Source organism: Pseudonocardia sp. ICBG1293 (genome assembly GCF_020131355.1).
GTDB lineage: Bacteria > Actinomycetota > Actinomycetes > Mycobacteriales > Pseudonocardiaceae > Pseudonocardia.
Window position 1 is genome coordinate 281510 of sequence record NZ_JAHLEL010000054.1, and the last position, 57530, is coordinate 339039.

The 57530-nt window shown below is 73.6% G+C and carries 51 protein-coding genes and 3 pseudogenes (1 of these 54 cut by a window edge); 27 read left to right on the plus strand and 27 right to left on the minus strand.

The features are described 5' to 3' along the window. The 3 genes from KPF47_RS32105 to KPF47_RS32115 form a co-directional block, all read left to right on the plus strand. A protein-coding gene (locus KPF47_RS32105; protein WP_224392508.1) for an S-(hydroxymethyl)mycothiol dehydrogenase crosses the window boundary here: on the plus strand, positions 1-329 show its 3' portion. The gene continues 760 nt to the left of window position 1, outside the view; 329 of the gene's 1089 nt are visible here — the last part of the coding sequence; its start codon lies off the left edge, out of view; it ends in the stop codon at positions 327-329. Further along, complete coding sequence (locus KPF47_RS32110; RefSeq protein WP_224392509.1) at positions 329-958, plus strand: MBL fold metallo-hydrolase; 630 nt, start codon at positions 329-331, stop codon at positions 956-958. The genes KPF47_RS32105 and KPF47_RS32110 overlap by 1 nt, the downstream gene beginning before the upstream one ends. Before the next feature lie 396 nt (positions 959-1354). Next, positions 1355-2506, plus strand: coding sequence for an MFS transporter (locus KPF47_RS32115; protein WP_224392510.1), 1152 nt, complete (start codon positions 1355-1357; stop codon positions 2504-2506). Between the two features lie 152 nt (positions 2507-2658). Here KPF47_RS32115 and KPF47_RS32120 read toward each other — a convergent pair whose 3' ends face one another. The 8 genes and pseudogenes from KPF47_RS32120 to KPF47_RS40565 form a co-directional block, all read right to left on the minus strand. Continuing rightward, positions 2659-3675 (minus strand): iron-siderophore ABC transporter substrate-binding protein, encoded by a 1017-nt coding sequence (locus KPF47_RS32120; RefSeq protein ID WP_224392511.1) that lies wholly within the window; start codon positions 3673-3675, stop codon positions 2659-2661. Positions 3676-3739: 64 nt separating this feature from the next. Continuing rightward, entirely contained in the window at positions 3740-4903 is a 1164-nt protein-coding gene (locus KPF47_RS32125; RefSeq protein ID WP_224392512.1) for an amidohydrolase family protein, read from the minus strand. 79 nt (positions 4904-4982) lie between these two features. Further along, positions 4983-6671, minus strand: coding sequence for a chaperonin GroEL (gene groL / locus KPF47_RS32130; RefSeq protein WP_224392513.1), 1689 nt, complete (start codon positions 6669-6671; stop codon positions 4983-4985). A 178-nt stretch (positions 6672-6849) separates the two neighbouring features. Beyond that, positions 6850-7212, minus strand: coding sequence for a propane 2-monooxygenase effector subunit MimD (gene mimD, locus KPF47_RS32135; RefSeq protein WP_374108927.1), 363 nt, complete (start codon positions 7210-7212; stop codon positions 6850-6852). Further along, a pseudogene (locus tag KPF47_RS32140) lies at positions 7209-8417 on the minus strand (toluene hydroxylase). The gene mimD and the pseudogene KPF47_RS32140 overlap by 4 nt, the downstream one beginning before the upstream one ends. Beyond that, positions 8414-9472: a 2Fe-2S iron-sulfur cluster binding domain-containing protein gene (locus tag KPF47_RS32145; protein WP_224392514.1), complete on the minus strand. Its 1059-nt coding sequence runs from the start codon at positions 9470-9472 to the stop codon at positions 8414-8416. Before KPF47_RS32145 ends, KPF47_RS32140 begins: the two are co-directional and overlap by 4 nt. A gap of 208 nt (positions 9473-9680) precedes the next feature. Next, positions 9681-11318, minus strand: a complete 1638-nt coding sequence (locus KPF47_RS32150) for a methane monooxygenase (protein ID WP_224392618.1) — start codon at positions 11316-11318, stop codon at positions 9681-9683. A 275-nt stretch (positions 11319-11593) separates the two neighbouring features. Continuing rightward, positions 11594-12022 (minus strand): hypothetical protein, encoded by a 429-nt coding sequence (locus tag KPF47_RS40565; protein ID WP_224392515.1) that lies wholly within the window; start codon positions 12020-12022, stop codon positions 11594-11596. Here KPF47_RS40565 and KPF47_RS40570 point away from each other — a divergent pair. The 4 genes and pseudogenes from KPF47_RS40570 to KPF47_RS32175 form a co-directional block, all read left to right on the plus strand. Further along, positions 12003-12308, plus strand: a pseudogene (locus tag KPF47_RS40570) (GAF domain-containing protein); the annotation flags it as partial. The gene KPF47_RS40565 and the pseudogene KPF47_RS40570 overlap by 20 nt on opposite strands. 268 nt (positions 12309-12576) lie before the next feature. Next, positions 12577-12972, plus strand: coding sequence for a helix-turn-helix domain-containing protein (locus KPF47_RS32165; protein WP_224392516.1), 396 nt, complete (start codon positions 12577-12579; stop codon positions 12970-12972). A gap of 10 nt (positions 12973-12982) precedes the next feature. Next, a complete protein-coding gene (locus tag KPF47_RS32170; protein WP_224392517.1) occupies positions 12983-13231 on the plus strand; it encodes a hypothetical protein in 249 nt (82 codons plus the stop codon). 158 nt (positions 13232-13389) lie between these two features. Beyond that, positions 13390-14490 carry a gamma-glutamylcyclotransferase gene (locus KPF47_RS32175; protein WP_224392518.1) on the plus strand — a complete coding sequence of 367 codons (1101 nt, stop codon included), beginning with the start codon at positions 13390-13392 and terminating at the stop codon, positions 14488-14490. Between the two features lie 57 nt (positions 14491-14547). Here the strand turns inward: KPF47_RS32175 and KPF47_RS32180 are convergent, their stop codons facing one another. Next, the gene (locus KPF47_RS32180) at positions 14548-15873 is read right to left on the minus strand and encodes an MFS transporter (RefSeq protein WP_224392519.1); all 1326 of its coding nucleotides are present in this window, start codon (positions 15871-15873) and stop codon (positions 14548-14550) included. A 226-nt stretch (positions 15874-16099) separates the two neighbouring features. Here KPF47_RS32180 and KPF47_RS32185 point away from each other — a divergent pair, with 226 nt between their 5' ends. Beyond that, positions 16100-17011 (plus strand): ABC transporter ATP-binding protein, encoded by a 912-nt coding sequence (locus KPF47_RS32185; RefSeq protein ID WP_224392520.1) that lies wholly within the window; start codon positions 16100-16102, stop codon positions 17009-17011. Between the two features lie 8 nt (positions 17012-17019). Continuing rightward, complete coding sequence (locus KPF47_RS32190; RefSeq protein ID WP_224392521.1) at positions 17020-18180, plus strand: ABC transporter permease; 1161 nt, start codon at positions 17020-17022, stop codon at positions 18178-18180. Here the strand turns inward: KPF47_RS32190 and KPF47_RS32195 are convergent. From KPF47_RS32195 to pdxH, 4 genes are all read right to left on the minus strand, one after another. Next, positions 18161-19552, minus strand: coding sequence for a deoxyribodipyrimidine photo-lyase (locus KPF47_RS32195; RefSeq protein WP_224392522.1), 1392 nt, complete (start codon positions 19550-19552; stop codon positions 18161-18163). The two genes, KPF47_RS32190 and KPF47_RS32195, sit on opposite strands and share 20 nt — an antisense overlap. 236 nt (positions 19553-19788) lie before the next feature. Beyond that, complete coding sequence (locus KPF47_RS32200) at positions 19789-21099, minus strand: citrate synthase (protein WP_224392523.1); 1311 nt, start codon at positions 21097-21099, stop codon at positions 19789-19791. 89 nt (positions 21100-21188) lie between these two features. Beyond that, positions 21189-22586, minus strand: a complete 1398-nt coding sequence (locus KPF47_RS32205; RefSeq protein ID WP_224392524.1) for an MFS transporter — start codon at positions 22584-22586, stop codon at positions 21189-21191. Between the two features lie 49 nt (positions 22587-22635). Further along, positions 22636-23289: a pyridoxamine 5'-phosphate oxidase gene (gene pdxH, locus KPF47_RS32210; RefSeq protein ID WP_224392525.1), complete on the minus strand. Its 654-nt coding sequence runs from the start codon at positions 23287-23289 to the stop codon at positions 22636-22638. Positions 23290-23490: 201 nt separating this feature from the next. Here pdxH and KPF47_RS32215 point away from each other — a divergent pair, with 201 nt between their 5' ends. Beyond that, positions 23491-24630, plus strand: coding sequence for a citrate synthase 2 (locus KPF47_RS32215; RefSeq protein WP_224392526.1), 1140 nt, complete (start codon positions 23491-23493; stop codon positions 24628-24630). A gap of 103 nt (positions 24631-24733) precedes the next feature. Here the strand turns inward: KPF47_RS32215 and KPF47_RS32220 are convergent, their stop codons facing one another. Further along, positions 24734-26020, minus strand: coding sequence for an MFS transporter (locus KPF47_RS32220; protein WP_224392527.1), 1287 nt, complete (start codon positions 26018-26020; stop codon positions 24734-24736). Between the two features lie 70 nt (positions 26021-26090). Here KPF47_RS32220 and KPF47_RS32225 point away from each other — a divergent pair, with 70 nt between their 5' ends. The 3 genes from KPF47_RS32225 to sepH all read left to right on the plus strand — a co-directional run bounded on the left by KPF47_RS32225 (position 26091) and on the right by sepH (position 30273). Further along, positions 26091-27050: a GlxA family transcriptional regulator gene (locus tag KPF47_RS32225; protein ID WP_224392528.1), complete on the plus strand. Its 960-nt coding sequence runs from the start codon at positions 26091-26093 to the stop codon at positions 27048-27050. Between the two features lie 53 nt (positions 27051-27103). After that, entirely contained in the window at positions 27104-28237 is a 1134-nt protein-coding gene (serC, locus tag KPF47_RS32230) for a phosphoserine transaminase (RefSeq protein ID WP_224392529.1), read from the plus strand. A 314-nt stretch (positions 28238-28551) separates the two neighbouring features. Continuing rightward, entirely contained in the window at positions 28552-30273 is a 1722-nt protein-coding gene (sepH, locus tag KPF47_RS39360) for a septation protein SepH (RefSeq protein ID WP_255661148.1), read from the plus strand. Positions 30274-30327: 54 nt separating this feature from the next. On the opposite strand, the gene KPF47_RS32240 is transcribed toward sepH, so the two are convergent. Next, positions 30328-31137 carry an RNA methyltransferase gene (locus KPF47_RS32240; protein WP_224392619.1) on the minus strand — a complete coding sequence of 270 codons (810 nt, stop codon included), beginning with the start codon at positions 31135-31137 and terminating at the stop codon, positions 30328-30330. 168 nt (positions 31138-31305) lie between these two features. Here KPF47_RS32240 and KPF47_RS32245 point away from each other — a divergent pair, with 168 nt between their 5' ends. The 7 genes from KPF47_RS32245 to KPF47_RS32275 all read left to right on the plus strand — a co-directional run bounded on the left by KPF47_RS32245 (position 31306) and on the right by KPF47_RS32275 (position 39113). Beyond that, positions 31306-32793 carry a glutamate--cysteine ligase gene (locus KPF47_RS32245; protein ID WP_224392530.1) on the plus strand — a complete coding sequence of 496 codons (1488 nt, stop codon included), beginning with the start codon at positions 31306-31308 and terminating at the stop codon, positions 32791-32793. A gap of 162 nt (positions 32794-32955) precedes the next feature. Continuing rightward, on the plus strand, positions 32956-34116 hold the full coding sequence (locus KPF47_RS32250) for a hypothetical protein (RefSeq protein ID WP_224392531.1): 1161 nt from the start codon (positions 32956-32958) through the stop codon (positions 34114-34116). Continuing rightward, complete coding sequence (locus KPF47_RS32255) at positions 34113-34628, plus strand: hypothetical protein (protein ID WP_224392532.1); 516 nt, start codon at positions 34113-34115, stop codon at positions 34626-34628. Before KPF47_RS32250 ends, KPF47_RS32255 begins: the two co-directional genes overlap by 4 nt. 3 nt (positions 34629-34631) lie before the next feature. Next, complete coding sequence (locus KPF47_RS32260) at positions 34632-35771, plus strand: hypothetical protein (RefSeq protein WP_224392533.1); 1140 nt, start codon at positions 34632-34634, stop codon at positions 35769-35771. A gap of 4 nt (positions 35772-35775) precedes the next feature. Then, positions 35776-36342, plus strand: coding sequence for a hypothetical protein (locus KPF47_RS32265; protein ID WP_224392534.1), 567 nt, complete (start codon positions 35776-35778; stop codon positions 36340-36342). Between the two features lie 24 nt (positions 36343-36366). Further along, positions 36367-38055, plus strand: a complete 1689-nt coding sequence (locus tag KPF47_RS32270) for a glycoside hydrolase family 16 protein (RefSeq protein ID WP_224392535.1) — start codon at positions 36367-36369, stop codon at positions 38053-38055. A gap of 149 nt (positions 38056-38204) precedes the next feature. Then, positions 38205-39113, plus strand: a complete 909-nt coding sequence (locus KPF47_RS32275) for a family 16 glycosylhydrolase (RefSeq protein ID WP_224392536.1) — start codon at positions 38205-38207, stop codon at positions 39111-39113. A gap of 160 nt (positions 39114-39273) precedes the next feature. On the opposite strand, the gene KPF47_RS32280 is transcribed toward KPF47_RS32275, so the two are convergent. Continuing rightward, positions 39274-40707, minus strand: a complete 1434-nt coding sequence (locus KPF47_RS32280) for an NCS2 family permease (RefSeq protein ID WP_224392537.1) — start codon at positions 40705-40707, stop codon at positions 39274-39276. A 65-nt stretch (positions 40708-40772) separates the two neighbouring features. Here KPF47_RS32280 and KPF47_RS32285 point away from each other — a divergent pair, with 65 nt between their 5' ends. Both KPF47_RS32285 and KPF47_RS32290 read left to right on the plus strand, forming a co-directional pair. Next, positions 40773-41081, plus strand: a complete 309-nt coding sequence (locus tag KPF47_RS32285; RefSeq protein ID WP_224392538.1) for a DUF2530 domain-containing protein — start codon at positions 40773-40775, stop codon at positions 41079-41081. A 17-nt stretch (positions 41082-41098) separates the two neighbouring features. Then, positions 41099-41836, plus strand: coding sequence for an SDR family NAD(P)-dependent oxidoreductase (locus tag KPF47_RS32290; protein WP_224392539.1), 738 nt, complete (start codon positions 41099-41101; stop codon positions 41834-41836). Here the strand turns inward: KPF47_RS32290 and KPF47_RS32295 are convergent. The 3 genes from KPF47_RS32295 to KPF47_RS32305 form a co-directional block, all read right to left on the minus strand. Then, positions 41833-42012, minus strand: coding sequence for a hypothetical protein (locus tag KPF47_RS32295; RefSeq protein WP_224392540.1), 180 nt, complete (start codon positions 42010-42012; stop codon positions 41833-41835). The two genes, KPF47_RS32290 and KPF47_RS32295, sit on opposite strands and share 4 nt — an antisense overlap. 16 nt (positions 42013-42028) lie before the next feature. After that, positions 42029-43246: an Ig-like domain-containing protein gene (locus KPF47_RS32300; protein WP_224392541.1), complete on the minus strand. Its 1218-nt coding sequence runs from the start codon at positions 43244-43246 to the stop codon at positions 42029-42031. Between the two features lie 118 nt (positions 43247-43364). Beyond that, a complete protein-coding gene (locus KPF47_RS32305) occupies positions 43365-44414 on the minus strand; it encodes a UDP-N-acetylmuramate dehydrogenase (RefSeq protein ID WP_224392542.1) in 1050 nt (349 codons plus the stop codon). 23 nt (positions 44415-44437) lie between these two features. On the opposite strand from KPF47_RS32305, the gene KPF47_RS32310 reads away from it, so the two are divergent. From KPF47_RS32310 to KPF47_RS32320, 3 genes are all read left to right on the plus strand, one after another. Next, a complete protein-coding gene (locus KPF47_RS32310; RefSeq protein ID WP_224392543.1) occupies positions 44438-44935 on the plus strand; it encodes a DUF2505 domain-containing protein in 498 nt (165 codons plus the stop codon). Next, complete coding sequence (gene purU, locus KPF47_RS32315; protein ID WP_224392544.1) at positions 44935-45807, plus strand: formyltetrahydrofolate deformylase; 873 nt, start codon at positions 44935-44937, stop codon at positions 45805-45807. The genes KPF47_RS32310 and purU overlap by 1 nt, the downstream gene beginning before the upstream one ends. Positions 45808-46095: 288 nt before the next feature. Continuing rightward, positions 46096-47013, plus strand: a complete 918-nt coding sequence (locus KPF47_RS32320) for a DUF559 domain-containing protein (protein ID WP_224392545.1) — start codon at positions 46096-46098, stop codon at positions 47011-47013. A gap of 176 nt (positions 47014-47189) precedes the next feature. On the opposite strand, the gene lon is transcribed toward KPF47_RS32320, so the two are convergent. The 6 genes from lon to KPF47_RS32350 form a co-directional block, all read right to left on the minus strand. Then, positions 47190-49520 carry an endopeptidase La gene (lon, locus tag KPF47_RS32325; protein ID WP_224392546.1) on the minus strand — a complete coding sequence of 777 codons (2331 nt, stop codon included), beginning with the start codon at positions 49518-49520 and terminating at the stop codon, positions 47190-47192. A gap of 242 nt (positions 49521-49762) precedes the next feature. After that, on the minus strand, positions 49763-50074 hold the full coding sequence (locus tag KPF47_RS32330; RefSeq protein WP_374108928.1) for a DUF2516 family protein: 312 nt from the start codon (positions 50072-50074) through the stop codon (positions 49763-49765). 147 nt (positions 50075-50221) lie between these two features. Then, a complete protein-coding gene (locus KPF47_RS32335) occupies positions 50222-50950 on the minus strand; it encodes a hypothetical protein (RefSeq protein ID WP_224392547.1) in 729 nt (242 codons plus the stop codon). Positions 50951-50955: 5 nt separating this feature from the next. Next, the gene (locus KPF47_RS32340; protein ID WP_224392548.1) at positions 50956-51420 is read right to left on the minus strand and encodes a helix-turn-helix domain-containing protein; all 465 of its coding nucleotides are present in this window, start codon (positions 51418-51420) and stop codon (positions 50956-50958) included. Between the two features lie 159 nt (positions 51421-51579). Then, the gene (locus tag KPF47_RS32345) at positions 51580-52923 is read right to left on the minus strand and encodes a DUF445 domain-containing protein (protein WP_374108929.1); all 1344 of its coding nucleotides are present in this window, start codon (positions 52921-52923) and stop codon (positions 51580-51582) included. A gap of 283 nt (positions 52924-53206) precedes the next feature. Next, positions 53207-53734 (minus strand): bifunctional DNA primase/polymerase, encoded by a 528-nt coding sequence (locus tag KPF47_RS32350; protein WP_224392549.1) that lies wholly within the window; start codon positions 53732-53734, stop codon positions 53207-53209. Positions 53735-54051: 317 nt separating this feature from the next. Between KPF47_RS32350 and KPF47_RS41165 the strand changes: the two are divergent. Next, positions 54052-54570: pseudogene (locus tag KPF47_RS41165) on the plus strand (tryptophan-rich sensory protein); the annotation flags it as partial. 347 nt (positions 54571-54917) lie between these two features. On the opposite strand, the gene KPF47_RS32355 reads toward KPF47_RS41165, so the two are convergent. Then, positions 54918-55121, minus strand: coding sequence for a cold-shock protein (locus tag KPF47_RS32355; RefSeq protein WP_020627638.1), 204 nt, complete (start codon positions 55119-55121; stop codon positions 54918-54920). A gap of 1460 nt (positions 55122-56581) precedes the next feature. On the opposite strand from KPF47_RS32355, the gene KPF47_RS32360 reads away from it, so the two are divergent. Continuing rightward, positions 56582-56773, plus strand: coding sequence for a hypothetical protein (locus KPF47_RS32360; protein ID WP_224392550.1), 192 nt, complete (start codon positions 56582-56584; stop codon positions 56771-56773). 58 nt (positions 56774-56831) lie between these two features. Here KPF47_RS32360 and mftR read toward each other — a convergent pair whose 3' ends face one another. Next, the gene (gene mftR, locus KPF47_RS32365) at positions 56832-57473 is read right to left on the minus strand and encodes a mycofactocin system transcriptional regulator (protein ID WP_224392551.1); all 642 of its coding nucleotides are present in this window, start codon (positions 57471-57473) and stop codon (positions 56832-56834) included. Positions 57474-57530: the final 57 nt, after the last annotated feature.

Sequence of the window (57530 nt, forward strand, 5' to 3'; positions counted from 1 at the left end):
AGGCGGTCGGACGCCCGGAGACCTACGAGCAGGCGTTCTACGCCCGCGACCTCGCCGGCACCGTGGTCCTGGTCGGCGTCCCGACCCCCGACCTGCAGGCCCCCGCGATCCCGCTCATCGACTACTTCGGCCGCGGCGGCGCCCTCAAGTCCTCCTGGTACGGCGACTGCCTGCCCAGCCGCGACTTCCCGACCTACGTCGACCTCTACCTGCAGGGCCGCTTCCCGCTCGACAAGTTCGTCACCGAGGAGATCGGCATCGACGACATCGAGTCCGCCTTCGAGAAGATGCACTCCGGTGAGGTCCTGCGTTCGGTGGTGATCCTCTGATGGCGAGCCCGATCGACCACGTCGTCACCTCCGGCACCTTCAACCTCGACGGTGGCTCCTTCGACGTCGACAACAACGTCTGGATCGTCGGCGACGACCGCGAGGTGTTCGTCATCGACGCCGCCCACGACGCCGACGCCATCGCCGCCGCCGTCGGCGACCGGACGGTCAAGGCCGTCGTGTGCACCCACGCCCACGACGACCACGTCAACCAGGCGCCCGCCCTCGCCGACCGCTTCGGCGCGCCGATCCTGCTCAACCCGGCCGAGCTGGTCCTCTGGGACATGACCTGGCCCGACCGCAAGCCCGACCGGGAGCTGGCCGACGGGCAGGTCCTGACCGCGGGCGGGATCGACCTGACCGTCCTGCAGACCCCCGGTCACTCGCCGGGCTCGTCCTGCCTCTACGCCCCCGAGCTCGGCATCGTGTTCACCGGCGACACCCTGTTCCAGGGCGGTCCCGGCGCGACCGGACGCTCCTACTCCAGCTTCGACACCATCATCGAGTCCATCCGGACCACCCTGCTCACGCTGCCCGCCGACACCCGGGTCCGCACCGGGCACGGCGACTCCACCAGGATCGGCGACGAGGCACCCCACCTCGAGGAATGGATCCGCAACGGGTCCTGACCCCCACGCAACGACGCGGCCCGGCCCCTCACCCCGAGAGGCCGGGCCGCGGCCGTTCCCCGTGGAGCTGCACATCGCCCCGCCGTCCCCCGCCGAGCAGCACCCCAGGGGTCGTGCAGGGGCACCGTCGGCATCCCTGCGCTGCACCCGGGCGCGCACTCCGGCGCCGAGACGCACCTCAGCGGGCCGGGGAGATCCCCCACTCCCGCTCCGCTGAGGTGCATCCCGGCGACCGGACCGCCCGCCCCCGGGCCACGCCGGGCAGCGCGGGCCGCTCGTGCGGGCAGGGCGGAGCGTCGGCTCGGAGAACGGCGTCGGAACTCACCCCGGCGGACGGCCGAGTCCCGGATCCGGGGAGGGGCGGGCCGGGGCCACTGCGGTCTGACACGGTGGGGCGTGCCCCGCTCGCTGTCGTCGCTCCCGTTCCGCCTGCTGCTCGCCGCGACCGCACTGGCGTTCGGCGGCTACGCCCTGCTGCTCCCGGTCGTCCCGCTGTGGGTGTCCCGGGGCGGGTCCGGCGAGTTCGGCGCGAGGCTGAGCACGGGGGTGCTGATGGCGGTCACCGTCGGCACCCAGCTGCTCGTGCCCGCGATGCTGCGCCGGGTCGGACACCGTCCGGTGCTGGTCGCGGGGTCGCTGCTGCTCGGGCTCCCGACGCCGTTGCTCGCGCTGACCGCCGACCTCGGTCCGGTACTGGCCGTCTCCGCGGTCCGCGGGGTCGGGTTCGGAATGGCCACCGTCGCCGGGAGCGCGCTCGTCGCGGAGCTGGTGGAGCCGTCCGCGCACGGGCGGGCCTCGGCGCGCTACGGCTACGCGGTCGGCCTGCCCCAGCTGCTGTTCCTGCCGGCGGGCGTCGCGGTCGTCGACGCGGTGGGGTTCACCGGGGTGTTCCTGCTGGCCGGCATCACCCCGGTCGCCGCGGCGCTGGTGGTGGCGTTCCTGCGGGGTCCCCGGCGGGCTCGCGCTCCCCGCCGCGACGAGGTCGGACCGCACCCCCGCGAGCCCCGCAGGCGGCTCCCCGCCGCGCCGGTGCTGGCGATGCTGGGCTGTTCCACCGCGCAGGGCGGTGTGATCACCTTCGCCCCGCTCGCCGCCCCCGGTGCCCCGGTCGCGGTGCCCGCCGCGCTGTTCGCCACCGCCCTGGGGGCGCTGGTCGGCCGGGGCGTCGCGGGCACGCTCACCGACCGCAGCGGACGACCCGGCACCCTCCTGCCGGTCGGGACGGCCTGCGCCGCGGTCGGGCTGCTCGGGGTGCTCGCGGCGCCGTTCGCGGCGGTCCTGCTGGTGGCGGGGGCGGCCGTCGTCGGGACCGGGTTCGGGCTGGTGCAGAACGACGCCATGGTCGCGCTGTTCGCCGCGGCCGGGCCGCTGCACTACGGCACGGCCAGCGCCGCCTGGAACATCGCCTACGACGCCGGGACCGGCCTGGGCGCGACCGGCCTCGGTGCGATCGCCGAGCCGTTCGGCTTCGCCGCCGCCTTCGGCACGACGGCGGCCGCGCTGTTGCTGCTCACCCCGGCCGTCCGGCGTCGCCGCACCCCCGGCTGAGCTCCGCCCCGCCCGCCGGGCGGCGGCCGGCCCGTCGGGCCCGCGAGGCCTCCCCCGGCTGCATGTCGGTGTCCGGCCTGCCCGCCCGGCGGCACGGCGGGCCACGGCCGCACGGCCGGCCCGCCGCGGCCCGGCCGACCGGGGCGGCGCGGTCAGGTCCGCGGCAACGCCTTCTCCACCATCGGCACGACGCCGTCGAGCGCGGCGGGCAGGCTCAGCACCGTCTGCCAGCCGAACGCGTTCTCCGACGCGCCCTCCAGGAACACGCTCCGGCCCTCCCGGCTCGCCGCGAGCCGGCCGACCAGCGGGTTGTTCTCCACCGTCGCCCGCCCACCGGGGGTGAACGAGAGCTGGTCCCACACGAGCAGGTCGGTGTCCAGCTCGGCGGCCTGCTCGAAGCTGATGTCGGCGTAGAACGTCTCGCCGGCGAGCTCGTCGTAGCGGGGCGGGACGGTGAACCCGAGCGAGGTGAAGAACCGGGACCGCGGGTCCTGCGAGGCGAACACCGAGAGCGAGTCCGCGCCGTAGGTGGCGACCGCGACCTGCTTGCCCGCCCACTGCGGGTTCGCGTCGCGCGCAGCGGTGAACCGGGCCTCGAGGTCGGCGACCAGCGTGTCCGCCTGCCCCGAGCGGCCGAGAGCGCGCCCGATGATGCGGGTCGTGTCCTGCCACGGGACGCCGTAGTCGTCGTACTCGGCGGGTGCGGCGACGATCGGCGCGATCGCGCTGATCTGGTCGTAGCTCTGCTGGTCCAGGTCGGAGTAGATCGCGATGATCAGGTCCGGGCGCAGGGCGGCGATCTTCTCCGGCTCCGGCGAGCTCATGTTCAGCACGGTCGGCTGTGCGCCGGTCCGCTGCGCTGCCGCCGTCGCCCACGGCTGGACGACCTGCTGCTCGTCGCCGTACCAGTAGCGGGCACCGACCACCGGCACCCCGAGCGCGAGGACGGCGTCGTGGTCGCTGTAGCCGATGCTCACGACGCGCTGCGGCGGCGCGGGGATCGTCGTCCGGCCGAACCGGTGGTCGAGGGTCACCGGGAAGCCCTCGGCGGCGGGCCCCTCCGGCGCCGGGCCGCCGGCCTGCCCGCCGCCACCGCCGCAGCCGGCCAGCGCGGCACCGCCGGCCGCGGCCAGCGTCCCCAGGAGCATCTGTCGCCGGGTCAGTCCCATGTCCGTTCCTTCCGCTCGTCCGGCGGAATGCTAGGACATCGGCTTAGGGTTGCCTCTACTGTATTCAGGCGGGGCTCAGCATGCCCCGCCGTCGCGCGCCCGGGGAACGGGTGGCGCAGCCCAGGTCGATCCCGTGCAGCCGGGCGGCGGTGCCGCCGAGCAGGGCGGCGCGGACATCGTCGTCGAGCTCGGGGAACCGGCCGCGCAGCTCCTCGGGGTACCGGAAGGTCATCAGGTCACGGATCAGCCGGGCCGGCCGCACCAGCGGGTAGCCGCTGCCGAACATCAGCCGGTCCGGTCCGTAGGCGGCCAGGAGCTCGCCCAGCGCCTCGGCGGCGGGCACCCGGTGGCGGCGCAACGCGATCAGCAGGTCGGTGAGCAGCACGTGGACGTTGGGCAGGCGGGCCAGCCGGACCAGCGACGCGGTCGGGGCGCAGGCCGCCCCGACCACGAACCGGATCCTGGGCAGCGCCGTGGCGAGCGCCGCGACCTCGGCCACGTCGACGGCGCCGGCCGGCAGCGGCCCGGCGCTGCGGACCCGCACCGGGAGCGCGGACCCGGCGCGCACCGGTTCGGCCCACTCCGGCCAGCGGGGCCGCGGCACGGCGTCCCCGTCGGCGACGACGCCCGCGTGCGCCCACCCCGGCGCGGCGCGCGACGGTCGTGCGGTCGGCGCGACCCCGATGTGGACCACCCCGGCCCCGGACTGCTCGGCCCGCACCAGGGTCCGCCGCAGCCACGGGGCACGCAGCGACAGCGCGGTCTCCGGGCGGCGGGCGGGCAGCACGGTCAGCGCGCGCAGCCCGTCGTGGGCGACCCGGGCGCCGATGCCGCGGGCCCGGGACCGGTCCGCGGGGTCGAGCTCCCCGGCCGGCACGAGCCGTCCGGGATGCGCGGCGGCGAGCTCGCTGTGCCAGGCGGGCGCGGCGAACCCGAGCACGAACAGGTCCTCGAACCCGGCCGGGACGAGCACCGCACGGTCGACCGCGGACAGCACGTGTGCCGCCAGCGCCTGCGGGGTGACCAGCTCGAACGCGTCGGCCGACAGCGGCCGCGGCGACGGGTCGACCATCCGGTGCCGGTGCAGCAGGTCGGCGACGAACTGCTCCCCCGCCGGACGGGCCTGGTTGTGCGGACGGCCGTCCCAGCCGTGCACCTGGGCGTCGACGACCGCCGGGAGACCACCGCGCCCCTGGGGCGCCCCGCAGCACCGGTCCACGACGACCACCTCTCCACTGTCGCGGAGCGGCCCGGCACGCGCAGCGCGTGCCGGGCCGCTCCCCCTGTTCGCTGTGACCGGGCGGTACCTACCCGACCGACGGACCGAGCCCCATCGACTGGGGTGTGCTCGAGTCCGGGCTCGGCTGCGGGATGCCCTCGTCGAGCTGACCGAACTCGGTCATGAGTGCCTTGTTCCAGGGCGTCACCTCCTCGGCCACCAGCGAGTTGGTGGTGAGGATGAGCCCGGCGACCGAGGCCCCGTTCTGCAGGGCGGAGCGCACGACCCGCAGCGGATCGATGATGCCCAGCTCGACCATGTCGCCGAAGCGGCCCTCCAGGGCGTCGAAGCCCTCGTCGACGCCCATGGTCGTCACCTGCTTGACCACGTCGTCGCCGTCGTAGCCGGCGTTCGAGGCGATGAGGTGCACGGGCTCGGTGAGCGCGTGCCGGACGATCTCGACGCCGATCCGGTAGTCCCCGGTCACGTCGAGCTCGTCGAGCGCGGGCTCGGCGTGCAGCAGTGCGGCGCCACCACCGGCGACGATGCCCTCGGCCACCGCGGCCCGGGTCGCCTGCAGCGAGTCGTCCACGCGGTGCCGGATCTCGCGTGCCTCGGCGTTGGTCGGCGCCCCGACCGAGATGATCGCGGCCTTCCCGGACAGCCGGGCGATGCGGTCGGAGAAGAAGTCCTCGTCGGTGCCGATCGTGGCGCGCGCCAGCTCGGCGCGCAGCTGCGACAGCCGGTACTCCAGCTTCTGCTTGTCCCCGTGCCCACCGATGATCGTGGTGCCCTCGCTGGTGACCTGCACCTGCACGGCGCGGCCCAGGTGCTCGACGTCGATCTGCTCCAGCGAGAACGACGAGCTGCGCGAGTGCACCTGTCCCCCGCACAGCGCGGCCATGTCCTCGAGCAGGTGGATGCGCTTCTCGCCGAAGCCGGGTGCCTTGATCGCGACGGCCTGGAAGTGCCCGTTGACGTGGTTGTGGACCAGCATCTGCAGGGCGGTGCCCTCGACGGTCTCGGCGACGATGACGAGCGGGCGGCGCTCGTTGCGCATGATCCGGTCCAGCACCGGCATGATCTGCTGGACGTCCTTGATCTTGTGCGCGGTGAACAGGATGTAGGGGTCGTCGACGATCGCCTCGAGCGTGCCCGGGTTGGTGACCATGTACGGGGACACGTAGCCGTTGTCGAACTCGAAGTCCTCGACGAAGTCCACCGAGACCCCCGGCAGCGGGGTGTCGTCGACGGTGACGACGCCGTCGTCGCCGACGGTGTGCAGCGCCTTGGCGACGACGCGGCCGATCGTGTAGTCGTCGTTGGCCGAGATGGAGGCGACGCGCGCGTAGTCCTCCTCGGTGCTGACCGGGTGCGAGACCGTCTGCAGGCGGTCGACCAGGGCGCCCACCGCGATGTCGATGCCCCGCTTGACCAGCACCGGGTTGCCGCCGCGCTCGATGGCGGCCATGCCCTCGCGGACGATGGCCTGTGCGATGACGGTCGCGGTCGTGGTGCCGTCCCCGACGGTGTCGTTGGTCTTGACCGCGGCTTCCTTCACCAGCTGGGCGCCCATGTTCTCGAACGGGTCGCGCAGGTGGATCTCGCGGGCGATCGTGACACCGTCGTTCGTGACCTCGGGCGAGCCCGTGATCTTCTCCAGGATGACGTTGCGACCCTTGGGGCCGAGCGTGCTCTTGACGGCTTCGGCGAGCTGGTCGACGCCGGCCTGCAGCAGATGACGGCCCTCGGCGCCGAAGCGGAGTTCCTTGGCCATGGTGGGTCCTCCCGGAGAAAGAGTCGGTCCAGGTGCGCGGGTGTGGATCAACGTGCGCAGCCGTGACGCCGTCCAGGCGCGCTGCGCGGGGGTGGACGCACCGCCCGGGCCGTCGCCGGCCGTGGTGGGCCGGGGACGGGTCGTCGTCCCGGGCGGTGCGATCCGGGTGAGGAGCGGGTCAGCTCACCGGCTTCAGATCGAAGTCGATGTACTCGGCGGCGTCCTCGGGATTGGCGAACATGATCGTCTTGTCGTCCAGGTGGACCATCCGCCCGTAGTGGGTGGACATGTTCTCCTCGAACTGGGCGGCGTCGAACCAGCCCTCCTCCTGGCCGGCCTCCTCGTCCATCGCGACGTAGTCGAGCTCGAACTTGCCCGTGCCGTCGACGCGGATCATCGAGGGCAGGTGCTGCACGGTCACGTTGTCCTGACGGTCCAGCACGGTCGCGATGACCGCGCCGATCTGGTTGTTCATCAGGGTGAAGCCGCACATGTTCGACGCGGTGCTGTCCTGCTTGAACGGGCTGTCGGTACTGGTCACTGCTTCAGCTCCTCGGGGACGTCGAGACCGAGATCGCTGCAGATCCCGGCGAACCGGTTCTTGGCGCGGTCGAGGGAGTCCTCGAACGTCGGGGGCTTCGAGTCCGACTGGGACCACATCGGCTGCATGGTCCGGGCGGCCTCCAGTGCCTGCGGGACGTAGGTCCGCAGCCAGCCGCTCATCAGCGAACGGTTGTGCTCGGCGAACTCGCGGTCCTGGGTGAGCGGGGCGAAGCAGGCGATCGACCAGCGCAGGTCGCGCTGGGCGTAGTCGTACTCGCCGGCACCCATGACCGTCGGGGTCACGTAGTCGCCGTTGGTCGCCGCCGACTGCATGACCAGGTTCGACCGGAACAGCTCACCGACCAGCGGCTCGAAGACGCAGTTGGTCGCGAAGATCGCCTCGCCCCAGTCGTCCTGGACCGCGGTGAGGGCCTCGGTGAACTTGCGGGCGCCCTGCCACTCCGGCGCGTTGTCCCACGCGTCGAGGTGGGCGGCGCCGTCGAACCCGTCGATCTCCTCGGACAGCGTCAGGTTGTAGAGCGCGAGGTCCTGGGCGAAGCGGATCTTGCGGGTGGAGTTCGCCGCGAGCGCCGTGTTGTGCATGTTGGTCGGCGCGGACCGCTCGTTGGAGGCGAAGACGTAGAGACCCAGGATGTGCTCGATGTGCATCCAGGCGCCGACGTTGCGCTCGACGAACCGGATCCAGTTCGAGTTCCACAGCTCGAACGCCTTCGCGTTGCGGGCGTTCTCGATGTTCTGGGTGAGCTGGCGGACGACGTTCGCGTTGTACCGGTAGAGGCTCTGCTCCCACTCCTCGTTCGGGTCGCGGAACTCGTGCCAGCCGTGGGCCGGCCAGTTCTTCACGTGCATGCCGCCGGTGCCGATGCCGCGCTGCGGCTCCGGCTCGTCGACACCCCAGGCCTTCAGCTTGGTCCAGTGCAGCGGGTAGCCGCCCTCGCCGTTGGCGAAGCCGTAGATCCAGCCCTGCGCGAGGTAGTGCCGCGGGTCCGGCTGGACCTCGACGGTGGTGTCCTCGTACAGCGTCTGCTTGCGCTTGGCGGGCGCGTAGTAGTTGTAGCGGCGCGCGCTCGAGCTCTAGTCGGGGAACTCCCGCGCCCCGGCCTCCGCGTCGGTGAAGACGGGCTTGGGAACGCTGCGCTGCGAACCGGACGACGTGTCCTGCGTGGTGGGGGACTGAGTCATTGCTGTCCGTCCTCGCCTTCTTGCTCACCGGTCGTGGTGAACTTGTCGTAGAAGATGTTGGTCTCGCTCACACCCAGCTGGGTCAGCGTCGCGATCGCCGCGTCGACCATCGGCGGGGGACCGCAGACGTAGGCATCCGCTCCCTTCAGATCGGATTCGTTGCGCCTGACCACCTCCGTGATCAGGCCGGTCTCCCCGGCCCAGTCCGCGCCGCCGTCACCGTCGGACAGGGCCGGGACGTACCGGAAACCGTTGAGCTGGGGCGCCAGTTCGGCGATCTCCTTCTCGAAGCAGAGATCGGCCCCGGTGCGCGCGCCGTAGTAGAAGGTGGCCCGTCGTTCGACGCCGCCCTCGGCCATCGCCCGCAGCAGGCCCAGCACCGGCGCCATCCCGGCGCCTCCGCCGACGAAGACGATCGGGGAGCTGCGGTTCTGCCGGAGGGTGAAGGTGCCGAAGGGCGCCTCGACGTCGAGCCGGTCGCCGGGGGCGGCCTTCTCGTCGAGCCAGGTCCCGAACAGCCCGCCCGGGTAGACCTTGATCACGAACTCGTAGAGGCCGTCCCGGTTGGGGGTGTTGGCCATGGAGAACGAGCGGCTCTCCCCGGTCCCGGGGCACACGAGGTCCATGTACTGGCCGGGGAAGAACTTGATCTCCGACGGCTCGACGAGCTTGACGGTCAGGTGCCGCATGTCGTGGGTGACCGCCTCGACCGAGACCACCTCGACGACGCCCTTCGTGAGGGGCAGGCCGGATCGGATGATCTCCTCGTCGTAGTTGGTCAGCTCGATGACCAGGTCCTCGTAGGCGTGCGCCCGGCACAGGAGGGTGTGGCCCTCGTCCTTCTCGTAGTCCGGCAGCGCGAAGGTCGAGTAGCTGTCGTACTCGATGTCCTCGCCCTCCAGCACGAAGGACTTGCAGGCCGAGCACTGGCCCTCCTTGCAGCCGTGCATGAGCTGGACGCCCTGCTCGGCGGCGGCACGGAGGATGTTCTGGTCCTCGTCGACCTCGATCTCGATGCCGACGGGCTCGAACCGCACGACGTGTTTGTCGCCCACGGACCTCGGACCACCTCTCTTGGCGTGACGAATGGCGTGAGAAAAAAGACCAATCGGACAGAATTGGGCAGGCGCGTCCCCGGGCCCCGCCCGTGCGGGCGGGGGTCCCGGGGTGACCCGGCCGGGGAAGACGACCCCCCGGCCGGGCCGCGGGGAGGGGGACCCGTCATGGCGTGACGGGAACCCCCTCCCCTCGCCTGACCCGCGCTCAGGCGTCGGTGGGCGCGGGCCGGCCTCCCGGCCCCTGGCGGTTGTAGTCCGCCACGAACGCCTCGCGCTCGGCGTCGCTCATCTCGTTGAGGATGACGTTGGGGCTGGCCAGGTGCGGCATGCGCCGCATGTGGTCCAGCGTCCACATCTTCTTCGGGTCGAGATCGAGGTGCGGCTGAGCGGTGAGGGTCTTGCCGTCGTCGCGGACGAAGCCCATGTCCTGGATGACGTCGGCCCAGTTCCAGCCGTGGTAGAGCGTCTCCCACTCGCGGTGCCCCACGAGCTTGCCCATGTTCGGGGTCTCGCGCCCCTGGTACACGGGCCGGAAGGCCTCGGCGTCGGTCCAGCGGCAGACCTCGTGGCAGTAGGTGCGCCACTGGCCGTCCACCTTGTCGACGACCATGTCCTCGCGCACCAGGCACGGGACCATGCAGGTCCAGCAGCGGTGCGGGTACACGTAGTCGACGTCCTCGGCCACGACGGCGTGGTGACCGTTCGGCTTGGCGAGGCGGTTGTAGTTCTCCCACCACTTGCCGTACCGGTCGTACCAGCCCGGGTACTTGTACTCGAACCACTCGAAGTCGGTGTCGGTCATGCCGTCGATGCGCCAGTAGTTCGCGCACCAGCCGGTGGCGAAGAACTGCGCGACCTCGTGGACGTAGCCCTTGTTCCAGATCTGGTTCCAGGACTCCTCGACCAGGTCGTGCGGGATCACCAGGCCGTACTTCTCGAGCGGCAGCAGGTAGCTGCGGTAGTAGTCGTCGTAGATCCAGCGGCGCCACATCTCGGCGTAGGACTCACGGTCCTTGCGCCGGTCCTTGGTGCCGTACTCGATGAACGTGCCGATCGCGGCGTCGACCACGCGGTGGTTGTTCCACCAGGCGTAGCGCAGGTCGCGCTCGAGCAGCTGGCGGTTGTCCTCGTCCGACAGCGCCATCAGCAGCGTGGCGTAGCCGTTGGAGATGTGCCGCGACTCGTCGGACTGCACCGAGTGGAACACCGTCGGCAGCAGGTAGTCGCCGTTCGCGGCGGCCTCCGCCGGCATCGCCACGAACAGGGTGTTCGTGAACGCGGTCTCCGCGACGATGGTCAGGTAGATCGACGCGGCGGTGATGGCGTCACCGGTGATGAACCCCTCGGCGAACTGGCGGCCGATCGTGCCGCAGTAGTCCGACTGGAAGTTCCGCAGCGAGTTGTTGAAGCCCGCCGGGTCGATGTAGTTGTTCATGTACAGCCGCTTGAGGTTCTGCTGGATCGTGCTGTGCCGAACCTCGTCGATCATCTGGATCGCCTGGCCGTTGTGCAGCTCCGGGTTCGGAACCACGTGGAACAGCATCGGCATCGAGCGCGCCGCCGAGATCTCCGGCAACGGGATGATCGACAGGAAGAGCTTCTGCCACTCCAGCCAGCGCTCCTGCACCTGCCGGAACATGTTGCCGCGGATGGCACCATCCTGGGCGCCGTAGACGCGGTGGTCCTTCTCCTCCTCCATCGGGAAGTACGAGCGCAGGACCTGCTTGAGCGGGTCCTTCTTCGCCGCCTTCTTGAAGGTGTAGTCGGTTCCGTACTTCATGTACGGCTCGTGGTACTGCGGCTCCCAGGACAGCTCCTGGATCTTCTGGTGAGCCTTCGCCAAACTCTGCCGACTCACGTCGTCTCCTCACGGTGGTGGGTTGTGGTCGGATCAGCGGGCGAGCGCGGGTAGCCCGATGTCGTGGTCGAACGCGGAGGTGGGACGCCCGGCGCCGCGGGTGGATGCCGCAGCACCGGCGCCGTCCTCCTCCGTGCTGCGAATCACACATGGTCCGACGGGCATTCGAGGTCTCAATATGAGACTCTTCCGGCCGCTCACCTGTGGTGATCTTGCTCTCACGGCGCGTACCGTCGCCGTGACCACGGGATCCGGGCAGGTCACCGCTGTCGCACGCGGATCCCCGGTGGTCGTGTTCCGAGCTCGACACAGGCGAGGAGGCCGTGTGTGAGACCCCTGCCCGACGGCGCGCAGGGCGCCACCCGGGCGGGCCGGGCGACGCCGGGCCCGCGACACACCGGGGACGGACGGGACCTTCCCGCCACCGGCTCGGCGCCCACACCCGCGACCAGGACCACCACCACCGCCGCGGCGGAACGGATCGCGGCCGCCCGCGACGCGTTCCTGCACCACGAGCAGTTGCGCGAGGACGCCGTCCGCCCGCCGATCCTGGCGTCCTGGATCCGGTCCCGGGACAGCGACGTCGCACCCGACTCCATCGACCTGCCCGAGGTCGGCCGCGAGACCGACAGCCCGCTGGTACGGGCGGCGACGCCGATCGTCGCCGAGCTGTGCGACCAGTTCGCCACCGAGCCGGTCAGCCTGATCCTCTGCGACTCCGACGGGGTCGTCCTCGACCGCCGGACCGGGGACTCCGCGCTGCGCCAGCACCTGGACCGGGTGTGGCTCGTCCCCGGCTTCTCCTACGCCGAGCAGCACGTCGGCACCAACGGCATCGGGACCGCGCTGGAGGGCAGGCGACCGACCGAGGTGTTCGGGCACGAGCACTTCGTCGAGCACCTGGAGGACCTGGCCTGTGCCGGCGCCCCGATCCGGCACCCGGTGACGGGCAAGATCCGCGGCGTCATCGACCTGACCTGCTGGCGCCGCGAGGCGAACGCGCTGATGGTCGCCACCGCCGCGACCACCGCCCGCCGCATCGAGGAGGCGCTGCTCGCCGCGTCCGGGCGGCACGAGCTGACGCTGCTGCACGACTACCTGACCGCGGTCCAGCGTGCGGGCGACTCGGCGGTGCTCGCCGTCGGCGACGACCTGGTGATGATGAACGACCGACTCCCCCGAGCTCGCGTCGCTGCTGGACTGCTTCCCGCGGACCATCGAGGTCCCGCCGCTGCGCCACCACGTGGAGGACGTCGCCGAGCTGGTGCCCTACCTGCTCGCCCGGCTCACCCGCGGTGCCGACCTGACGTGCGCGCCGGAGGCCCTGCGGGTGCTCATGCGGCACCGGTGGCCGGGCAACGTCGAGCAGCTCTACCAGGTGTTGCGCAAGGTCGTCAGCCGCCGCCGGACCGGGGTGATCCGCCTGGAGGACCTGCCCCCGGAGACCCGGGTGCTCGCCCGCCGGGTACTGACCCCGCTCGAGTCGATCGAGTGCGACGCCATCGTCGACGCGCTGCTCGACGCCGACGGCAACAAGGCCGAGGCGGCGCGGCGGCTGGGCATGAGCCGGGCGACGATCTACCGCAAGATCCGTGGCTACGGCATCGCGACGCCGGAGGGGGCGGGGGTGGCCCGGTAACCTGCGCGGCGTGGGTCGCCGCAGCCGGATCGTCCGCACGTTCTCCTTCCCGGAGGGCACGCCGCCCCCGCTGCTGGTGATGATCCTGCTGAGCAGCTCGATGGCCGGGGTGTTCGTCGTCGCGATGCTGCTGCCCGATGCGACATCGCCGTGGCTGCGGGTGGTGCTGTCCGCGCTGGCGGTGCTGGGGCTGATGCTGCTGACCGCGGGGTTGCTGCGCCGGGCCGTCGCGCAGGGCAGGCGCCGGCGCGCGGGCTGAGGCCCGTCGGCGTCCCTGCTCTGCGGCGCCGTCGGCGCGCTGTCGTGACGTCGGCGCTGTCGGTCCCGGTGCTGTTCCCCCTGGCGACGGCACTGCTGCGACGCCGATCCCCGGGCGCGCGCCGCCGGCCCCGGGTCGTTGATCTACGGTGCGTGCCCATGACGGGAACGGACATCACCGCACCGTGGCCGGACACCGCGTTCCCCGCGGACCCCTACCCGGGCGCCCGGCCGTCGTGCTCGTTCCTGCACACCGACGGCCGCACCCACCCGCTGACCGCCGACCCGTCGGCGCCGTCGGGATGGCGCGTCGACGGCCGCTGCCTCGACGACGTGCTCGCCGCACCGGGCGCCCCGCGCCTGGCCGGGCGGGTGCCGCTGCTGGCCTACGGCTCCAACGCCTGCCCGTCGAAGATCTCCTGGATGCGCGGGGCCCGCGGGCTGACCGGGCCGGTCGTCGTGCTGCGGGTGCGCACCGAGGGCCTGGCCGCGGTGTGGGCGGCCGGCCGCCGGGTCGTCGACGACCAGCGTCCGGCCACCCTCGCCGCGCTCGACGGAGCGGTCGAGGAGCACGCCGTGTGGCTGGTCGCGCCGGAGCAGTTCGCCGCGCTCGACGCCGTCGAGGGCCGCGACGCCGACCCTCCCCGCTACCGGCTCGCCCGCGTCGCGACCGGGACCGTCTCCCTGCGCAACGGCACCGGGGTGCTGGACCGGCCGTGGGCCTACCTCGCCCCGGGCACCCCGACCGGGGACGCCCGCACCGACCGGCGTCCGCTGCTCGTCGACGGCGCCCCGGTGCGGTGCGCCGAGGTCGGCCAGGCCGGGGCGACCACCCTGCTCGGTGAGCCCGGGCCGGACGGCCTCGACGCCGACACCGACGACGGCGTGCCGGTCCCGGAACAGTGGCCCGCCCGGGTGTTCGTCTACGGCTCGCTGATGCCCGGACAGCGGGCGTTCGGGATGCTGCGCGCACACGCGTCGGGGGTGCTGCCGCAGCCGGTGGTGCTGCCCGGCGGCGGGATCGCCGACACCGGGCACGACTACCCGGCGCTCACCCTGGACAGCGGTGACGGTGTGCCCGGCTGGGTCGTGGAGCTGGCCGACCCGGTGTCCGCGCTGGCGGAACTCGACGCCTACGAGGGGCCGGAGTACACCCGGGTGCGGGTGGTCGTCGAGGACGGGGCCGTCTGCTGGGCGTGGGTGTGGACGGCGGCGCGGGACGGGCACGTGCCGCTGGCGCGGGGGTGGGCTGGCCGCTGAACGCGGGCCGGGCCCGTCCCCCGGAGGGGACGGGCCCGGTCGGTCCGTGCGAGGCGGTCAGGACCCGGTCTTCGCGGCCTGCCGGGCGCGGTGCTCGGCGAGCCCCGGGATCTCCCGGCCGGAGATCGACGCGCCCTTCGTCTCGATCACGAAGTAGAGCGCGATCATGCCGACCACGCACGCGCCCATCATGTAGTAGGCCGGGAACAGGACGTCGCCGGTGCCCTCGATGGCCGCCTCGTTGATCAGCGGTGCCGTACCGCCGAACGCCGCCGTCGCCACGTTGTAGGAGATCGCCATGCCGGCGAACCGGACGTGGGTCGGGAACATCGCCGGGAACGTTGCGGAGATCGTCCCGAGCTGGAGCAGGTAGATCAGGCCGAGCACGGTGAAGCCGAGGATCGCCAGCGGCAGGCTCTGCGCCATCAGCATGTACATCGGGATCGCCAGCACGAAGATGCCGACCAACGAGATCCACCAACAGGGTTTGCGCCCGATCCGGTCCGACAGCGCACCGGCGAACGGGATCAGCAGCATCATCACGACCTGGCCGACGACGGCGACGGTGTCGGCGCTCGCCGAGTCCATCGACAGCGTCGTCTGCAGGTAGGTCGGCATGTAGGTCAGCAGCGTGTAGTTGATGACGTTCAGCGCGATGACCAGGCCGAACAGCGCGAGGATCGGCTGCCAGTAGCGGACGAGAAGGTCCTTGAGCGCGCCGGTCGCGGCGGACTCCGACTCGCCGGCGGCCTCCAGGTCGCGGAACACCGGGGTGTCCTCGAGCTTGGTCCGGATGTAGAGGCCGATCATCGCCAGCGGCAGGGCGATCATGAACGGGATGCGCCAGCCGTAGTCGAGCATGGCCTGCTCGCCGATCGCGGTCTCCAGGCCGAAGACGACCAGCACCGCGAGCGTGAAGCCGGCCAGGGTGCCGAACTCCAGGAAGCTGCCCCAGAACCCGCGCTTCTTGTCCGGGGCGTACTCCGCCATGAACGTCGCGGCGCCGCCGTACTCACCGCCGGTGGAGAAGCCCTGGATGATCCGCAGCAGGAACAGCAGCGCCGGGGCTGCCCAGCCGATCGTCTCGTAGGACGGGATGACGCCGATCAGGAACGTCGCGACGCCCATCAGGATGATCGTCATCGACAGGACCTTCTGCCTGCCGATGCGGTCCCCGAGCGGCCCCCAGACGAAGCCGCCGAGCGGCCGCAGGACGAAGGAGATCGCGAAGCCGAGCAGCGTTCCCAGGTAGCCCAGTTCGCCCGGGAAGAACGCGTTCGTCAGTTCGACGGTCAGGTAGGCGTAGATGCCGTAGTCGAACCATTCGGTGGCGTTCCCGATCGCCGACGCCGCGACCGCCCTCCGCAGGACGGAGGGCTCCACTTCGTTCTCGCCGCTCTGTTGACCAGCACTCGCCGGAACCGATGACATTCGAGGACCCCCACTCACGCAATGCGTAAACCGCTACCGGAAGCGCATTTCGTTACACGATCGACATATCCCAGCACCATTGCGGTGTGCGGAGCCTACAGAGCGGAAAGGGGGGCTGCCACCCACCCACGGTGATCGATACCGGTGTGCGACGCCCGTCCCGTGTAGCGTCGCCCGGGTGCTGGCGATCGACGGCCTCGCCAAGCGGTTCGGCCCCGCCACCGCGCTGGACGGGGTGAGTTTCACGGTCGCCCCGGGTGAGGTGTTCGGCTTCGTCGGCGGCAACGGGGCGGGCAAGACCACGACGATGCGGATCGTGCTCGGCGGCCTCGACGCCGACGCCGGTGAGGTCACCTGGAAGGGCGCCCCGCTCGGCCCGGCGGAACGCCGCCGGATCGGCTACCTGCCCGAGGAACGCGGTCTGTACCCGCGGATGCGGGTCGCCGAGCAGCTCGTCTACCTGGCCCGGCTGCACGGTCTCCGCCGCTCCACCGCGCTCGCCGCGGCCGCGACCTGGACCGACCGGGTCGGGCTCGCCGACCGTCGTGGCGACGAGGTGCAGAAGCTCTCGCTGGGCATCCAGCAGCGGGTGCAGCTGTGCGCCGCGCTCGTGCACGACCCCGACCTGCTGGTACTCGACGAGCCGTTCTCCGGGCTGGACCCGGCGGCCGTCGACACGTTGGGAGCGGTGCTGCGCGAGCGGGCCGCCGCCGGGGTGCCGGTGGTGTTCTCCTCGCACCAGCTGGAGCTGGTGGAACGGCTCTGCGACCGGGTCGGGATCATCTCCGCGGGCCGGATGGTGGCGGTCGGCACCGTCGACGGGCTGCGGGCCGGCGCCACGGACCGCTACGACGTGACCGGCCCGCCCCCGGGCTGGGCCGACGACCTCCCCGGGGTGCGGGTCCTCGGCGTCGACGGCACCCGGACCCGCCTCGAGCTGGCGCCGGGCACCGACGACCAGACCCTGCTCGCGGCCGCGCTCGCCGCCGGTCCGGTGCACGCCTTCGGCCCGTACCGGCCGCCGCTGACCGAGCTGTACCGCGACGTCGTGCGCGACCGCACCACCCCGGGCCGGGGGCAGACCGTATGAGGACGGTGGTGCTCGTCGCCCGCCGGGAGATCACCACGCAGCTGCGGTCGCGGACGTTCGTCGTCGGGATCCTGCTGATGCTGCTGGTCTTCGGCGGGTACGGCGCGGTGATCGTGTTCGCCGGGTCGCAGAGCTCCTCGGCATCGCTGGTGCTGGACGGGCCGGCCCGCGAGCTGCGCGGCGAGCTGCAGGGCACGGCCGACCGGCTGGGCACCGCGCTGGCGCTCACCGAGGCCGGGAACCGGTCGACCGCGGAGTCGATGGTCCGCTCCGGCGAGGCCGACGCGATGCTGACCGGCGCACCGGGGACCTACCAGCTCGTCGGCCTCGACGACGTCGCCCCGGGGCTGCGGTCGATGGTCACCGACGTCGTCGAACAGCAGGCGGTGCGGGAGTCGCTGCTCGCCGTGGGTGCCGATCCGGACCGGGTCAGCACGCTGTCCGGGGTGGGGGTGCGCACCCTCGAACCGGTCGACACCGAGCTGGGCCAGCGGATCGGTACCGCGTTCGTCGTGACGTTCCTGCTGTTCTTCTCGGTCACCGCCTACGGTGCGGCCGTCGCACAGGGGGTGGTCGACGAGAAGGCCGGGCGGGTGGTCGAGCTGCTGCTCGCGACCATCCCGGCGCGGGCGCTGCTCGCCGGGAAGGTGCTCGGGCTCGGCCTGGTCGGCCTGCTGCAGCTCCTGATCCTGGGCGGCGTGGGCGCGGCGGTCGCGGTGGGTACCGGCGTGCTGGCCGTCCCGGCACTGCTGCTGCCGACGCTGGTGTCGGCACTGGTCTGGTACCTGGTCGGTTTCTTCCTGTTCGCGACGCTGTACGCGGCGGCGGGCGCGCTGGTGTCCCGCCAGGAGGAGCTGCAGTCGGTCACCGCCCCGATCGCGGTCGTGCTGCTCGTCCCGTTCGTACTCACCGTCGCCGTCCTGCCGGTGGACCCGCGCAACCCGGTGACCACGGTCCTGTCGTTCGTGCCGTACCTGTCGCAGACGCTCATGCCGGCCCGCACCGCGCTGGGCGTCGCCGCCTGGTGGGAGCCGGTCGTCGCGTTCGCACTGGCGCTGCTCGCCCTGGCCGGGATGGTGGTGCTCGCGGCGCGCGTCTACCGCAACTCGGTGCTGCGCACCGGGGCGCGGGTCCGCTGGCGGGACGCGCTCAGGAGCGGGCGGCCTTGACCCGGTCGTAGCGGGCCAGCGCGTCCTGCCGCTCGGCCTTGTGGTCGACCATCGGCTCCGGGTACCCCTCCGGGATGCCGTCGCGCAGCTTCCAGGGCTGGTGGACCGCCTTGCCCTCGACCTCGGCGAGCTCGGGCACCCAGCGGCGCACGTAGTCCCCGTCGGGGTCGAAGCGCTCGCCCTGGGTGATCGGGTTGAAGACCCGGAAGTACGGCGACGCGTCCGTCCCCGACCCGGCCGTCCACTGCCACCCGTGCTGGTTGGAGGCCAGGTCGCCGTCCACGAGCAGGGACATGAAGTGCCGCGCGCCCCGCCACCACGGGATGTGCAGGTCCTTGACCAGGAACGACGCGACGATCATCCGCACCCGGTTGTGCATCCAGGCCTCGCCGCGCAGCTGGCGCATCCCGGCGTCGACGATCGGGAAGCCCGTCCGGCCCTCGCACCACCGCTCGAAGTCGGCGTCGGCGTCGGTCCCCGTGCGCAGCGGGAGATGGTCGAAGCCCTGGTCGTAGTTCTGCCGCGCGGAGTCCGGGCGCCGGTACAGCACGTCAGCGTAGAACTCCCGCCAGGCGATCTCGGTGCGGTAGGTCTTCACCGAGTCGCCCCTGCGCCCGGACAGGTCCGCCAGCAGCGTGCGCGGGTGGACGCAGCCGTACTTCAGGTACGGCGACATGCCCGAGGTACCGCGCTTGGCCGGCAGGTCGCGGTCGGACTCGTAGTCCTCGACGCCCTCGTCGAGGAAGTCCTTCCAGCGGGCCAGTGCCGCGGACTCCCCCGCCTCGGGCAGCTCGGCCTCGACCGCGCCGTCGTCGGGGATCGCGACGGCGCGCGGGCCGCCGTCCTTGTCCGACGGGTCCATCCAGGTGCAGGTGCTCGCGTCGGTGTCGGCCGGGGCGCGCCAGCCGTGGTCGGCCCAGGCGCGGCTGAACGGGGTGAACACCTTGAACGACCCACCACCGCCCTTCTCGACCCGCCCCGGTGCGACGGCGTACGGCGAGCCGCTGCGGACGAGCTCCACGCCGTCGTCGGACAGCGCCTTCTCGACCTGCTCGTCGCGCTCACGCCCGTAGGGCCCGAAGTCCGCGGCGACGTGCACGGTCTGCGCGCCGACCGCCGTCGCGATCCGCGGGACCACGTCGGCCGGGTCCCCCTTCACCACGAGCAGCTTCCCGCCGAGGGCCTCGTCGAGCTCGCGCAGGCAGCCGTAGAGGAAGTTCGCCCGCGCGGCGCCGGAGGGCTTGAGCAGTGCCGGGTCCAGGACGAACAGCGCGAGCGCACGGTCGGCGGCGTCGGCCGCGGCGAGGAACGTGGGCTGATCGGCCACCCGGAGGTCACGACGGAACCAGACGACGGCGGTGCTGGACGGCATGTCGACCGACGCTAGCGGCGCCGCCGTCGCCCCGCCCGCCGAACCACGGCCCCGTCCGTTCCCCTCCCGCCCGCCGGGACACCCCCCTCCGTGACTCCCCCACGCCCTCCCTGACGCACGAGCGGGCCGTTCGTACGAAAGGTTCGTACGAACGGCCCGCTCGTGCACAGGTGGGGTGGTGCGGGACGGTGCGGTGGGTCAGGTGCCGGGTGGTGCCGGCGAGGCCGACCTGCCGGTCAGCGCTGGCCGACCGGGACGTAGAGGCGCTCTGCGGAACCGGTGTAGAGCTGGCGCGGGCGCCCGATCTTGTTCTGCGGGTCGTTCATCATCTCGCGCCAGTGCGCGATCCAGCCCGGCAGCCGGCCGAGCGCGAACAGCACGGTGAACATCTTCACCGGGAAGCCCATCGCCCGGTAGATAACGCCGGTGTAGAAGTCGACGTTCGGGTAGAGCTTGCGCTCGACGAAGTAGTCGTCGGCCAGCGCCTTCTCCTCGAGCGTCATGGCGATGTCGAGCAGCGGGTCGTTGACACCGAGCTTCTTCAGGATCGTCTCGGCCTGCTCCTTGACGATCTTCGCGCGCGGGTCGTAGTTCTTGTAGACCCGGTGCCCGAAGCCCATCAGCTTCGCGCCCTGCTCCTTGTTCTTGACCCGGCTGACGAAGTCGTCGACGTTGCCGCCCTCGACGTCCTTGATGCGGGTCAGCATCTCCAGCACCGCCTGGTTGGCGCCGCCGTGCAGCGGACCGAACAGCGCGTTGACGCCGGCGGAGATGGAGGCGAACAGGTTGGCCTGGCTGGAGCCGACCAGCCGCACGGTCGAGGTCGAGCAGTTCTGCTCGTGGTCGGCGTGCAGGATGAGCAGCGTGTCGAGCGCGCGGACCATGTCCGGGTCCAGCTCGTACGGCTCGGCGGGGAACCCGAAGGTCATCCGCAGGAAGTTCTCCACCAGACCCAGCGAGTTGTCCGGGTACAGGAACGGCTGGCCGACCGACTTCTTGTAGGCGTAGGCGGCGATCGTGAAGACCTTCGCCATGAGCCGGACGGTGGAGAGCTCGACCGCCTCCTCGTCGTGCGGGTCGAGCGAGTCCTGGTAGAAGGTCGACAGCGCGCTGACCGCCGACGAGAGCACCGGCATCGGGTGCGCGTCCCGCGGGAAGCCCTCGAAGAACCGCTTGAGGTCCTCGTGGAGCAGGGTGTGCCGGCTGATCCGGTTGGTGAACGCGTCCAGCTGCTGCTGCGTGGGCAGCTCGCCGTAGATCAGCAGGTAGCTGACCTCGAGAAACGTGGAGTTCCCAGCCAGCTGGTCGATCGGGTATCCGCGGTAGCGGAGGATGCCGGCATCACCGTCGATGTAGGTGATCGCCGAGGAGCAGGCCGCGGTGCTGGTGAAGCCCGGGTCGAAGGTGACCAGGCCGGTCTTGCCGAGCAGCTTGCTGACGTCGACGGCCTGCGACCCCTCCGTCGGGGTGTGCACCGCGGTCTCGAACTCGCCGCCCGAATACCGGAGTACGGCGGTGTCGGACTTGGCGGCGGTCTCGTCGGACATGTGGAGGTTCCCTCTCACAGCGGGGATCAATCGGGTCTCGGGCACACGCTAGCCCGCCGGGGCGATTCCGCAGAACGCGGCGACGATTCTCACGCCTCCCCACGGGGTGCCCGGTACCGGAGGAACTCCGGGAACCGCCACACGCACAGCAGCACACCGACGATCACCGCGGCCCCGCCGAGCGTCGCGGTGCCGCCGGGCCCGATCAGCGAGGCCGCCGAGCCGTGCCACATGTCGGCCAGCCGGGGCCCGCCCGCGACGACGACGACGATGAACACGCCCTGCATCCGGCCGCGCATCTCGTCGGTGGCGACGGTCTGCAGCATCGAGGACCGGCACACCGAGCTCACCAGGTCCCCGGCACCGGCGACGGCCAGCGCCAGCACCGCGAGGAACAGCGACCCGGTCAGGCCGAACACCAGGACCCCGCCGCCCCAGACGCAGACCGCGACCACGACCGCGACGCCCTGGCGCCGCACCTTCTGCAGCCAGCCCGACAGCACCCCGCCCGCGACCATGCCGATCGGGATCGCGGCGTACAGCAGGCCCTGCTGGACGCCGCCGTCGGCCGTCCCGCCGAAGGTGTCCACCGCCATCTGCGGGAACAGCACGCGGGGCATGCCCAGTCCCATCGCGATCACGTCGACCAGGAACGAGACGAGCAGGATCCGCTGCGTGCCGACGTAGCGGAAGCCGTCGACGACCGAGCGCAGCCCCACCTTCGGGCGCCCGCCGTCCACCCGCTGTGCGGAACTCGGCAGCGCGGGCAGCCGCCAGGTCGCCCACAGCGTCGCCAGCAGGAAGATCGCGTCGATCAGGTAGAGCGTGGACAGCCCGATGAACGGGATCAGCACCCCGGCCAGCAGCGGTCCGAGCACCGCACCGACCTGCACGACCGTCATGTTCAAGGCGTTCGCCGCGGGCAGCTGCTCGGCCGGCAGCAGCCTCGGGATGACCGCGCTGCGGGTGGGCTGGTTCATCGCGAGCATCGCCGACTGGAAGGCGAACAGCACCAGTACGACCCACACGTTCCCGGCGCCGCTAGCCGAGACCACCCACAGCGCCAGCGAGCTCAGCGCGATGCCCGATCCGGTGAACAGCAGCAGCACCCTGCGGTCCACCGCGTCGGCGACGGCGCCGCCCCACAGCCCGAACACGACCAGCGGGACGAGGCCGAACAGGCCGGTCAGGCCCACGTAGGCCGAGGACCCGGTCAGCTGGAAGATCTGGATCGGCACGGCGACGACCGACAGCTGGGCGCCGATCACCGTGACGATCCCGGCCACCCACAGCCGCCGGTACGCGGGCGTGCGCAGGGGGGTGGTGTCGGCGAAGGCCGACCGCAGCGGACCGGTGATCCGCGACACGCGGGTGCGGGCGGTCGGGGCGCCGTCGGCGGCGGAGGGGACCGGGCGGGTCGGGCTGTCCCGTTCCGCACCCGGCACGGGCTGCGTCGGCCCCTCACCGGGATCGTTGCGCGTGCTCACGACGTCAAGGTGTACACGGGCCCCCCGACGACCCGCCTCCGGGATGTCCCTAGGGGGCGAGCCGGCGCACGGACCAGGAGTCGTCGCGGCCGACCTCGAAGCGCAGCCGGTCGTGCATCCGGTCCGCCCGGCCCTGCCAGAACTCGACCTGCCAGGGCACGATCCGCCAACCGCCCCAGTGCGGCGGGCGGGGGATCTCCTCGACGCCCTCGAAGCGGCGGGTCACCCCGGCGAGCGCCTGGTCGAGGACGGTGCGCCCGGCGACGATCGTCGACTGCGCCGACGCCCACGCGCCCAGCTGCGAGCCACGCGGGCGGAGCGCCCAGTAGGCGTCGGACTGGGCCTCGGAGCAGCGCTCGACCCGGCCGGCGAGGTGCACCTGACGCTGCAGGTCGTACCAGGGGAAGGTCACCGAGGCGACGCGCGTGCGGTTCAGGTCGTGGCTCTTGGCCGAGGTGTAGTTGGTGTAGAAGACGATCCCGCCGGTGTCGAGGCCCTTGCACAGGACGGTGCGCGCCGACGGCAGCCCGTCCGGGTCCGACGTCGCGAGCACCATCGCGTTCGGCTCGGTCAGCTCCGCCTCGCGGGCCTGCTCCAGCCACGCGGCCAGCTGTTCGTGCCAGGTCGGAGCGAGGTCGTCGACGTCGAGCGGGCGGCTCGAGTAGTCCGTCCGCATCCTCTCGAGCGCGGGCGCGTCGGTCATCGGTTCCCCTTCCGAGCAGGTGCGTGCGTCCCGCACCGTAGGCGCGCCGGAGCGGTGTGCGCACCCGCCGTTCGGAGTGGTCGCGGCCGATGTCCGTACCGGGGTGTCCGGTTCGTGATCGACACCACCGCCGGGTCGCGTTGCCCCGTCCCGCCCGCGGGGAGCAGGGTGACGGCGACGATCCGAGCCGAAGGAGACCCGGTGACCGAGACGATCGGGCACGAGGTGCCCCCGCCCCCGCCCGGCTTCACCTCCGGTCTGGAGGGCCACGTCGCCTTCCGGACCGAGATCGCCGAGCCGGACAAGGACGGCGGGTCGCTGCGCTACCGCGGCGTGGACCTGGAGGACCTGGCCGGCACCGTGACCTTCGGCGACGTCTGGGCGCTGCTGGTCGACGGCCGGTTCGGGCAGAGCCTGCCGCCGGCGGAGCCGTTCCCGATCCCGGTGCACACCGGTGACGTCCGGGTCGACGTGCAGGCGGCGCTGGCGATGCTGGCCCCGTACTGGGGCTACCGCCCCCTGCTCGACATCGACGACGCCGAGGCCCGCGACGACCTGGCGCGCGCCTCGGTGATGGCGCTGTCCTACGTCGCCCAGTCCGCGCGGGGCATCGGTGTGCCCGCGGTCCCGCAGAAGCGTATCGACGAGTGCTCGACGATCACCGAGCGCTTCATGACCCGCTGGCGCGGCGAGCCCGACCCGCGCCACGTCGCCGCCGTCGACGCCTACTGGGTGTCCGCCGCCGAGCACGGCATGAACGCCTCCACCTTCACCGCCCGGGTGATCGCCTCCACCGGCGCCGACGCGGCCGCGTCGCTGTCCGGCGCGATCGGGGCCATGTCCGGTCCGCTGCACGGTGGCGCCCCGGCCCGGGTGCTCCCGATGATCGAGGAGGTCGAGCGCACCGGTGACCCCGAGGCGCTGGTGAAGGGCCTGCTGGACCGCAAGGAGAAGCTCATGGGCTTCGGGCACCGGGTCTACCGGGCCGAGGACCCGCGGGCCCGCGTGCTGCGCCGCACCTGCCGGGAGCTGAACGCCCCGCGGTACGAGGTGGCCGCCGAGCTGGAGCGCACGGCGCTGGCCGTCCTGCGCGAGCGGCGCCCGGACCGGCCGATCGAGACCAACGTCGAGTTCTGGGCGGCGGTGATCCTCGACTTCGCCGAGGTCCCGCCGCACATGATGCCCGCGATGTTCACCTCGGCCCGGACCGCGGGCTGGTCGGCCCACGTGCTGGAGCAGAAGCGCGAGGGCAAGCTGGTGCGGCCGAGCGCGCAGTACATCGGCCCGGGCCCGCGCACGCCGCGCGACGTCGAGGGCTGGGAGTCGGTCGCCGCCCGCTGACCCCCACCGGTGTGTCCACGGGGGACCGTCTCCCGGCCGGAGCGCCACGAGGGATCCCCGTACCGCACCGGGCGCGGGACGGGGCGGCCCCGCGCCGACGGTGTCAGCCCGCGGGCAGAGGCGCGGGGACCCGGGTCCGCCGGATCGCCACCGACAGCCCGGCCGCGACGACACAGAGGACGGCGCCGCCGTACCAGGCCAGGTCGTAGCTGCCGAGCGCGTCCCGGACCAGCCCGGCGACGAGTGCCGCGAACGCCGCCCCGAGCTGGTGCGAGGCGAAGATCCAGCCGAACACCACCGCCGAGCGGGCACCGAACGCCTCGCGGGCCAGTGCCATCGTCGGTGGGACGGTGGCGACCCAGTCCAGGCCGTAGAACACGACGAACGCGAGCATGCTGGCGTTCAGGTCGGTCCCGAACAACGGCGGCAGCAGGAACAACGACACCCCGCGCAGCGCGTAGTAGGCGCCCAGCAGCAGCCGGGGGTCGACCCGGTCGGTCAGCCAGCCGGAGCAGATCGTCCCGAGCAGGTCGAAGATCCCGACCAGGGCGAGCAGGGAGGCCGCCGTCGTCGCGGGCATGCCGTGGTCGTGCGCGGCCGGCACGAAGTGGGACTGGACGAGCCCGGCCGTCGTCGCGCCGCAGATGAAGAACCCACCGACGAGCAGCCAGAACGTGCCGGTGCGTGCGGCGTCGGTCAGTGCCCGCACGGCGAGCCGGGCGGCGCCGGTGCGCTGCGGCGCGACGACGTCGGCCTCGGTGCCGCCGTAGGGCAGCACCCCGGCGTCGGCGGGGTGGTCCTTCAGGAACACCCACACGACCGGCACCACGACCAGCGCCGCGCCCGCGGTGATCAGTGCCGCGGGGCGCCACCCACCGGACTCGACGACGGCCGCGACGAGCGGCAGGAAGACCAGCTGCCCGGTCGCGGTGGCAGCGGTCAGGACCCCGGACACGAGGCCGCGGCGGGCCACGAACCAGCGGTTCACCACGGTCGCGACCAGCGCCATCGCCATCGACCCGGTACCCAGCCCGACGACGACACCCCACAGCAGCACGAGCTGCCAGACCGTCGTCATGAACACGGTCGCGCCCGCGCCGAGCGCCACCATGACCAGTGCCGTCGCGACCACGCGGCGCACGCCGAAGCGCTCCATCAGCGCCGCCGCGAACGGGGCGGTGACCCCGAACAGGGCGAGGTTGACCGCGAGCGCGAACGAGATCGACCCGATCCCCCACCCGAACTCGGCGTGCAGCGGTTCCACCAGCACGCCCGGTGTCGAGCGGAACCCGGCCGCGCCGAGCAGGGCGAGGAACGTCGCCCCCGCCGCCCACCAGGCCGGGTGCACCCGGCGCGCTCGTGTGTCCGCCGTCGTGGGCGCTGTCGTCATGGGGCCATCGTGCGGGGGCGCTGCGACGCGCAACAGTGGCCGTACGGACGACATGTGCAAGAATTCGGCCATGCACCGGGTCGGGGTACTCGCCGTCGACGGGGTGATCGCCTTCGAGCTGGGCATCCCCGAACGGATCCTCGGCACCACGACCACGGCGGACGGCACCCCGCTCTACGACGTGCGGGTCGCCACCGTCGACGGCGGCCCGGTCCGCACCAGCGCCGGGTACCGGGTGCTGCCCGAGCACGGGATCGACGTGCTGGAACACGCGGACACCCTGGTCGTGCCGGCCGTGCGCGGCCCGAACACCGACGACCCGGGCGAGGTCGTCATCGGCCTGGTGCGCCGGGCCGTGGACCGCGGGACGCGGGTCGTCGCGATCTGCACCGGGGCGTTCACCCTAGCCGCCGCGGGGGTGCTCGACGGCCGCCGCGCCACCACCCACTGGGCACACGTGGACGCCTTCCGCGCGCTGTACCCGCGGGTCGAGCTGGACCCCGACGTGCTGTTCGTCGACGACGGCGACGTCCTCACTTCGGCGGGCGTGGCCGCGGGCATCGACCTGTGCCTGCACCTGGTCCGGCGCGACCACGGCGCCGCGGTGGCCACCGCGACGGCGCGGCGCAACGTCGTCGCGCCGTGGCGCGAGGGCGGGCAGGCCCAGTTCGTCGCCTCGCACGTCCCCGACCCCGGCGGTCCGGACACCCACGCCGTCCGGCAGTGGGCACTGCACCGGCTCGACCGGCCGCTCGCGGTCGAGGAGCTGGCGACGCAGGCGTCGATGAGCGTGCGGACCTTCACCCGTCGTTTCCGTGCCGAGACCGGCACCAGCCCCGCCCGCTGGCTGGCCGCGCGGCGCCTGGAGCTGGTGCGACGCCTGCTGGAGACCACCGACCTGCCCGTCGAGCAGGTCGCGGCGCGCGCCGGGTTCGGCACCACCGCGGCACTGCGGCAGCGGTTGCACGCCGAGATCGGGATGGCGCCGCTGGCGTACCGGCGGGCGCACCGGGCCCCCGCCACGGGGTGATCCGCGCGGCACTCGGCGCACGTCGCCGCGGGTGCTGCTGCGACACTGGGACGGTGTCCTCTCCTGCCGATCTGACGATCCCCGGCGATCTCCTGCCGCAGGACGGCCGCTTCGGATGCGGTCCGTCCAAGGTGCGCCCCGAGCAGCTGTCCGCCCTCGCCGCGACCGGCGACTCCCTGATGGGCACCTCGCACCGTCAGAAGCCGGTGAAGGAGCTGGTCGGACGGGTGCGCTCGGGCCTGGCCGAGCTGTTCTCGCTGCCCGACGGCTACCAGGTCGTCCTCGGCAACGGCGGCTCCACCGCCTTCTGGGACGCGGCCGCGTTCGGCCTGGTCCGCGAGCGCTCCCTGCACCTGACCTACGGCGAGTTCTCGCAGAAGTTCGCCGACACCACCACCGGCGCGCCGTTCCTGGCCGACCCGGTGGTCGTGAAGGCCGACGCCGGCAGCGCGCCGGAGCCGGTGAGCGACCCGTCGGTCGACGTGATCGCGTGGGCGCACAACGAGACCTCGACCGGTGTCTCGGTGCCCGTCGTGCGCCCGTCGGGCACCACCGGGGACCAGCTCGTCCTGATCGACGCGACCTCCGGCGCCGGCGGGCTGCCGGTCGACATCACCCAGTCCGACGTCTACTACTTCGCCCCGCAGAAGGGCTTCGCCTCCGACGGCGGCCTGTTCCTCGCGATCATGAGCCCGGCGGCGCTGGAGCGGGTCGCCGAGCTGGCCGCGTCGGACCGCTGGATCCCGCCGTTCCTCTCGCTGGCGACCGCCGTCGACAACTCCGGCAAGGACCAGACGTACAACACGCCGTCGCTGGCGACGCTGTTCCTGCTCGAGGACCAGGTCCGCTGGATGAACGCGCTCGGCGGGCTCGAGGGCTGCGTCGCACGCACCCGCGACTCCTCCGAGCGGCTCTACTCCTGGGCGGAGAAGAGCAGCGTCGCGACGCCGTTCGTCACCGACCCGGCGCACCGCAGCCAGGTGGTCGGCACCATCGACTTCGACGACGCGGTCGACTCCGCGGCGGTGGCGACGGCGCTGCGGGCGAACGGGATCGTGGACACCGAGCCCTACCGCAAGCTGGGCCGCAACCAGCTGCGGATCGGGATGTTCCCGGCCGTGGAGCCCTCGGACGTCTCGGCGTTGACGGCCTGCATCGACTGGGTCGTGGAGCGCCTGGGCTCCTGACCCCCGCCACCCGACCACGACGGCCGTCCCCACCCGGGGACGGCCGTCGTCGTGTGCAGGGGGTTGCCTCGCCACGCGCTGTCGTTGCGTGATCGATAGCAACTCGTTGTAGTCACACGAGTACCACTGGCCCCAATTACCTCCTGAATCACAATCTGTGCGACGCTGCGCACGGTGAGTGAGAACGGCGCGGTCGTCCCCCGGGCGAGTAGGTGTGGCCGACCAGGAGGAACTCGCCCGGCGCGCCTCACCCGGCGCGGACGCACCGCCATCTACCGTCACCCGGACGGGGACGACAGCAGGAGGTCAGGTCGATGCGCGCGTTGCGGGTCGTGGGGGTGACCGGGGACGGCTCGGTCGTCCTCGAGGACCCGGGGCGTCGCGAGCGCTACACGGTGCCGGCCGACGAGCAGCTGCGGGCCGCGGCACGGGGTGACGTGACCCGGCTCGGCCAGATCGCGATCGAGTTGGAGAGCCAGTTGCGCCCACGGGAGATCCAGGCCCGCATCCGGGGCGGCGCGTCGGTCGACGAGGTCGCCGCCGCGGCCGGCGTCCCGACCCAGAAGATCGAGCGCTTCGCCTATCCCGTCCTGCTCGAGCGGTCCCGCACCGCCGAGCTGGCCCAGAGCGCACACCCGCAGCGGGCCGACGGCCCCGACTCGCGCACGCTCGGTGAGACCGTCGCGCACACCTTCGGCCTGCGCGGCCAGGACTACGGCGGAGCGGGCTGGGACTCCTGGAAGGGCGAGGACGGCAAGTGGGTCGTCGTCCTGACCTGGCAGACCGGCCGCTCGGACAACGCCGCGCACTGGGCGTTCCAGCCGGGCGCGCACGGCGGCACCGTGGTCGCCCTCGACGAGCACGCCTCCGACCTGGTCGAGGGCCTGCCGGCCCGTCCGCTGCGCCCGCTCGGCGCGGTGGTCGACATGGCCCGCGACGACGAGCAGACCACCCCGCCGCCGACGAGCGCGGCACCCGCCCGCGCCGTCGCGGCCGCCGGTGGTCAGCAGCCCGAGGCCTGGGCCGGGCGCGGTATCGCACCCGAGCAGCGCCGGGCGAGCCCGCCGCCGCCCCGGACCCGCGTCGACACCGGCCGCACCGTGAGCACCCGCCCGGACGACACCCGGGCCGCGGCCGCGGCGCCGGCGACCCCGAGGCCCGTGGAGCAGGTCGACGACGCCGACGACACCGCGCGCACCGACGACACCGCAGGTGCCGCGGGCACCGCGCGCACCGACACCGCGCCGACCGGCGACCCGACCTCGCCCGTCCCGGCCGCCGCGTCCTCCGCGAGTGCTCCCGCCGCGGCGACGGCCCCCGCGGCCGGCACGGGCGACGCCGTTGCGGGCGGCACCTCGTCGACGGGCACCCCGTCGGCGGGTGGCCCCTCGGCCGGCACCCCGTCGGACGACGTCCCCGCCGACGACGCCGGCGCCGCCGCTACCGGGACGACCCCGGCCGTCGCGGCGACGGCAGGAGACTCGTCCGTCCCCACGGGCGGGGACGCGGCCGGCGCGGGCCCGGCCGTCCCGGCCCCGACGGCTCCGGCCGCGAGCACCCCGGTCCCGGCCGCCACCGACCCCGGATCGGGCGACGCCACGACGACCCCGGCAGGCGCGTCCGCGCCCACCGCGTCGCGGACCGACGCCCCGTCCCCCGCCCCGGAGGCGGCACCGGCCACCCGGGACACCACCACCGCGACCCCGGCCACCGGCGGCCCGACCGCGGAGACCGCAGCCACCCGGACCCCGGCCACCGGGGCCCCGACGCCGGGGACCCCGACCACCGCGGACGGCGCCGCCCCGGCGGTGTCCTCGGAGAACGGGGCACCCGACGACCGGACCGGTGCCGGCGAGGCGACGGCCACGCCGTCGTCGACCCGTTCGGAGCAGGAGACCGATCCCGCTCCGGCCCAGGACACCGAGGGCACGGCCCCGCGCCGTCCGTCCACCGCCGGCTCGCGGCGGACGAAGAAGGGCAAGCCGGTCATGCCGTCGTGGGACGAGGTACTGCTCGGCGTCCGCGGCCAGCGCTGAGGCGCCCGTCCGGCACCCTGCCCGGACCGGCACCGGCCGCGCCCCCGCGGGTGATCAGCCCCCGCCGGTGACGGCGTGGAAGGCGACCGCGGCGGCCGTGGCGACGTTGAGCGAGTCCACGCCGCTCGCCATCGGGATCCGGACCCGGCGGTCGGCGGCGGCCAGTGCCTCGTCGGTGAGGCCGGGGCCCTCCGCGCCCAGCAGGAGGGCGACCCTGCGGCCACCGAGCCCCGCGGAGGCCAGCGGTTCGGCGTCGGCGGAGGGGGTGAGGGCGGCGACCGTGAAGCCCGCCCCCCGCACCGCGTCCAGCGAGGCGGGCCACGCGCCGTCGAGCGTGGTGAACGGGACCCGCAGCACGTGCCCCATCGAGACCCGGACGCTGCGCCGGTAGAGCGGGTCCGAGCAGCCGGGGCCGAGCAGGATCGCGTCGACGCCGAGCGCGGCGGCGTTGCGGAACAGCGATCCCAGGTTCTCGTGGTCCCCCACCCCCTCGCAGACCGCCACCGTGCGGGCGCGGGCCAGGACGTCGTCGAGCGACGGCGCGGGCGCCCGGTCGGCGACGGCGAGCACCCCCCGGTTCAGGTGGAACCCGACCGCGCGGGCCATGGTGTCGGCGTCGGTCGCGTAGGCGGGCACGTCGATGCCGGCCAGGTCGTCGGCGAGCTCCTCGATGCGCCGCGGCACCCCCAGCAGGGAGCGCACCGGATACGGAGAGTCGAGCAGGCGACGCACCACGACGACACCCTCCGCGATCACGAGTCCGCACCCACCGGGCCGATCGGGGCGTCGATCGGCCGTCGTGAGGTCCCGGAAGTCGTCGATGCGGGGGTCGTCGGGGTGCTCGACCGTGGTGAGTATGGCCACGACGCCCGATCGTCCCACGTCACTGACCGTTCGCCGCGCCTGGTCGCCCGGTCAGCCGGTACCGCCCGGTCCGGCGATATGACACGGTGTAGTGCCGCCCCCCTCCCGCACGGTCCTCCGCCGAGCGGGTGAGGAGGCGCTCCCCGTTCGATGGAGGTCGGTTCGCGCATGGGTCAGGTGGTCGACCGGACGACGTTCAGCCGGCGCGACCGCCAGCGGTACCGGATCAAGGTGCAGCGCTGTCTGGACACTCTCGGTGACCTGCTCGGCAGCTACCCGTTCTCCGACACGGAGCCGATGACCGGCGTGGAGATCGAGTTCAACCTGGTCGATTCGCAGCTGGCGCCGTCGCTCAACGGGAACGACGTACTGGACACGATCAACTCCGGCGAGTGGCAGACCGAGCTCGGGCGCTGGAACCTCGAGCTGAACCTCCCGCCGCGCCCGCTGCCCGGCGACCAGTGGCGTCAGCTGGAGCACGGGCTGCTGGACCTGCTCGCGGGCGCCGGGGCGAAGGCCGGGGACCTGCGCACCCAGCTCGTCATGATCGGGATCCTGCCGACGCTCGACCCGGGGCACATGACCGCCGAGGCGATCTCCCCCGAGGACCGCTACCAGGCACTCAACGACCAGATGCTCAACGCGCGCGGTGAGCCGATCCGGATCGACATCGCAGGCTGCTCGCCCGAGGAACGCGTCAGCGCCGACTTCGACACGATCATCCCCGAGGCCGCCTGCACGTCGATGCAGCTGCACCTGCAGGTGTCGCCGGCCAACTTCGGCAAGTACTGGAACGCGGCGCAGTGCCTGGCCGGTGTGCAGCTGGGGCTGGGGTCGAACTCGCCGTTCCTGCTCGGGTCGCAGCTGTGGTCGGAGACCCGGATCCCGCTGTTCGAGCAGTCCTGCGACGTACGGACCCCCGAGTTCCACAACCAGGGGGTACGGCCGCGGGTCTGGTTCGGCGAGCGCTGGATCGACTCGGTGCTCGACCTGTTCTCGGAGAACGCCCGCTACTTCCCGGCGCTGATGCCGCTGACGTCCGACGTCGACCCGGCGACGCAGATGCGCGACAAGGGCTTCCCGGACCTGCCCGAGCTGACCCTGCACAACGGCACCATCTGGCGGTGGAACCGGCCGATCTACGACAGTACCGGCGACATCCCGCACGTCCGGCTCGAGAACCGGGTGCTCCCCGCGGGGCCGACGACCGTCGACATGGTCGCCAACGCGCTGTTCTTCTACGGCCTGCTGCGCACCCTGGTCGAGGCCGACCAGCAGCTCTGGCGCTCGGTGTCGTTCGAGGCGGCACGGGAGAACTTCCAGACCGCGGCCAAGCACGGCATGCACGCCCCCCTGTACTGGCCCGGCACCGGCTGGGTGCTCCCCGACGAGCTCGCGCTGCGCAAGCTGCTCCCGCTGGCCCACGAGGGCCTGGCCCGCTGGGGTGTCTCCGGCGCGGTCTGCGACCGCTACCTGACGGTGCTGGAGCGGCGCTGCGTCACCCGGCAGACCGGGTCGTCGTGGCAGATCGACACCGTCGCCGCGCTGGAGGCACGGGGCGCGGACCGGATGAGCGCGCTGCGCGGGATGCTCGAGCGCTACCTGGCGCACTCGACGGCCAACGAGCCCGTCCACACCTGGGAGGTCCCGGGCTGACCGGCTTCGCCATCGCGAAGCATTCTCCCCGACCGGGCCCGCTCACCCCCCGCACGTTCCTACCGTCCCCCTCCGCACACCCGCCCCGGGTGCGCGTACGGGACGGAGGGACATGTCCGCACAGCACCACCCCGACCGGCGTCGATGACCCGGGCGGCGACGATGTCCCCGTTCCGTCTGTTCGGACGCACCCGCGACGACCTCCTCCCCCACGACGACCCCGATCCCTGGCTCGACGACCCGGCACCCGCCCCGGTCCCGCGTCCCGCCACCGCCCGCCCACGGGAGGACACCCCGGCGGCCCCGGCAGGCGGTCCGCGCGGGACCACCGCGGGGGGAGGTCCCGCGACCGCCGCGGCACGGCCCGCGGTCTGGACCCCGCGGCGCCCGCCGCAGGAGCCGGACGCCGAGCCGGAGCCGGTGACCGACCCGTTCGGCTTCCCGCCGGGGCCCCCGGCCGGGCCGGCCCCCACCGACCCCGCCGCCGTCTCCGACGACGTCGCCGCGGCCTGGGCGGCGTGGGCACCCGCGGCGACGACAGGGACCGGTGATCGGGGAGACGTCGACGCCGGCTCCCCGCCGTCCGCCCGGGCCGCCACTGCGACCGCACCGGCGTCGGCCGGTCCGGCATCGGCGGGCACGGCCACGCCCGGCCCGGACGGCCCGGCACCGGGAGCCCCGGCACCGACGGGCACCGACGCGGGCCCGGTCACCACGCCCGCCGCCCCGCCGTCCGCACCGCCGTCCGCACCGCCGTCCGCACCGCCGCGCCCGGGTCCTCACCACCCCGGACCGTGGCCCGCCACCGACCCGTCCGCGGGGACCGCTCCGCCGTCGCGCATCGATCCCGCCGAGGCGTCCGCGCTGGCCGGGGCCTTCGCCGCGGACCTGCTGTCCTGGGACGAGGACGACGTCGCCCGTCGCGGCCGTGTCCTCGCCACCCACCTGCCCGCCTCCGCTGCCGACGGGCTGCTCGGCTGGACCGGGACCGGACGCCAGCGCGCCGACCTCGTGCTGCCGGGCCGCGTCCGCGTCGAGGGCGACCGCGCCGTCGTCGACGTCCGGGTGCGGGTCGTGCCCTACCGCCGCGTCGACGCCCGTGGGACGGCCGCGCCCGAGCCCGAGCCCGACGACCCCATCGGCGCGCCCGCGGGCGCCCCGGCCCCGGCCGCGCGCGGATGGCGAGGGCTCGCCGCACGCTGGGTCCGGCTCGAGGTGGGCCTGGTGCTCGCCGGCGAGGAGCTGGTCGTCGACGCGGGCCCCGCGGCCGCACCGGCGCCGCGGCCGTCGCCGGTCGACCTCGCCCGGGGTGGTGTGCGGTGAGCGGGCGCAGGCCGGTGGTCGGGGGCCTGGCCGGCGGGGTCGGGACGACCACCGTCGCCCGGGCCCTGCACGGTCGCGACCTGGGGCGGGTGTGCGGGCCGGACCTGCTGCCCGACGTCGTCGTCACCCGCGACACCACCGCCGGGCTGGCCGCCGCCGCCCACGTCGCTCCGGCGCCGGGTACCGCCGCGCCGGTCCTGGTGCTGCACCCGGGCACCGCCGACCCGGACGGCATCGACGCCGACGCCGTGGGCACCGGCTGGGCGGCCGTCGTCGCGCTGCCCGCGGTGCCGGGCTGGGCCCGCTCGGCGGATCCCTGGTCGGACGCGGCCGGGGTCCTCGGCCGGCCGGGGTCCTCGACCGCGATCCGCCGCTACGCCGACGCGATCGGCCGGGTCGTCGCCGCGCTGACGGCGTCCGGGCGGCTGGACCGACCGCTCGCCCCGGCCGGCGTCGGCGGGCTGCGCCCGATGCGGGGCGTACTGCCCGTTCCGACCGGGACGGTCCGGTGAGCCGTGCGTGTACTGCTGATCGTCCCGGTCGTCGTCGCGCTCCTGCTGGGGACGGCGGGACGGGCCCCGGCCGCCCCCGCCGCGGAACCGGTCACCTCGGGCGTCGACGCCGCCCGGGTGCCGGAGGCGGCGCGGCCACACCTCGACCTGGTCACCGAGCTGACGTCGCAGGGCTGTCCGGAGCTGCCGCCGGTGTGGGTGGTCGCCCAGGTGCAGGCGGAGTCGGGCTGGGACCCGGAGCTGCGCACCGGCACCGCGGTCGGTCTGCTGCAGGTCTCGGAACGGACCTGGGTCGCGGCCGGCGGCGCACCGTGGCCGGACGCGGCGTCGACCGACCCGGAGGGGCATCTGCGCGTGGTCGTGCCGTGGCTCTGCTCGACCCTGCGCGCGGCCGCCGGGTACCTGGCGACGACCCCGAAGGACGTACCGGTGCTCGACGCGATGCTCGTCTGCCACATCGCGGGCTGCAGCCGGGTCACCGGCTCGGCATCGGGGGTACCGACGGCCGGCGAGGCGGACTGCTCGCAGGCGTGCGCGTCGGCGGTCCGGCGCTACCTGGATGCGGTGCACGGCTTCGTCGCCGACTACTCCGGCACGACGCCCGTCGACGACCGCGAGTCGTCCCCGCCACCGCCGCAGAAGGCGGCCCCGGCGAAGGCGACCCCGGCGAGGGACCCCGCCGCGGCGCCCGCGCCCGCCTGGACCGGCGGCTCGACGGGATGCCACGAGCCCGACCCGGTGCGCTCCGACGGCTGTCTCACCGGCGCGGCCCGGCACGGCCTCGACGCCGTCGACGCGGTGTTCGGACCGACGATCGACACCGTCGGCTGCTGGGACGAGCACCGGCAGAACCCGCGGTCGGACCATCCGAAGGGGAAGGCCTGCGACGTGTTCACCGGCGCGGCCGGAGCGTTCGCGAAGGGCACCGACCTCGACGAGGGCTGGGCGATCGCGCACTGGCTGGAACGCAACGCCGCTCCGCTCAAGGTCCGTTACCTCATCTGGCAGGGCCGCTACTGGGACCCGTCGGTGCGTGCCGACGGCTCCGGCTGGGGCCGCCGCTACACCGGTGGCGGGGTCTACGACACCTCCGACGCGACCGGCGGCCACTACGACCATGTCCACATCAGCTTCGCGGAGTGACCCCGTGCGACGTTCCCTGCCGCTGTTCGTGCTCGCCGCGGTCCTCACCGTGCCCCTGGCCCTGCTGGTTCCGGCGCTGCTGCCCGGACCGCCGTCCCAGGCCGTGCTGACCTCGGCCGACCGGGACGCCCTCGGCGATCCCGGTCCCCTCCGCGGGCCGGAGCCGGCCGTACCGGCCACGCGGCCCTCGTCGCCGGGGGCCGTGACGCGCGCCTATCTCGTCGCGGCCCACCACGCCGGGGCCGACGCGACCGGGGGCACCACCCTCGATGCGACCCCGTACGCGCTGCCGGGCAGTCCCGCCGCGGCCGGTGCGCCCGTCCTCGACCCGCCACCGCCCGGCGCGCAGCGGACCGTCGAGGTCGAGCGCCTCGACGAGGGCGCCACCGACTGGTCGCGCGGGCGCACGGCGCTCGTCGCGACCGTCCGCACGACGACGGCCGGCCCCGCAACCCCGGCCGAGCTCCGCCGCTGGCGTACCCGGGTGGTCCTGCAGCTCGACGAGGCGGGCCACTGGCTGGTCACCGCCGACACCCCGATCACCACCGACACCCCCGACGTGGACGACTGACATGACCGAACCCTGGAGTGGGCGATGACCGCCGACGAGCTCGAGCAGCTGCTGAAGTCCCTGCTGGCCAAGGGGGTCACCGTCGTCCTGCTGGCGCTGGGGCCCAGCGGGGAGCTGCTGGGCGTGGAACCCGGCAGCCCCGCGACGCCGTCGGTGAGCACCGGTCAGGACGCCGCGGGGGCGCCGCGGCCGGACCTGGAGCTGGGGGCCGGTGGGGAGGTGTGCGCCGGGTCGGGCGGCTCCTCCGGCGCAGGCCCGGGCTCCGACGGCTCGGGATCCGGCAGCTCGGGTTCCGACGACCCGGGATCCGGCAGCCCGGACTCCGGCAGCTCGGACTCCGGCGACCCGGGCTCCGGCAGCTCAGGATCCGGCAGCTCAGGATCCGACGACCCGGGCTCCGGCAGCTCGGGATCCGACGACTCGGGCTCCGGAGGTTCGGACGGTGCCGACGGTGACGGGGCCGGCAGCGGCTCGTCCGACAGTTCCGGGTCCGACAGCTCCGAGTCCGGCAGCGAGGGGTCCGGCAGCGAGGGGTCCGGTGGCGACTGGTCCGGTGGCTCCGGGAACGACGGGGCAGGGAACGACGGGTCCGGTGACGGGAACGGTTCCGGGGGACCGGGTGGCTCCGGGAGCGACGACGGGTCCGGACGCGGCGACGACGGGGCCGGAGACAGCGATGTCGGAACCGACTCCTCCGGCGGCACCGGGACACCGGACACCCGGTCGTCCGGGAGCGGCACCACCTCCGGCGCGCCCGACGGATCCGGGTCCACCGCCTACGGCACCAGCGACGACGCCGCGGCGGGCCTCCTCGGCGGCACCGGCACCGGCACCGGCGGCGGCCGGACGTCCCCTGCGCCGTGCCCCACCGGCTCGGGCGACACGGGCTCGGGCGACACCGGCTCGGGCGACAGCGGCTCGGGCGACACCCTGGACCCCGCTCCCGGTACCGGGAGCGCCCCGGAGGCGGGCGGTGCCACGACCGCCGAGGGCACCACCGCGGCGGCGACGCTGGGGTGGGGGCAACCGGTCCGCGCCGACGAGTTCGACAACGGCACCGACGGCTGGAGCATCTACGACGGCGCCGGGCACGCGGGCAACGGCCGTCGCACCCCGGACGCGGCGAGCGTCGCGGACGGGGTCCTGACCATCACCGGCGACAGCGAGGGCAACACCGCGGGCATGGCCTGGAAGGAGGGCTCCCAGCAGTACGGCCGGTGGGAGGGCCGGGTGCGGGCGCCGGTCGGGGACCCGTCGTACAACGCCCTGCTCCTGCTCTGGCCCACCGCCGAGAACTGGCCCGAGGGCGGCGAGCTCGACTTCATGGAGATGATGGATCCGCAGCGGCAGAAGACCAACGCCTTCTTCCACTACGGCGCGGACAACTCCCAGGTCGAGGGCTCGGTCGAGATCGACGCGACGCAGTGGCACAACTGGGCGCTGGAGTGGACACCGGACCGGATCACCGCCTACGTCGACGGCGAGAAGTGGTTCGAGACCACCGAGCAGAAGGTCCAGCCGCCCGGGCCGATGCACCTGTGCATCCAGCTCGACTGGTTCCCCAAGGGTGGCTCGGGAGCGGACACGCAGATGCAGGTCGACTGGGTCCGTCAGTACACCCTCGACGGGGGCACGGCCGCCGGGACGACCGACGGCGGGACGACCGACGGCGGGACGACCGACGGCGGGACGGCCCCGGGCTCGTCCGGCTGATCGGGCCCCACCCGAGCGTGATCACCGGTTGAGGAGAGCGGAGACGTGCAGGCGCCCCCGGCGCGGTGCGCGGCCCGGGCCTCAGCAACCCCACAGCCGCACCCTCCTAGGCTTCCGGCGACCCGGCGTCGACGGTGGAGGAGCGCGTCGTGCAGAACGCGAGCGAGCTGGAGCCCGACCACGACCCCGAGGCCCCGTCCCGTCGCCGCTGGCCCGCGGTCGTCGGCATCGTGGCCGGCCTGGCCGTGCTGGCCGGTGTCGTCACCGTCGCCACGGACCCGTCGCTGCTCACCGGCTCGCCCACACCGACGCCCGCACCGTCGGCACCGGCGCCGGGCGGGATGCACGACCAGGAGCGGCCCACCGACGTCGGCGAGCTCGACCCCGCGTCCCGCTCGGACACCGAGGCGGCCGTGCGTCACGGCTGGCGTCTCACCGACCACGACGAGTTCGACGGCGCCGCGCTCGACCGCACCCGCTGGAGCCCCTACACCGGGGAGACCACCGGCGGGAACGGCAGGCACCGTGCCGAGAACATCTCGCTCCGCAACGGCGAGCTGGTGCTGACCAGCCGTGGTCGCACCTCGGCCGGGCTGGCCTGGCGGGGCGGACAGCAGTACGGCCGCTGGGAGATCCGGGCGAAGACCAACCCCGGCGTCGGCTACGGCGACGTGGCGCTGCTCTGGCCGGACGCCGAGGACTGGCCCGAGGGCGGCGAGCTCAACTTCATGGAGATCCCCAAGCCGCTGCGGGACGAGACGCACACGATCGTCCACTACGGCGAGGACAACAGCCAGGTCGGCAGGACCATCCGCGGTGACTTCACGCAGTGGCACACCTACGCCGTCGAGTGGCTGCCCGACCGGGTCGTGTTCTACATCGACGGCGACGAGGTCTTCCGGACCACCGACCCCGAGCAGATCCCGCCCCGGTCGATGCACCTGGCGATGCAGCAGGACATCGGGCCCTACGGCGACGACTGGATCCCGGCGCCGGACGCGACCTCACCGGAGACGCTGGACTTCCAGGTCGACTGGGTCCGCATCTACGCACCCTGACCGCTCGGCGGCGGGCCGGGTGTGACCGGGGAAAGAAGGAGGCCCCGGACCCTGTGGGGGTCCGGGGCCTTCTCCTGTCCCGAACTGACGCGCCGCTCCCACCACGAAGCGACGAGATTGAGGTTCGCCTAACCTTCGTCGCGCACGCAAGGGCGGGTTCTCAGCCGAGCAGCTCCCGCAACGGTCCCACGCCGAAGTACCCCACGAACAGCACCGCCACCACCCACATCAGCGGGTGCACCTGCCTCGCCCGGCCGGTGGCCGCGGCGAGCGCGACGTAGCTGACGAACCCGGCGCCGATGCCGTTGGCGATCGAGTAGGTGAACGGCATGACGGTGATCGTCAGGAACACCGGGATCGCGGTGCGCAGGTCGTCGAGCGAGACCGAGGTGATCTGGCGGAACATCAGCGCGCCGACCACGACCAGCGCCGGGGCGGCGGCCTCCACCGGGACGATCGAGTACAACGGCGTGAAGAACATCGCCAGCAGGAACAGGACACCGGTCAGCACGTTGGCCAGGCCCGTCCGAGCGCCCTCCGCGATGCCCGCCGCGGACTCGACGAAGATCGTGTTCGACGACGCCGACCCCACACCACCGGCGACCGCGCCCGCGCCCTCGACGACCAGGGCCTTCCCGACGTCCGGGAGCTTGTCGTCGGAGTCGGTGAGCCCCGCCTGGCGGCCGAGCCCGGTGAGCGTGCCCATGGCGTCGAAGAAGTTCGCCAGGACCAGGGTGAAGATCAGCAGGACGACGGTGATGATGTCGAGCCGGGTGAACGCGCCGAGCGAGACCTGCCCGACCAGCGACAGGTCCGGCAGGCCCACGATCTGTGCGGGGATCGCGGGCACCGCGAGCGACCAGCCCCCGGGGTTCGTCGGGCTGCCGGGGCCGACCCGGACGATCGCCTCGACGACGATCGCGATGATCGTGTTCGCCACGACGCCGATCAGGATGCCCGCCCGGACACCGCGGGCGACGAGCACTCCGACGATGATCAGCCCGACGACGAACACGAACGTCGGCCACGAGGCGATGGAGCCGCCGGTGCCCAGCCCGACCGGGACGGTGGTGTTGGCCGCGTCGGGCAGCCGGCGCACGAAGCCGGAGTCGACCAGGCCGATCAGCGCGATGAACGCGCCGATCCCGACCGCGATCGCGGTCTTGAGCTCGGTGGGTACGGCATTGAACACCGCCGTCCGGAAGCCGGTCAGGGCCAGGATCACGATGATCACGCCGTTGATGACGACCAGGCCCATCGCCTCGGGCCAGCTCATCAGCGGCGCGATGGTCACGGCCAGCAGGGTGTTGATCCCCAGGCCGGTGGCGATCGCGAACGGGTAGTTCGCGACGACGCCGAACAGGATCGTCATCACGCCCGCGACCAGGGCGGTCACCGCGGCGACCTGCGCGACCGGGAGGATCCCGCCCAGCGCATCGGCCTTGGCCGACGGGTCACCCGGGGTGATGCTGCCCAGGATCAGCGGGTTCAGGACGATGATGTAGGCCATCGCCATGAAGGTGACGAGACCCCCGCGCAGCTCGCGGGAGACGGTGGAGCCGCGCTCGGTGACGCGGAACAGGCGCTCGATCACGGCGACACCCTAGACGTGGTGCAACGGTGCGGGTTCCGTCCGTGCACCGTTTAGGCTACGGCCCCGTGACGGCCCACGACAGCGAGCGCGCGAGCGACCCACCGCCCCCGCCGCCGTTGCCGGCGCGCTTCTACGAGTCGCCGCCGGTGATCCTCGGCGGGATGGCGCTGTGGGCGATCGGCGCGGGCGTCGCCGCCGCGTTCGCCATGGTCACCGGCTCCGGCCTCGGTCCCGCCGACGGTGCGGGGGCCTGGTTCTGGACCTGCATCGCCGGTGTCGGGGTGGGCCTGTTCGGCGCCGCGGTGTTCTCGGCGCAGCGGGCCGCGGCCCGCCGCGGCGACCGGTCGGCGCAACGCGGCGTCGAGCCGAGGTAGGTCATAGGCTCGGCGGCATGACCGCGAACGACCGTCCGACCGCCGTCGTCACCGGCGCCTCCTCCGGGATCGGCGCCGCCACCGCCCGCGCACTCGCTGCCGCGGGCTTCCACGTGGTGCTGGGGGCCCGCCGGGTGGAGCGCTGCGAGGAGATCGCGAAGGAGATCGACGGCACCGCGCTCCCCCTCGACGTCACCGACCGGGAGTCCGTCCGCGCCTTCGCCGACGCCGTGCCCGAGGCGAGGCTGCTGGTCAACAACGCCGGGGGCGCGAAGGGCCTGGAGCCCGTCGCGGACGCCGACGAGGAGGACTGGCGCTGGATGTGGGAGACCAACGTCGCCGGCACCCTGCGCCTGACCCAGGCCTTCCTGCCCAAGCTGCGGGCCTCCGGTGACGGCCACATCGTCACCGTGACCTCGATCGCCGCGCTGGACTTCTACGACAACGGCGCCGGTTACACCGGAGCGAAGCACGCCCAGGCGATGCTGCACCGCACCCTGCGCGGGGAACTGCTCGGCGAGCCGATCCGGATCACCGAGATCTGCCCCGGCATGGTGGAGACCGAGTTCTCCGAGGTACGTCTCGGCGACGCCGAGAAGGCGGCGAAGGTCTACGAGGGCCTCACCCCGCTGACCGCGGACGACGTGGCCGACACCATCGTCTTCGCCGCGACCCGGCCGTCGCACGTCAACCTGGACCAGATCGTGCTCAAGCCGCGTGACCAGGCGTCGGGCACCCGGCGGCACCGCCGCTAGAGGGTCTCCTCCGACCGGCGGTTCTCGTCGGCGTCGTCACCGGGGCGCTCGCCCCGGGCGGCGCCGGCGACCCGCTCCTCGGACTCGCGCAGGATCTGCTCGGCACCGGGTTCGGTGCCCTCCTCCTCCGGCAGCGGGGTGGAACGGGTGGCGGCGCGGTCGTCGGGAACGCTCATGGCGGGCGGGTACCCGCTAGGCCAGCGCCGACAACCCCTTCCACCTCTCCCAGGACAGCGTCCAGTCCCACAGGTCGCCGTCGCGGGCGGAGAGCTGCACGGGGGTGCCGGTGACCTCGACCGGGTCGCCGTAGAGGACGGTGTCGTAGTAGGCCTTGGCGTTCTCGACCGACAGGTTCACGCAGCCGTGGGTGACGTTCGCGGCGCCCTGCGCCGCGGCCGACACGGGGTTGGCGTGGATGAACTCGCCGTTGTTGCTCATCCGCACGGCCCACTTCTCGACGACGTCGTAGCCGTACTGCTGCGAGACCATCCGCTTGTCGGTGAACTTCTCGGTGACGACGTGGATGCCCGAGCGGGTGTTGCGGTTCGGGTCGTCGGCCAGGCCGTAGGACGCCGGGTAGTCCGCGATCTGCCTGCCGTCGCGGATCACGATCATCCGGAACAAGCGGGCGTCGGCCTTCACGATCTGAGCGCGGCCGATCGTGAACGAGGTGGTCAGGTCCTCGGCGCCGTAGCTGCCGCCGCCGTAGTCGACGCCCTTGAGCGGCGCGTCCACGGTGACCTTCGTGCCCGACGGCCAGTAGGCCTTCGGCCGCCAGTGCACGCGGGAGCCGCCGTTCTCGTCGGGCAGCCAGCCCCACGCGCCCTCGACCTGCTTCGAGGTCGTGACCTCGAGGACCTTCTCGATCGCCGCCCTGTCCTCGACGTGCCGGTCGAACTGGATCTCGATCGGCGCGGCGATGCCGACGGTGCGGTCGTCGCCGATGTTCAGGGTGCCGCGCACGGTGTGGGCGGGCTCCAGCGTCGCGACGGTGCCCTGCACCGGGGTCGCCGTGCCGTCCGGGCCGACGGCGCGACCGTGCCAGGTGTAGGTGGTGGCGAAGTCCAGGTCACCGCTGCTGGTCCAGGTCGTGTGGTCCGGGGACAGCGCGCCGGCGACGGCGTCGCCGTCCGGGCCGGTCAGCGACACCCCGTCCAGTGTGCCGCCCGCCGTGCGGACCGACACCGGCTGCGCCGGGTTCGCCGTCGCCGCCGAGGCGGTGTCGGTGCCCGTTCCGCCTGCGCCGCGCACGGGCGGCTGGTAGCTCACCTGCGGGCCGGCCGGGGGTGGCGCGGCCTGCGGGCCCGCCGGGTCCTGCGGCGACGCCGCGAGCGCGACCGCACCCACCACGCCCAGGGCGGCGACCAGCGCCACCACGACGATCAGTACCCGTCGCAACCCGTCCCCCACGCACTCGATCCTTGCGTTGCGCATCGACGGTACGCCGGGTGCGCGGCTGCGTGATCGCCAGGACGACGCGGTCCCCCGTGCGGGGCAACGGGAACCGGACGCTCGCGTACAGAGGGTGTCAGACGGCGCAGTTCACCAGCACCGGCTCGGGATGCAGGGTGACCCCGAACCGGTCGGCCACCCCGTTGCGGACCTCGCGCGCCAGTGCCAGCAGGTCCTCGGTCGCGCCGCCCCCGCGGTGGGTCAGGGCGAGGACGTGCCGGGTGGACAGCGCCACCCGCCCGCCGGGCCCGGCGTGCCCGCGGGCGAAACCGGCGTGCTGGATCAGGCCGGCGGCGCTGAGCTTGACCCGGCCCTCCCCCGCGGGCCACGCGGCGAGGCCCTCGACCTGCGGGGCCCGGTCCGCAGCCAGGATCGGGTTGGTGAAGAACGACCCGGCCGACCAGGTGTCGTGGTCGGCGGCGTCGAGGACCATGCCCTTGCCGCGGCGCAGCCCGAGCACCGCCTCACGGACGGCGGCCGGGTCGGTCCGCGTCTCCGGCTCGACACCGAGGGTGCGGGCCAGCTCCGCGTAGCGGACCGGGGCGGACCGGCCGTCGGCACGCAGGGCGAAGCGGACCCGCAGGACGATCGCGTCGTCGCGGCCCTTCAGGACGCTCGTCCGGTACGCCAGCCCCAGCTCCGCCGCGGGCACGTGCTCGCGCACGGTGCCGGTGCGCCGGTCGTGGAGGTCCACGTCGACGAGCAGGTCGGCGACCTCGACGCCGTAGGCCCCGACGTTCTGCACCGGGGTCGCCCCGGTCCGACCCGGGATCCCGGACAGGCACTCCAGCCCGCCGAGGCCGTCGGCGACGGTGCCGGCCACCAGCTCGTCCCAGTCGACACCGGCCTCGGCGGTGACCAGGACGTGGTCGCCGTCGCGCTCGTGGCGCACGCCCTGCCCGGCGACCAGCACGGCGGTGCCGTCGAACCCCGCGTCGGCGACGACGAGGTTCGAGCCCCCGCCCACCAGCAGCACGGGCTCGCCCGCCCGGTCGGCCGCGGTGACGGCGTCGACGACCTCGTCCGCGCCCTCGGCGCGCACGATCCGGGAGGCCGGGCCGCCGAGCCGCAGCGTGGTGTGCGCACTGAGCATCGGGTCGACCGTTGTCGGAGCGGGGGAACTCACGCCGGCAACGGTAGCCTTCGCCCATGCCGCGCTCGATCGACTACCGCGCAACGTCCGCGCACCCGGCCTCGAAGGTCTACGCGGCGATGGTCGACCGCGACCTGCTCGAGGAGCAGCTGCGCCACATCGGCGGACCGGGCGCCGGGGTGACCGAGTACGAGGCAGGCGCGGACGGCGTCCGCTACACCCTGCGGCACGGGATCCCGGGCGAGCACCTGCCCTCGATCGTCACGTCGTTCGTGCCCGGCGGGGACCTGCAGATCGACCGCAGCGAGCAGTGGCGCGCCGGGACTGAGGGCGTCTACGACGGCACCGGGTCCGTGCAGGTCGTCGGCACCCCGGCCACCGCGCGGTCGGTGATGCGGATCGCCGACGTCGAGGGCGGCAGCGAGGTCCGGATCCGGGCCGAGGTCACGGTGAAGGTCCCGCTGGTGGGTGGCAGGATCGAGCAGGCGGTGGCCGGTCAGATCGAGCAGCTGCTCGCCGCCGAGACCCAGTTCACCCTCTCCCGGATCTCCTGATGTCCCACTACGTGATCACCCTGTCCTGCCCGGACCGCACCGGCATCGTCGCGCGCATCTCGACCTTCCTCGCCGAGCTGGGTGCCTCGATCACCGAGGCCGCCTACCACGCCGACGTCGAGGCCGGGGTGTTCTGCACCCGCCAGGTCGTCGACGCCGGCTCGGTCCCCTTCGACGTCGACGAGCTCCGCGCCCGGTTCGCCCCGGTCGCGGCGGAGCTGGGCGGCGAGCACCGCATCTCCGACACCGGCGTCCGCAAGCGCGCGGTGCTCCTGGTCACCCGCGACCAGCACTGCCTGCACGACATCCTCGGACGGGTGTGGGCCGACGAGCTGCCGGTGGAGATCACCCGGGTGATCGGCAACCACACGGCCCTGGAGCCGGTCGTCGCCGCGCACGGCCTGCCGTTCCACCACGTGCCCTTCCCCGCCGCCGGCGACCCGGCCCGCGAGCAGGGCAAGGTCACCGCGTTCGAGGAGATCCGCAAGCTGGTCGACGCCGACGCCCCGGACGCGATCGTGCTCGCCCGCTTCATGCAGGTCCTGCCCGCGCACCTCTGCGAGGCCTGGGCCGGGCGGGCGATCAACATCCACCACAGCTTCCTGCCGTCCTTCGCCGGCGCCCGGCCCTACCACCAGGCGCACCGGCGCGGGGTGAAGCTGATCGGCGCGACCTGCCACTACGCGACCGCGGACCTCGACGCGGGCCCGATCATCGAGCAGGACGTCGCCCGGGTCGACCACGGCGACACCGCAGCCGACATGGTGCGCCGGGGCCGCGACATCGAACGCCTGGTGCTGGCCCGGGGGCTGCGGTGGCACCTGGAGGACCGGGTCCTGATCCAGGGCAACCGGACCGTCGTCTTCCGCTGAGCCCGCAGCCCCGCCACCCGGCCCGACCGGGTCCGTGCGGCGGGGAGGACGTGCCGGTCCGCACGGGTCGTGCAGCCGAGACGTGCCGATCCGCACGGGCCGGGCAGCGGGCGACCCACGGTGGTCCGCCGGGCCGCGCGCCGGAACGTCGCCGAGATGCGGCTCAGCGGGAATTGTGGATCTCCGTGGCCCGCTGAGCTGCATCTCGGCGTACGTCCTCGTTCGCGATGGCGATGGCGTCCAGCCGATCCGGTCCGTCGGCCAGGGCGGCCGGCGCACGATCAGCGCGTGACGATCCCCGGATGGCCCGAGGTGTTCCGCGGGACCGCGGCCGTGGCGGCGGGTCTCGTCACGCCCGACCTTCTACGAGGGCCCCGCTACCGCCGGCTGCTCCCGGACACCTACGCGCAGGCCGGCCTGCGCCCCGACCTACGGCTCCGCTCGCTCGCGGCGCACCGCTGGGCCGGATCGGACGCCGTGCTCAGCGGATACTCGGCCGCCGAGCTGCTCGGCGCGTCGTGCGCACCGTGGGCCGCACCGGCCGAGGTGACCGTCGGTGCGGCGCACCCCGGAGCCCGCTCCTGTGACGGTGTGCTCGTCCGCCGCGACGTCCTGCACCCCGACGAGGTGACCGAGGTCCGCGGCGTCCGGGTCACCACGCGTGTCCGCACCGCGTTCGACCTCGCGCGGCGTCTGTCCCCGACCGAGGGTGTCGTCGCCGTCGACGCACTGTCCCGCGGGTCGTTCGCCCCGGACGTACTGCTGAACCTCGCGGCTCGGCACGCCCACGCCCGGGGTGTCCGACGGGTGGTCGACGCGCTGGTGTGGGCCGACCCCCGCGCCGGCTCCCCGCCGGAGACCCGGCTACGACTGGTCCTCGTCCGGGGTGGCCTCCCCCGGCCCGTGCCCCAGCACCCGGTCCTCGACGACGCCCGGCGCACGGCGCTGTGGCTGGACCTGGCCTACCCGGACCACCACCTCGGCGTCGAGTACGACGGCGGCGGTCACTTCGCGACGCCCGAGGCGGCCCGTGCCGATGCCCAACGGCACACCCGCCTCGTCGCGGCGGGGTGGCGGGTGCTGCGCTACACCGCACTGGACCTGCACCGACGGCCCGACGAGATCGTCGCCGAGGTGGGCCGGGCCATCGACCGCACTCGCCGAGATGCAGCTCAGCGGGCCGTGGAGATCGACAAATCCCGCTGAGCTGCATTTCGGCGAGCTCCCCCCGGGGGACAGCTGCGCGAGGACCGGTGCTCACGACGCACGGTGCGGGGCGTACCGGCCGGGACGAGCGCGGGGCGCGCACACGACGGCGCCCGCCCCGCGTGCTGCGGGACGGGCGCCGGAGCGTGCGGCTCAGGCCGCGGATCGGACGGAGGTCAGGCCGCGGGCTGCTCGGCCGTCGCCGGCTCGAGGGCGATCTCCAGCACCTCGGCGACGTCGGCGACCGGGTGCACCCGCAGCTCGGCGCGCACCGACTCCGGGACGTCGTCCAGGTCGGGCTCGTTGCGCTTCGGGATGATCACGTCGGTCAGCCCGGCCCGGTGCGCGGCGAGCAGCTTCTGCTTCACCCCGCCGATGGGCAGGACCTTGCCCTGCAGCGTCACCTCACCGGTCATGCCCACGCTCGACCGGACCGGACGCCCGGAGGCGAGCGAGGCCAGCGCCGTGGTCATCGTGACACCGGCGGACGGGCCGTCCTTCGGGACCGCGCCGGCGGGCACGTGGACGTGCAGCTTGCGCGACGCCAGGTCACCGGCCATCCCCTTGGACCGCAGGTAGGACAGGGCGATCGAGACGGACTCGGTCATCACCTCGCCCAGCTGCCCGGTGATCTGCAGGCCCGGCTCGCCCTCCATCGCGGTGGCCTCGATGAACAGCACGTCCCCACCGGCGCCGGTCACCGCCAGCCCGGTCGCGACGCCCGGGACCGAGGTCCGCTCGGCCGACTCCGGGGTGAACCGCGGCCGGCCGAGGTAGGTGACGAGCGCGTCGGCGTCGACGTGCACCGGGCGCGCCGTGCCGGATGCGTCCAGCTCCACCGCCACCTTGCGCAGCACCTTCGCCAGACCCCGCTCCAGCTGGCGCACGCCGGCCTCGCGGGTGTACTCGGCGGCGATCATCGACAGCGCGACGTCGGTGAACTCGACGTCGCCGTCATCGAGACCGGCCTTGGCGATCTGGCGCGGCAGCAGGTGGTCACGGGCGATCGCGACCTTCTCCGGCTCGGTGTAGCCGTCGAGGGACACGACCTCCATCCGGTCGGCCAGCGGACCGGGGATCGCCGAGCCGTCGTTCGCGGTGGCGAGGAACAGCACGTTCGACAGGTCGAGGTCGATCTCCAGGTAGTGGTCGCGGAACGTGTGGTTCTGCGCCGGGTCGAGCACCTCCAGCAGCGCCGCCGTCGGGTCCCCGCGGAAGTCGCTGCCGACCTTGTCGATCTCGTCGAGCAGCACGACCGGGTTCATCGAGCCCGCCTCGCGGATCGCGCGGACGATGCGGCCGGGCAGCGCACCGACGTAGGTGCGCCGGTGGCCACGGATCTCGGCCTCGTCCCGCACGCCACCGAGCGCGACGCGGACGAAGTTGCGGCCCAGTGCGCGGGCGACCGACTCCCCCAGCGACGTCTTGCCGACACCGGGCGGACCGACCAGCGACAGCACCGCGCCGGAGCCGCGGCCACCGACGGTGTCGAGGCCCTTGCGCTCCCGCCGGGCCCGCACGGCCAGGAACTCGACCAGGCGCTCCTTGACGTCGTCGAGCCCGGCGTGGTCGGCGTCCAGGACACGACGGGCCTCCACCAGGTCCGCGGAGTCCTCGGTCGTGGTGCTCCACGGGATGTCCAGCACGGTGTCGAGCCAGGTCCGGATCCAACCGGACTCGGGGCTCTGGTCCGAGGAACGCTCCAGCTTGCCGACCTCGGTCAGCGCGGCCTTGCGGACGTGCTCGGGCAGGTCGGCGGCCTCCACCCGGGCGCGGTAGTCGTCGGAGCCCTCCGGGTCGTCCTCGCCGAGCTCCTTGCGGATCGCGGCGAGCTGCTGACGCAGCAGGAACTCGCGCTGCTGCTTCTCCATGCCCTCGCGGACGTCGTTCGAGATCTTCTCGGTGACCTCCTGCTCGGCCACGTGCTCCTTGGTCCACTCCAGGAGCTTCTCCAGCCGGGCGGTCAGGTCGGTCTCGGCGAGCAGCTCGGCCTTGTGCGCGACGTCGAGCCAGGACGCCCAGCCGGCCAGGTCGGCGAGCGCGCCGGGGTCGGTGGTCTGCTGCACCGAGTCGATGACCTGCCAGGCCCCGCGCTCCTGCAGGATGCCGACCACCAGGGCCTTGTACTCGCGGGCGAGCTCGTGGGTGCGCCCGGTGGGCTCACCGGCCGGGACGGGCTCGGCCTCCACCCACAGCGCGGCGCCGGGGCCGGACACGCCCGACCCGATGCGGGCACGCCGCTCCCCGCGCACGACGGCGGCCTGGTCGCCGTTGGGGAGCCTGCCGATCTGCTCCAGCACGGCGACGACGCCGATGGCGCCGTAGCGGCCGTCGATCCGCGGGACGACGAGGACCCGTCTCCCGTCGTCGTTGTCGCGTTCGCCGGTGGTCGCCGCGTCGACCGCGGCACGGGTGTCGGTGGCGTCGAGGCGGAGGGGGATCACCATGCCGGGCAGGACCACGGCGTCGTCGAGGGGCAGGACCGGGAGCGTCAGCACGTCACTCATGCCCCGCACAACCACGCGGAGGGCCCTCCGCTTCCCGGGGTTGAGTCGTGTCCGCTCAGGGCGAACGCGGGGCCGCCCGCTCGGCGCGGGCCGCAGCGCGGCCGGAACCCCCGGGCGGGCGCCTCGTCAACACGGCCCCCGCCGAGCGGGTGGCTCGTCGACGGTGCGCGCCGCGCGGGTGACTCGTCGACACCGCCCGTCGCGCGCGCGGCTCGGGCGATACAGGCCACCGCGCGCGTGACTCACCAGCGCGGTCCGCCGCCCTGCACCTCCATCACCGCGGGCTTGACGTCGACCAGGTAGACCAGCGTCGCGACGGTGGCGGCCAGCCAGAACATCGCGCCGCCGAACATCGGGCCGCTCGTGATGATCAACAGCAGCAGCGCGACGCCGGTGATGCCCAGCCAGGCGTTCTTCGTCAGCTTGCCCGCGGCGGTGAAGGCGTCCGCGCGTTGCATCAGAGCGTGCGCGAACGAGAACCCGCCGACCACCACCATGATCCACTTGATCACGAAGATGATCAGCTCATCGGGGGCACCCGGCAGAGACAGCACGCGGCCAGAGTACGGACAACCCGGGCGACGGTCACGTCCGACGCCGGATCCGGGCGGACGAGCCGTCCCGCACGCGACGGCGCCCCGGCCGATCGTGGATCGGCCGGGGCGCAGGTCGTGCTCACCGGGCCCGGGGCCCGGCGGGCGTCACTTCTTCGCGGACGCGCTCGAGGTGCCACGGCGGGTGGTCGGCTTGCGGGCCGGGACCTTCGCACCGGTGGCGGTCTTCGGGTCGGTCTTGGCGGCGGTACGGCGCGCGGTCGACCGGGTGGTGGAGGCGACCTCGTCGCCGGCCTCCTCGATGGCCTCGGCGGCCTCCTTGGAGACCTCGGTGACGACCTCGGCGGCCTCACCGGCGACGGTCTGGGCACGGCGGGCGACCTTCTCACCGACCGAGCGGGTCTGCGTGGTGACCGCGCCCAGGGTCTTGACGGCGGCGTCGTGGGTCTCGTCCACGAACTCGTCGACCCGGGTGTCGAACTTCTCGGTCAGGCCCTCGACGGTGGCGATGGCCTGCTTGACCTGCGGCTGCTTGCGGATGCGACCCCAGGCCTTCTCACCACGCTGGGCGAAGCCGACGTAGACGCCCTCGACCTCGGAGCGGAACTCCTCGACCTGCTTGCGGATGTTGTCCGAGGACAGCTTGCCGCGGAGCTCCTTGAGCTCGTCGGGGAGTTCCTGGACGCGGGTCTGCACCTCCTCGGCGCGCTTGGTGGCAGTGGAGCGGGCGTCGGTGACGGCCTTGCTCACGGTGGTGACGGCGTAGTCGCCGGCGCCGAGCACGGCGAGCAGCGGGGTGCGGACGACCTCGGCCTGCTCGGCGGTCTGCTCGCGGAGCTTCTGGACGTCGGCGCTGGTGGGGAGGTTCACGGCCATGGTGATCACTTCCTCGTATCGGTGGGGGTGTCGGTGGTGCCGGCAGAGAGGCCGTTCTCCCTGCGAAAGGACTCGTAGACATCGAGCAGCACACGTTTCTGCCGCTCGTTGAGAGTCGGATCGGTGAGCACCGCGTCGGTCACCTGACCGGCGGGCCGCTCCTCGAGGATCCCGGCGCGGACGTACAGCGCCTCGGCGGAGATCCGCAGCCCCTTGGCGATCTGCTGCAGGATCTCGGCGGACGGCTTGCGCAGCCCGCGCTCGACCTGGCTCAGATACGGGTTGCTGACGCCCGCGGTGCGGGCCAGCTGCCGCATGGAGACCTGGGCGGCCTCGCGCTGGGCGCGGATGTAGGATCCGATGTCCTCCACCGCGTGCCCCACGGTCTGACCGACGCTCTCGACGGCCTGCGCGACGCGCTCGACGGGCTCGACGGACTCCCGCTCGCCGTGCCTGCGCTCGGTGACCATCCGTCTCACTTCCGCCTCGATCCGTTCCTCACTGACGGAACCGACCGTACGCGGCACTGCTAGCTACTGCAAGCACAGTGCTAGCGCTGGTCACGTGGCGTGCGCCACTCCGGTGACAGCCCGGTGACGGTGCGATGTCCTCCGCCGACACCCGGCCGATCACCCGATGACGAGCTCCCCCACCGCATGGATGACCAGTCCGGCGAGTGCCCCCACCACGGTGCCGTTGATCCGGATCCACTGCAGGTCGCGGCCCACCTGGAGCTCGATCTTGCGCGAGGTCTCCTCCGCGTCCCAGCGGGCGACGGTCTCGGTGATCAGCGTCGTGATCTGGTGCCGGTAGTGCCGCACGACGTACGACGCGGCGTCGGCGAGCCAGCCGTCGAGCTTGGCGCGCAGCTCGGCGTCGCGTCCCAGCTTCCGCCCGAAGGCCATGAGGCCGTCGCGCACGCGCAGGCGCAGCTCGTTCGACGGGTCGTCGGCGGCGTCGAGGACCATGGACTTCACGACGGTCCAGGCGCGACCGATGAAGTGCTGCACCTCCGGGTGCTCCACGACCTGCCGCTTGACCTGCTCGGCACGCTCCATCGTCGTCTCGTCGTGCTGCAGGTCACGGGCGAACTCGGCGAGGTAGCGATCCACGGCGTGCCGCAACGGGTGCTCGGGGTCGGTCTTGACCGCCCAGGCGTAACCCCGGATCTCGGCGAACAGCTTGTCGGCGACGAGGTCGTCGACGAAGCGCGGGGTCCAGGACGGCGCACGGTCGTGCACGACCCGCAGGACCATCTCCTGGTTGTCGGCCACCCAGTCGTAGGCCCGGTCGCAGACGAGGTCGACCAGCCTGCGGTGGGCACCGTCGGCCAGGACACCCTCGAGCGCCTTGCCCATCGGCGGCCCGACCGGGATCTCCATCAGCTTGCGCACCGCGACGGTCTCGATGACGTTCTGCACGTCCTCGTCGCGCAGCACGGTCACGACGGCGCGCGCGGCCGTGACCAGCTCGGTGGTGATCCGGTCGGCGTTCTCCCGCTCGGCGATCCAGCGACCGACCGACTCGCTGACCCGGATCCGGTCGAGCTTGTCACGGACGACGGACTCGGACAGGAAGTTCTCCCCGACGAAGTCGCCGAGGCTGTCGCCGATCATGTCCTTCTTGCGCGGGATGATCGCGGTGTGCGGGATCGGGATCCGCAACGGGTGCCGGAACAACGCGGTGACGGCGAACCAGTCGGCGAGCGCGCCGACCATGCCCGCCTCGGCGGCCGCGCGGACGTAGTCCGTGCCCGGGACACCGCGGACGACCTCGAAGTACTTGGCGACGAAGAACACGACCGTCGCACCGAGGAGGAACCCGGTGGCGACGCCCTTCATCCGCCGCAGGTCGCGGCGCTTCTGCTCGTCACCGGGTCCGAAACCGCCGAGGGGGACGCTGGGGACGGTTCCGACGCTGCGGTCCCGGTCCGGGACGGGGGTCGGGCGCTCCGGCGCGCGGGAGGTCTGCACACACCCATAGTGCCCGGGGACGGCGCCGTCGGGCGCCGGGGGCGCACGGGGCACGGCCACGGCCGGGTCCGGGGATGTCCTGCCGGACCCGGCCGTGGCCGGCGGAGCGGCTGCGCGGCGAGGGAGAAGTGCCCCCTCGGGCGCCGCTTCCGGTGCGCACCACCCGGCCGGTCCCGGCGTCCCGCGGAATGGCCTGCGGAGACGACAACGGGACGGACCCGGGCGGGTGGTACGCGGTCGCGCGGGCCGGACCCTGGAGTCCCGTCCGGGCCGCGCGGGTGGGTCAGCGCCGCAGGGCGCCCGGGATGCCGGGCCGCTCGGCCCGGACCTCCTGCTCGTCGGGAAGCGCCTGCTCCCCGTCACGCCGGCGCACCGCGTCGCAGATCGCCTCGACGACGAGCGCGGCCTCGGGCACCCGGTAGCCGACCCGCGCCGGGGCCACGCGCCACTGCACCCAGCCCTCGGGGCGCTCGGTCGGCGGGGCGACGACGCCGATGCCGTCGGTGTGCAGCACGACGTCGGCGTGCAGGCTCAGCTCGGCCGGGAGCGCGTGCCGCGGGCTCATCGGGAACCACCAGGTGCCCTCGGGCGTCGCGGCGACCGGCACGACCTCGCCTGCCTCGCGCAGCGTCCGGCAGACCCGGCGGCCGATGACCGCCGGGACCTCGACCACGTCGAGCACGTCGCCCGTCGCGAGCATGACCTCCGCGCCCGGCCCCGGCACGAGCGGCCAACCGTGGTCGGCGTACTCGCGAGCGGCCGCTCGCAGCTCCGCGCCGTAGACGGCTCGGTAGCTGTCCCACCAGGACATGGAGGTCACTTCCTTCCCCTTGTGCGACAACCCCTGTGATGCCGCTATCCCTGTGAAGTACAACACCGGACACGCGCTCCGGGCACGACTTCGCGAGGGGTACGCGGCGAGGGCGCGCAGCGGCGAGACGAGCGGAGGACGTCGACCGCACGACGTCGCGACCGCCGGTGAACGGCAGGTGACCGGGCGCGCCGGGCCGACGACCGGTGGCGGGCCCGGCGCCGGCCCGGAGGGCGCCGGTCGTCGCACCGCTCGACATGCCTTCTGCATCAACTGTCTTTATCATCGAGATGATTACGACGAGCGGAAGGACCGAGATGGCGTCGACGACGGCGGGGGCGGGCCGCACGGTGGGCCCGGCCACCGGGGCGGACACGGCACGGACGTGGGCGGTACTCGCCGCGGCGGTACTGCAGGCGGTGGCGGGCTCGCTCGGCGGGAGCGGGACGTTCGGGGAGTCGCAGCGGGTGCTCAGCGACCGCTACCCCTCACTGGTCACCCCGGCGACGGTGGCGTTCTCGGTGTGGGGGCTGATCTACCTGGCCCTGCTGGTGTACGCGGTGTACCAGTCGCTGCCGGGACAGCGGTCGCGCCCGGTGCACCGGGCGACCGGCTGGCTGTTCGTGACGACGGCGGTGTTCAACGCCGGCTGGATCGTCGTGTTCTCCCGGGAGCTCCTGGGGACGGCGCAGCTGCTGATCGTGGCGCTGCTCGTGACCCTGGCCCTGGTGCTGCGCCGGCTCGCCGCGTTCCCGGCCGACGGGGCGGCCGACCGGGCCCTGCTGCACGGGCCGCTTGCCTTCTACGCGGGCTGGGTGTCGCTGGCGACCGTGGCCGGGTTCTCGGTGACGCTGACCTACTGGGGCGCCCCGCTCGGCCCGGTGACGGCCGCGGCGCTGCTGGCCGTCGGCGCGCTGGCAGCCGGCGTCGCGGCCCGACGGACGACGGCGGCGCTGCCCTACGCCGCGACGGCCGTCTGGGCACTGGTGTGGGTCGCGGTGGAGTCGGGGCGGGACGGGACGCCGCCGGTGACCGTGGTCGCTCGTCGCGGTGGTCGTCGCGGCGGTGCTGCGCGCGCGGGAGGGGCTGCGCCCGGCGTTCGGCTGACCCCGGGAACGACGACGGCGCCGGTCCCCGAGGGGAGCCGCGCCGTCGCGGTGCGCGGGTCGTGCCCGCGCAGAAGTCAGATGACGCGGACCGAGTCGGCCTGCGGGCCCTTCTTGCCCTGGCTGGCCTGGAAGTCGACGCGCTGGTTCTCCTCCAGCGTGCGGAATCCGTTCGACTCGATGGCGGAGTAGTGGACGAAGACGTCCGGTCCCTCGTCGTCGGTGGCGATGAAGCCGAAGCCCTTCTCGGCGTTGAACCACTTGACGGTGCCCTGCGGCATAGCGTGTGTCCTTCTCAGATGGAGCGGTTCCGGCCCTCACAGCAAGAGCCGGAGGTCGCGTGGACACCGCCGTGGCACCTCAGCACCGATCGACGACGCCCACCGTCACAACTTCACACGGACGCTTCGCGGCGATCGGAGAAGAACGACTGCAACCGACGCGGACGCTACCACGGCCTCCGGCGCCCGGACCGTCCTCTCTCGACGACCCCGCGCGGGCCCGTCCGGCACCCGCGGACCGTCCTCGCGGCGCCCCGAGGGCCGATCACGCCGCGTGAGATCGGACCCGTCGGCGAGCCACGCGCGGTCATCACCGTCCCGAACGGGTGAGCGCGACACCTGTTCCACGCCGTCGGGTGAGCGCCGCGCCCCGACCCTCCCCGGTTCGGGTGGCGACGGCGGTCCGACCCCGCCTGCGGGGCCTCCGCACCCCCGGACGGGGTCGCCCGTTCCGGGGGCAGTGCGGGGCGCCCCGGTCACAGCGTGACCGCTGGGACCCCTGTGACTCGTGTGGCCACGATCGGGTCACTGGTGGACGACGCCCCGTGACCGCAAGCTCAGCGCCGTCCTCACCCCGTGCAGCCAGCACAGCGAACTGGAGAGATCGTGCGATCCCGAGTCACCACTTCCGTCGCCCTGACCCTCATGATCGGCACCCTGGGTGTGTACGGCGCCGGCGTGGCCGGCGCCGCCGAGCCCGTTCGTGCCCCCGCCCCGGCCGTCCCCGCCGCGACCGTCACCCACACGCCCGCCGCGCCGTCCGACGGTCCGCTGGACCGGCTGTTCGACACGCTCTTCGGCAGCGGCGCGGCGACCACCCCGGCGACCCCCGCCGACGCCGCCGTCGCCGTCCAGGACGTGCCGGCCCCGGCCGTACCGGGTGTCCCCACCCCGCCTGCCGTCCCGGGCGCACCCGCCGCACCGCAGGTTCCCGCGGCCCCGGCCGTCCCCGGCGTCCCGGGTGCACCGGCGGCCCCGGGGGTGCCGGCCGCTCCCGCGGCCCCCGGCGTCCCGGCCGCTCCCGCGGCTCCGGGCGTCCCGGCGGCTCCCGCGGCGCCCGCCGCCCCGGCCGTCCCCGAGGTGCCGTCGGCTCCCGCGGTGGCCGCGCCCGCCGTTCCCGGCGCGGCCACCCTGCCCGCGGCTCCGGCCGCCCCGTCCGCGCCCGCCACCCCGGCCGGCTCGTCGACCCCGGCCGCCGCGCTCACCCCGGACACCGGGCTCACCTCGGACACCGCGGTCCGCCAGGCCCCCGAGCCCCCGGCCGTCCCGGGAGCCCCGGAGGTTCCGCAGGCCCCGGCCGTGCCCGCCGCCCCCGCGGCCCCCGCGGTTCCGCAGGCGCCGGCGCTCCCGGGGGCACCGGCCGCGCCCGCCGTCCCGGCCGCGCCCGCCGTCCCGGGTGCGCCCGCGGCTCCGCAGACCCCTGCCGTCCCTGGTGCGCCGGCGGCCCCGGCGCACCGGCCGTGCCCGCGGTCCCGGGCGCACCGGCCGCCGCCACGGCACCGGAGGCGACGGCACCGGAGGCCGCCGCACCGGGCGCCACCGCACCCGCCGGCACCACGTCCCCGGCCGACGCGCAGACCCAGGACGCACCGGAACGGACCGCACCGGCCCGGCCGAGCCTGTGGGAGCGGCTGTTCGGCGCCACCCACTGACCGGCTGACCGGTTCCGCCACGCGACGGCGTCCCCTGCGGGGGCGCCGTCGCGGCGCGTCAGGGCAGCTCGGTGGCCCAGCCCCGCTGCAACGACCGCAACACCTCGTCGAGCAGGTCGGCCAGCTCGGACCCGTCGTCGGCCAGCCAGCGTTCGTAGGCCGCGATGCACACGCCCAGGCAGGCGTGCCCGACGCTCTGCGGGACGAGACCCGACGGGTCCTCACCGCGGCGCCGGGCGACGTGGTCGGCCACCACCTCCCGCCACGAGGCGTAGCGCAGCGTCGAGTGCGCCTGCAACGCCGGGGTCTGCAGGATCAGCCGCAGCCGACGTCGGTGCCAGGGCTGTTCGGCCGGCTCGACGTGGTTGAACTCCAGTACCGCGCGCCGGACCCCCTCCAGCGTCGGCAGGTCCGACGGCTGGGCCGCGAGCACCGCCCGCATCCGCACCAGCTGCTCGTCGAAGGCACCCCAGGCGACGTCGTTCTTCGAGGCGAAGTACCGGAAGAAGGTGCGCCGGCCGATCCCGGCGGCGTGCGCGACGTCGTCGACGGTCGTGTGCTCGAAACCCTGGTCGCTGAACATCTCCAGCGCGATGTGCTCGATCTCCGAGCGGGAGGTGACCGGCCGCCGACCGGCACGGCGCGCGCGGCCCGCACCGGCGGCACTCCCGGTCCCGTCGTTCTCGGTCACCGCTGACATCGTCGCCCCGTCGTGCTCCCCGACCGTCCCGTCGTGCCTGCGACCGGCGGACCGGGA

Bases quoted from the DNA above. Each gene is read 5' to 3' on its own strand.
- KPF47_RS32350 (WP_224392549.1), bottom strand. From the start codon at position 53,734: ATGTCCTGGTGGGACAGCTACCGAGCCGTCTACGGCGCGGAGCTGCGA.
- KPF47_RS32340 (WP_224392548.1), bottom strand. From the start codon at position 51,420: ATGGTCACCGAGCGCAGGCACGGCGAGCGGGAGTCCGTCGAGCCCGTC.
- groL (WP_224392513.1), bottom strand. From the start codon at position 6,671: ATGGCCAAGGAACTCCGCTTCGGCGCCGAGGGCCGTCATCTGCTGCAG.
- KPF47_RS32310 (WP_224392543.1), top strand. From the start codon at position 44,438: ATGCCGCGCTCGATCGACTACCGCGCAACGTCCGCGCACCCGGCCTCG.
- lon (WP_224392546.1), bottom strand. From the start codon at position 49,520: ATGAGTGACGTGCTGACGCTCCCGGTCCTGCCCCTCGACGACGCCGTG.
- KPF47_RS32220 (WP_224392527.1), bottom strand. From the start codon at position 26,020: ATGACGACAGCGCCCACGACGGCGGACACACGAGCGCGCCGGGTGCAC.
- KPF47_RS32355 (WP_020627638.1), bottom strand. From the start codon at position 55,121: ATGCCGCAGGGCACCGTCAAGTGGTTCAACGCCGAGAAGGGCTTCGGC.
- sepH (WP_255661148.1), top strand. From the start codon at position 28,552: ATGCGCGCGTTGCGGGTCGTGGGGGTGACCGGGGACGGCTCGGTCGTC.
- KPF47_RS32335 (WP_224392547.1), bottom strand. From the start codon at position 50,950: ATGGCCGTGAACCTCCCCACCAGCGCCGACGTCCAGAAGCTCCGCGAG.
- KPF47_RS32270 (WP_224392535.1), top strand. From the start codon at position 36,367: ATGACCGCCGACGAGCTCGAGCAGCTGCTGAAGTCCCTGCTGGCCAAG.
- KPF47_RS32110 (WP_224392509.1), top strand. From the start codon at position 329: ATGGCGAGCCCGATCGACCACGTCGTCACCTCCGGCACCTTCAACCTC.
- KPF47_RS32195 (WP_224392522.1), bottom strand. From the start codon at position 19,552: ATGCCGTCCAGCACCGCCGTCGTCTGGTTCCGTCGTGACCTCCGGGTG.
- KPF47_RS32200 (WP_224392523.1), bottom strand. From the start codon at position 21,099: ATGTCCGACGAGACCGCCGCCAAGTCCGACACCGCCGTACTCCGGTAT.
- mftR (WP_224392551.1), bottom strand. From the start codon at position 57,473: ATGTCAGCGGTGACCGAGAACGACGGGACCGGGAGTGCCGCCGGTGCG.
- purU (WP_224392544.1), top strand. From the start codon at position 44,935: ATGTCCCACTACGTGATCACCCTGTCCTGCCCGGACCGCACCGGCATC.
- KPF47_RS32245 (WP_224392530.1), top strand. From the start codon at position 31,306: ATGGGTCAGGTGGTCGACCGGACGACGTTCAGCCGGCGCGACCGCCAG.
- KPF47_RS32295 (WP_224392540.1), bottom strand. From the start codon at position 42,012: ATGAGCGTTCCCGACGACCGCGCCGCCACCCGTTCCACCCCGCTGCCG.
- KPF47_RS32120 (WP_224392511.1), bottom strand. From the start codon at position 3,675: ATGGGACTGACCCGGCGACAGATGCTCCTGGGGACGCTGGCCGCGGCC.
- KPF47_RS32250 (WP_224392531.1), top strand. From the start codon at position 32,956: ATGTCCCCGTTCCGTCTGTTCGGACGCACCCGCGACGACCTCCTCCCC.
- KPF47_RS32175 (WP_224392518.1), top strand. From the start codon at position 13,390: ATGACGGGAACGGACATCACCGCACCGTGGCCGGACACCGCGTTCCCC.
- pdxH (WP_224392525.1), bottom strand. From the start codon at position 23,289: ATGACCGACGCGCCCGCGCTCGAGAGGATGCGGACGGACTACTCGAGC.
- KPF47_RS32225 (WP_224392528.1), top strand. From the start codon at position 26,091: ATGCACCGGGTCGGGGTACTCGCCGTCGACGGGGTGATCGCCTTCGAG.
- KPF47_RS32290 (WP_224392539.1), top strand. From the start codon at position 41,099: ATGACCGCGAACGACCGTCCGACCGCCGTCGTCACCGGCGCCTCCTCC.